The organism is Enterococcus sp. AZ071, assembly GCF_050499065.1.
Taxonomy (GTDB): domain Bacteria; phylum Bacillota; class Bacilli; order Lactobacillales; family Enterococcaceae; genus Enterococcus_A; species Enterococcus_A ferrettii.
In genome coordinates this window covers 2,744,731-2,801,232 of record NZ_JBIPAS010000001.1, presented here as the reverse complement: position 1 = coordinate 2,801,232, position 56,502 = coordinate 2,744,731, and the positions used below count along the sequence as shown (strand labels likewise).

The window sequence follows — 56,502 nt, the reverse complement described above, 5'->3', positions numbered from 1 at the left end:
ATATCTTGTGCTGTAACAGCACCTGGATGTGAAGTATCTACAGCTAATGCACGCCAATCTGGCATATTCAAAGGCTTAGGATCAATTCCGCCATTGGTAATGGGATTGCTGGACATCCGTTTGATTCCCTTTGGTGAAATTTCACGAATTGAATCTATCACTGTTCCATTTTCATCAAACAATTCTTCTGGATGGTAAGATTTCAACCATTTAACCAGTTTATCGGCATGTTCCATGTGATCGGCATCTACCGGAATAGGTACTTGATGGGCCCGGAAGGTACCTTCAATTTTTTCGCCATCCCAGCTTTCAGGACCGGTCCAGCCTTTTGGTGTCCGGAAAATGATGACCGGCCATTGCGGCATGGTTGCATCTTCAGCTTTACCTTGACGAGCTTTTGTTTGAATCGCCTTAATTTCTTCAATTACTTTATCCAAGGTTTCCGCCATGATTGGATGAACCTTCTCAGGATCGGTTCCTTCAACAAAATAAGGTTTCCAGCCCATTCCCTCAAAGTATTTCACTAAGTCTTCGTTGCTTTTACGGGAAAGAATGGTAGGATTAGAAATTTTTCCGCCATTTAGATAAAGAATGGGTAAAACAGCCCCATCATTGACCGGGTTAATGAATACATTAGAAAACCAACTGCCAGCTAATGGGCCAGTTTCTGATTCGCCATCCCCGACAACAGTTGCTGCAATGACATCAGGATTATCTAAGATCGCTCCGGTTGCATGAGAGATTGAGTAGCCTAATTCGCCGCCTTCATGAATAGAACCCGGTGTTTCCGGTGCTGCATGAGAGGCAATCCCACCAGGAAATGAGAACATTTTAAATAAGCGTTTTAAGCCGGCTTCGTCTTGAGTAACTTCGGGATAAATTTCAGAATAGCTGCCATCTAAGTAAGAGTTAGAGACCATTACTTGGCCGCCATGTCCGGGACCTTCAATGTAGAACATGTTCAAATCATACTTATTAATGACCCGATTTAAATGAGCATAAATGAAGTTTTGGCCGGCAATGGTGCCCCAGTGTCCGATTGGATGAGCTTTAATGTCTTCTTTTTGAATGGAGCGCTTTAATAAAGGATTATCCTTTAAATAAATTTGGGCGACAGAAATATAATTGGCCGCACGCCACCAAGCGTTGAGTCGGTCGAGATATTCTTTGGAATCTACGTTTACTGTCATGAGTAAAAGCTCCTTTTTTAGTATTTTTTACTATAATATAGCCACTTTCACTATAGCGCGATCGCAAAAAAATGTAAAACAATCAGTCTCTTATTGCAGCATAGTATAGTTAAATAATGAGACTGTTTCATGGAAAAAATAGGAAGTCAGAGTACCAAGTTGCATAAAGGGTTGCCAAAAAAGTATATTGAAGAGATCAGCAGCTCTGATTTAGTCGATTTGTTTATAAAAGAACAAACAGATGGCAAAGGAGGCTAAGGATAAAGGTCTCATGTTGCATAAAAAACACTGAATCTTTTGGGAACAACGCTGGTAGCAATGTAAGCGATTTTATAATAAATTGTAATTGTGAGAGGGATGGCTATGAACTTAGAAAAACGAACGAATCAAATTTTTATGGAACTCATCAATAATCCACAGCTGGCTAGTAAAGCGCTGTGTGAGAAGTTTGATCTTTCCCGTGGACAATTGAATTACGCATTAAAGAAAATCAATGATTCGCTGCAAGATGAAAAATTAGCAGAGATCAAGCGAACGAAGAATGGTCGCTTTATTATTCCAAATGAGACGTTGTCCTATTTTAAAGGTGGTGATGAAACGCTGGGAGAACCACAGGAGAATTATGTGTTTTCCGGCAAGGAACGTGTCTATCTAATTGAATTGATGCTTATAAGTAAAGAAGATTATCTCTCGCTGAATCATTTTATTGATGACTTGCAGGTAAGCCGCAACACGATTTTGCGCGATTTAAAAGAAACCAATCAGGACGTCACACGGCATGATTTAGCCTTAAAGTACACGCGGCAAAAAGGCTACTTCATCGACGGAGATGAATGGAACAAAAGGCAGTTGTTATCGGATGTTTTAGGTCACTTGGCTGAGATGTATAACGGCATTAATTTCATCATTCAGTTTGCTAATCTGGAGGTAGAAATGATTGAAACCTTTCGCAAAAGGGTGGAGATGATTGAACAGGATTTAGAGGTTCGTTTCACTGATGAGCGTTTGAAGATTTTGCCGCTGCTGATCATTTTACTGATTCGACGAGCGCAAAAGGGCAAGATGATTTCCTATAGCTTTAAGGTGAATTATCGGGAGCTGGCAGATACGAAGGAATACTTGGCTGCTGACCGGGTAGTATGGGATGTAGATGGCTTAAGTGAGAACGAACGAGTGTATCTTACAATGCTGCTTTTAACGACAAATCTTTCCCGGGGCGACATCCTTTCTTTAAAGGAAATCAACAAGATGAAGGAAGCGTTGGAAGGGGTCATCGCCAACTTTGAAAAAATTGCTGGCGTGAGCTTAGAAGATAAGGAAAAACTGCTGGACCGTCTGCTGGTTCATATGCGGCCAGCCTATTATCGGATTAAGTATCATTTGAACCTGCAAACGAAATATTATCAGGAAAATAAGGATGCCAATTTATTTTCCCTGGTATATCTAGTTAAGGAAGCCAGTGGACCGTTAGAGGAGTTCTTTGGTCAGAAAATTCCAGATGCTGAACTATTCTTTATCTCCTTGTTTATCGGCAGTCACATTGTAGAAAGTACGAAAATTATTCATCCAGAAAATCGTAAAAAAGGTATTATCGTATGTCCCAATGGAGTCTCGATTGCTGTTCTATTGGAAAATACGTTGCGAAACTTGTTGCCGGAAATTGATTTTGTCGCTTTGATGTCGGCCCGAGAATTCTATCAGCAAGATTATGAGGTGGACTTCATTTTCTCAGCCGTCCCTTTAAAAACGGAGAAAAAGGTATTTGTCGTCAACAGCTTTTTAACCGAACCAGAGAAAAAGCAGCTGCGGGAACGGGTGCTGCGATCAACGGCTGCGATTCAGCCAGGAGTGGTCACTCCTGAGAAGGTGTTATCGATGGTGAAAAAATATGCGACTGTTACAGATGAAGATCAGCTGTATAGCGAATTGCTGAATTTATTCACCCCAAAGGAATCAAAAATACTGACGAAAAAAAAGCCGCATTTAATTGATTTATTGAAAGGTGAAACAATTCGAATTTTCGAAGAACCAACCGAATGGCTGACAGTTTTGGATGAACTGGCAGTACCTTTAGAAAAACACAAAGTAATCACCAAGAATTATATTGAAGCCTTGAAAAAAGAAATGCCAACCTTGCCAGCGTACACAGTTTTACGTAACCGCATCGTATTGCCACATACGGTTCCAGAGGCTGGCGCAATCGGTGTAGGTATCAGTTTAGGTATCTTGAAGCATGCACTGATCGCAGATGACGGCAGCCGAATCAAGACAGTTGTACTGTTGGGATCAAATGATAAGGATGAACACATTGATCTGATTTTTGAATTAATGAGCTTGGCAGGGGCAAAACAACTTGATCAACTTGAACAAGCTAAGAATGAAAAAGAAGTACGGGAAGCTTTAGCGAGCTTCAATAAAGATTATTGGAGGTAATGAAATGACGGCGGAAACCAAACTAAGCGGGTATTTGAAAACACCCCTGATTTTTGTACAGGAAGTTTACGATTCGCGGGATGAACTGTTGGAACAGGTTTCTCAGCGAGCACTTAATCTAGGGTGGGTTCGAGAAGACTTTCTGTCACGGATTAAAGAAAGAGAGGAGACCTTTCCAACAGGTATTCAGCTGCAAAATCTAGGTGCAGCGATCCCTCATACGGATTCGGAATGTGTCTTGAAGGAGTTTGTGGCAGTAGTAACCAATGAACGTCCGGTTGTTTTTAACAGCATGGAGGATAAAGAGGTGCAGGTAAAGGCGGATATTGTGTTTGTCTTAGGACTGAATCAGCCTCATGCACAATTGGAAATGCTGCAGTCGTTAATGGGGCTCTTACAAAATGAAACCCTGTTGTCAGAAATGTTATTGGCGTCAAACGAAGTATCACTATTGGAAGTCATTCAAAAAAATAATTTATAGGATAGGGGAAAATACAATGAAAAGAAAAGTAAAAGTATTAGTCGCATGTGGAGCAGGAATTGCAACATCAACAGTAGTTATGAAAAAGGTAGAGGACTTGTTTGCCCGCAATCAGATCCCGGTAGAAATTATGCAAATTAAAATCGCGGAAGCATCAGCAAAACAGGATGAAGCGGATATTTTGATCTCAACAACGATGCTGCCAACGGAATACAAGATTCCAGCGATCAAAGCGATGGCCTTCTTAACTGGCATTAACACGGAAAAAGTTGAGAATGAAATTTTGGAAGCTGTGAATTCATTAGATTAATAGGGTAATAGCTGAAGGTAAATAGGAATGATTTTTACTGAAGAATTATTCCTTAATATATTTAAGGAGGATTTAATTGAATGGATAGCTTAACAAACGTTGTACAAAGTATTTTGAACATGGGTTCAAGTGTTGTGCTGCCGATTATCATGTTTATTGTGGGGATTGTCTTTCGAGTTCCACTGAAAAAAGCCATTATTTCAGGTCTTACGGTTGGTATTGGGATGATTGGGATTAACTTAGTCATTAATTTATTAACAACAAGTGTTGGTCCTGCAGCACAGGCAATGGTTGAACGGTTTGGGCTAAACTTAACAATCATCGACGCAGGCTGGCCAACAGTCGCAGCTGGTACTTGGGCGCAACCAATCGCAGCTGTGATGATTCCAATTATTTTGATAGTGAACCTGATCATGTTAGCAATGAACTGGACAAAGACACTGAATATCGATATTTGGAACTATTGGCACATGAGTGCGGCTGCAGCAACCGGTTACATTGTAACAAATAATTTTCTTTTTGGCATCATCTGCGGCATTATTTATACCGTATTTGTGCAAATTATTGCTGATAAGACTGCACCAAAAATGCAAGAATACTACGGATTAGAAGGTGTCAGCTTACCAACCGGATCAGCTCAGGGCTATGCAGTTTTGGCGATTCCCATCGGATGGCTGATTGATCGTATTCCAGGAATCAACAAATTAGATGTTAAGCCAGAAACAATTCAAAAACGTTTTGGTATTTTCGGCGAACCAATGATTATGGGAATTATTATCGGGGTATTTTTAGGTTTGCTGGGTGGTTATGATATTGCTGGGATTCTTCAAATTGGGATGACCATGGGTGGTGTGATGTTCCTGATGCCGCGGATGGTGAAAATCTTGATGGAAGGATTAATTCCAATTCAAGAAAGTGCTCAAAAAATGTTGCAAAGTCGTTATGGCGATCGGGAAATTTACTTAGGAATGGATGCGGCTTTAGCAACAGGCTCTCCAGCTGCATTATCAACAGGACTGTTGATGGTGCCAATCACGTTGTTCTTAGCGGTTATTTTGCCAGGAAACCGCGTATTACCGTTTGGTGACTTGGCAACGATTCCTTTCTTTGCGGCCTTGGTTGTACCTAGTCGTAAAGGGAACATTTTGCACTCGGTTTTATCTCTAACTGTCGTAATTGCACTTGCGCTATTGATGGCGACTGACTTTGCCCCAACCTTAACGACGATGGCCGAAGGGATTGTTGAATTCCCAGAAGGTGCTGCTCAAATCAGTAATTTGGATACCGGCGGAAATATCTTGAACTGGATTTTCTTAAAATTGGCACAGTTAGTCAACTCAATCATGTAGGAGGGTTTTATAGTAATGAATAAAATGATGAAAGGTGTCTCAAAGCAGGCACCTGGTTACGATCAAATGGCATTTATCGACTTAGAAATACCAGAAGCAACTGCTGACAAGGTATTGATCAAAGTTGCGTACACCGGCATTTGTGGATCAGATATCCATACCTTTAAAGGTGAATACAAAAATCCAACAACTCCAGTTGTCTTGGGACATGAATTTTCCGGACAAGTCGTTGCAGTGGGTAATCAAGTAAAAAAGGTAAAAGTGGGAGATCGCGTAACCAGTGAAACGACTTTTACTGTCTGCAACGAATGCGACTATTGTAAGGAAAAACAATACAATCTGTGTCCCCACCGTAAAGGAATTGGTACCCAGCAAAACGGCAGTATGGCCAATTACGTTTTAGCTAGAGAAGAAAGCATTCATTTACTGCCGGATGAATTGAGTTATGAGGGGGCGGCTATGAGTGAACCGCTAGCTTGCTGCGTCCATGCCATGTATCAAAAAAGCCGTTTGGAATTGCAGGATAAAATTATCATTATGGGCCCTGGCCCAATCGGTTTATTCCTGTTGCAAATCGCTAAAGATATCGGTGCCTTCGTCATCATGACGGGGATTACCAAAGATGCGCATCGACTTGAGCTGGCAAAAAAAATGGGGGCTGATGTCGTTGTCGATACAATGAAAGAAAATCTAGCCGAGGTTGTTGAGGAAGTCACTGATGGCTATGGTGTTGATAAGGTTTATGATGCTTCAGGAGCCTTGCCGGCTGTTAATGCCAGTTTACCGCTGATGCGCAAGCAAGGAATTTTCGTTCAAGTCGGTCTATTCAGAGATAAAATGAATGAACTGGATTTAGAAACAATTATTCAACGAGAAATTGAGTATGTGGGCAGCCGCTCACAAAATCCTTACGACTGGCCGATTGCGATTCATCTGTTAGCCAAAGGAGCTATCCATATCGATGAAATGATTACTAAAAAATATCCGTTGGAAGAATGGCGTACCGCCTTTGATAAAGTCATGGAGGGCAATGAGATCAAGGTTATGATCGAGTCCAATCCGGATGAGTTTTAAGTAAAATAAGAAGATGATTCAAAATGCCGCCGGGTGTTTTGGGTCATCTTTTTTTGTGAAAATGAGTGTAAAATCAATCAGCTGATCGGTGATTAAATTGAATGATACCGTTTACTAAAATTGGATTTAAGGTTAGACTAGTTGGAAAATGACTTAGGCAGGTGAGTTTAAATGGAATTAGATAATCGCAATGTACAGCTGCTGCAGCTGATTTCTTCCAGTGTACAGATTACGTCCAAAGAGCTGATGGAGAAAAATAAGTTAACTCGGAATCAATTGGATTATTCGATTAAGAAAATCAATGAGTTTTTGAAGGACAATACCTATGAACCGATTATTCGTTCCCGCAAAGGCCATTTTGTGGTTGATGCTAAAGTGGTGGATGATTTTTCTGGTCTAGCGAATAGTGAGAGCCGCTTAAAGGCAACGGAAAGCAGTTTTTTAGATGAAGAATATCGACTGTTAGTGATTTTACTGCTGGTTTTTTCGTCAGATTATTTATCGTTGTATCATTTTTCCGACACATTGGAGGTCAGCAAAAATACGATTGTTTCAGATATTAAGAAGCTGAAGGAATTTTTAGGTAAGCACCGAATTACGATCGAGTATTCTCGTAAAAAAGGATATTATTTTAAGGGAAATGAAGAAATTATTCGCGGTGTGATTCTCTCTATCACGGATAAGGTGATGGAGTCAATTTACAATACGGTGATTTTCCATAAGTATTTGCTGATTTCGGAACAGGAAATTGAAGAAAAACGCAAGTTGATCCGTATGATTGAATCGGAACTGCAGGTACATTATACGGACAACCGGATTCAGACCGCGCCGTATTTTTTGAATTTGCTGACAAAGCGTGTGCGAAATGGACACTTATTGGATCAGCGCTTTGGATCCATTGCTAAAGAGGTAATGGATACTAAGGAGTATGCAGCCATCGTAAAGGTACTGGCTGGGCGCTATGAATTGCCAAAAAGTTACAGTGAGCACTTGTATTTGTGTCTATTTATTCTTTCTTTAAAGATTACTGATTTAAGCAATATGTTTTCGTTAAACACGGATGCGTTGCGCAGCCATATAACAGATTTTATCGAATTGTTGGAAAAAAATATTGTAATTCAGCTAAATGATAAAGCACAATTGATTGAAAATCTAGCGTTGCATCTGGCACCGGCCTATTATCGGATTAAATATGGTTTGACTAGTGACTATACGATTACAGATTTTGTGAAGACTCAGTTGAATCCTTTATTTTTCATGGTGAAAACTTCAATCGCACCATTAGAGGAATTTTTCCAAGAACGGATTCCTAACGATGAGGTTTATTTAATCACCATGTTTGTGGGAGCTTACATGCAAAAGGAAAAGCCGATTAACGAAAGTAAAACAACGGTTAATGCGATGGTCGTTTGTCCGAATGGTATTATCAGTTCGAAGCTTTTGGAGAATACGTTGGATAATTGGTTTCCTATGATCCGTTTTCTGCCAGCTTGCTCAATTCGAGAATTCTACCAACAAGAGAATGAATTGGATGTTCAGTTGATCTTTTCCACGACACCATTAACAACCGAATTGCCGGTGATTGTGGTGGGGAATGACTTATCGACTATGAATAAGAATTTAATCGTCAACGAAGTGATTCAGTTGATTTACAAAATTGACAGCTACAAACTGCAACCGGATTATACCTTGGCAATTGTTAAGAAGTATGTTGAGCTGTCGCCAGAAATTGAAGAACGAATTCGTAAAGAGCTGCTGATATCTTACAACTCAATCTTCCAAATTCAGGATCAGGAAGTGCTGACAAACCAGAACAAACTACACCTTAGTGATGTTATAACACCGGAAAGTATCGTTTTGCTAGATGGCGAGGAAAGCTGGGAAAGTGTCTTACAGAAAACGACCCAAAACCTAATCGATCGTGATATTGTGGAGCCTCGCTACTTAACGAGTTTACGGGAGCAGTTTCCGGTAGTTGCGCCAAATATTTTACTGGGAAATAGTATCGTTATTCCTCATACTGTTCCAGAAAACGGTACGAAAAGCTTAGGTATGTGCTTTACTAAGGTCAAGCAGGGTTTTCAAAGTGAGGACCAGTGTTTCTATTATGTAGTGGTTATCTCAGCAGTTGATAGAAAGCAGCATATTCAGCCAATGATGGAGCTTTTGAAGATAGCCAGTGATAAAAAAATGCTAGAAAAATTGGCAGCCGCTGATAATAAAGCAGAAATTTTGTCTGTTATTTCCGCTGTGAAAAAATAGGAAAGACTCCTCTGATAAAAAAATCAGAGGAGCTTTCTTATTTTTTACTAGAAATAACCTTTGTTAAATCAACGTTTTCAGCAATTCATACAAGTAATGCTGAATTTGTTGAGTAAAAAGTAATTCCAAAACAAATTCAAAAGAAACCGTTTCCGTGCTATCTTTTCATTAGCAAGACAAGTAAGGAGGAGATAGCGTGCTAAAAAAAGAACTTTTATTTTATAAACTGGCCCCTGATGATTACGAAACACTGGTTCGTTTTCTTGGGGGGAGAATGGAGGAGCTGGGATATGTAAAGGCTAGTTATGTACCCGCAGTCGTTGAGAGGGAAAAAGGATTTCCTACGGGATTAAGCATGGGAAATTATGGAATTGCCATTCCTCATACGGATCGAGAGCATGTGAATCAATCAGTATTGGCGATTGCAACCTTGAAGAAACCGATATATGTCTGCTCTATGATCGATCCAACCAAGGAAGTGGAAGTATCGTTGGTGATCCTGATGGCAGTGGAAGATCCTGATGGTCAGGTAAAAATGCTTAGCAAGCTAATGGGTCTTTTCCAAGACGTGGAGACCCTGAAACAATTGGAGCAATCCAACTCATGTGAAGAAATGTATCGTATTTTATCAAAATTAGAATTAGAAGTCGTTTAAAACAGACAGGAGGAAAAATAATGAAACAGTACAATGTATTATCCGTTTGCGGATCAGGCACAGTCACATCATCAATGGTGGCAGAAAAATTAAGAGAAGCGTTAGAAGAGAAAGGTTATCGTATCATGACAACTGAAGCACGACCAACCGAAGCATTGCAGCTGGCTCAAGGCGGAACCTTTGATTTTATTACCTACACTAGCCCATTACCAGAAGGAGAATATGGTGTTCCCGTGGTCAATGCGATTGGTTTTCTAACTGGCTTTGGCGATGAAGAATTTCTAGAAGAAATTGATGGTGTTTTAGCAGAGCTAGATAAGCAGTAACAGGCATAGGGGGAGACAAAAATGAAGCACTACAAAGTCTTATCGGTGTGTGGATCAGGTACAGTTACTTCGTCAATGGTTGCAGAGAAGCTGAGGGAATCGTCAGAAGAAATGGGATATTTCATTACAACAATGGAAGCACGGCCAACTGAAGCGCTGCAATTAGCTCAAGGAGGAATGTTTGATTTTATCACCTATACCAGTCCATTGCCAGAAGGAGATTATGGAGTGCCAATAGTGAATGCCATGGGATTTTTAACTGGCTTTGTTGATGAATTTTTGGAGGAAGTGGCAGGAGTTCTAGCAGAGTTGGAAAAAAATAAAAACGCGTAAAGGAGTAGTGAGATGTTAGAAACGTTAAAAAATGTGTTTGATACTTTTGGTTCGGCGGTATTTGTACCAGTCATGATTTTTGTTGTTGCAAAGGTTTTGAAGGTTAAAACACAAAAAGCCTTCCTGTCTGGTTTATACGCTGGTGTCGGATTGATGGGCTTTACATTGATTTTGAACTCATATACACCGATTATTTCAGAAGTTGTTCAGCAAATGGTGGATCAGACGGGAATTAATTTACCTGCCTTTGATGTCGGCTGGCAAGCAACCGCATTAGTCGCTTATTCAACAGAAGCGGGCATGATTTACTTAGTGATTGCTTTGGTCTTACAAACCGTTTTATTCTTGGTGAAATGGACCAACGTATTCCAACCATCGGATTTATGGAATAATTATTCTTACATGGTTTGGGGCTCAATGGTTTATCTGGCCACTCGCAACATGATTTTAGCTGTTGGGTTGATGTGTTTATTAAATATGTATAGCCTGCTTCTATCAGAAATGCTGGCGCGAAGATGGTCAACCTATTATAACTATCCTAATTGCACCATCATTGCAATGCACAATATTGAACCAGGTATTTTCGCCTTAATCATGGACCCGGTTTGGAATATGATTGGTTTACACAAGGTACGAATGAATCCGCAAGGGCTGCAAAAGAAACTTGGTTTTTTGGGAGAACCCATTTCGTTAGGTTTGTTTTTAGGGTTATTCTTAGGAATTTTAGGAAATTTCAGCCAACTAGGCAGTTTAGAATCTTGGGGCCAAATTACGCAGGTAGGAATTGCTACAAGTGCAGTAATGGCAATTTTTCCGAAAGTAGCGGGAATCTTTGCGCAAGCCTTTAACCCAATTTCACAGGCTGCCAGCAAAAATGTTCGCGGTAACAATAAGGAACGTGAATGGTACCTTGGAGTGAATGATGCAACTGGTTATGGGGAACCAGCGACCTTGATTTCTGGAATTATTTTAATCCCAATTATGGTAGCCTTGGCGATGATTTTACCAGGCAATCAAACCTTGCCAGTAGTTGATTTATTAGCAATTCCGTACATGGTTCAGGCGTTAGTTTGTTTAACTAACGGAAATATTGCAAAAACCTTATTGAATGGTGCTATTTGGTTCAGCTTAGGCTTGTACATGTGTACCTATACAGCACCAATGTTTACAGAAATTGCTCAGACAGTTGGAGTTACTTTACCAGCGGGTGCATTGATGGTAACCAGCTTCAATATTTTAGGAAAACCGATTTTTGGCTTGATTTTCTTAGCGTTCTTAAGTCAAAATCCAATCTTCATTGGTTTAACCATTGTGGCATACTTTGTTGTTTACTTCTTGTTCCGTAAAAATAAGGAAGCTTTTTACGATTACCTTGAACGGGCAGCAGCAAAAAATAATGGGGAACAACCTTCAGGTGAAACAAAAGTAGCATAGGAGATGAAAGCATGGCAAAGCAAATGGAGGCAAGTGTTTTAGTGGCACCAGGAATTTTGGAATATAAAAAAGTGGGAGTTCCAGCCATTAGCGAGAATGAAGTCTTAATTAAAGTAGCTTACGCGGGAATCTGTGGGTCAGATGTGCCCCGCGCAAACTTAGAAAACGGTGCAAGAATATACCCAATCATTTTAGGTCATGAATTTAGCGGTACGGTTGATAAAGTGGGATCAAACGTAACAAAAATCAAGATCGGCGATAAGGTAGCCGTTGCACCATTAATCCCAGATCCTAATTCTGAATATACAAAAGAAGGAAATTATGGGCTTAGTGATAATTATAACATAATTGGTACTGGGAGTAATGGAGCTTTCAGCGAATACGTAGCGGTGCCTGAAGATCATGCAGTAGTCATGCCTGAGGAATTAGATTTACTTTCAGCAGCTGGTGTGGAGCCGGCGACAATCAGCTGGCATGCTTTGCGTCGTGCACAGATTGAGGTAGGAGACATTGTAGCTGTTTTAGGTTGTGGACCGATCGGCCAGTTTGCTATTCAAATTGCTAAAATATTTGGTGCGAAAACCGTGATTGCTGTGGATATTTTTGATGACAAATTGTCCTTGGCTAAGGAATTGGGTGCGGATATTGCCATCAACAGCAAAGATGTCGATTTGGAGCAGGCCATTAAAGACCTGACAGGACTCGGTGTTGATGTGGTGATTGAGACTGCTGGCAGTAAAATCACCCAAAAGCAGTCGCTGTTGATTACTCGCAAACACGGTCGGATTGTCTTTGTGGGTATTTCCCATCAGGATTTACCATTATCAGAGGCAGAAGCGGAGCGGATTATGCGAGCTGAGCTGACAGTTACCGGGTCCTGGAATTCCTATACAGCCCCTTACCCTGGTCGAGCTTGGGAGGCCACCTTGGATGAAATGTCTAAAGGACGTATCAAATTCAAAGAAATGATTTCACATGAAATCTCTTTAAAAGAACTGCCGGAAGTATTACCGAAGATGTTCAAACGAGAATTAAACTACAACAAGATTGTGGTAGCTGTTCATCCGGAATAAAAAGGAGTATCGATTATGTTAGAGCAATTAAAAGAAGAAGTTTTTCAAGCAAATTTAGAGCTGCCCAAACACGGGTTAATTAAATATACTTGGGGCAATGTTAGTGCGTTTGATAAAGAAACCGAATATTTTGTAATTAAACCAAGTGGTGTTAGTTACGAAAACATGACGGCTGACGACATGGTAGTAGTAGATTTAGAGAACAATGTAATTGAAGGAAAACTGAACCCTTCATCAGACACCCCAACACATGCTGTATTGTACAAAGCTTTCCCTGAAATTGGTGGAATTGTGCATACCCATTCTACTTGGGCAACAATTTGGGCGCAATCTGGATTGGATTGTCCCGCGATGGGCACCACGCATGCAGATACCTTTTACGGTTCAGTTCCTTGTGCCCGTTTGCTAACTCAAGAGGAAATAGATGAGGGCTATGAGCATGAAACCGGCAATGTGATTGTCGAAACCTTCAGTCAGAGAGGCATTCAACCAATGGAGATTCCCGGCGTTTTGCTGCATGGACATGGTCCGTTTACTTGGGGCAAAGATGCCAGCAGTGCGGTAATGAATGCGGTAGTTTTGGATGAGGTATGTAAGCTGAATTTGTTTACTCGTCAATTGAATACCTATGCGGAGAATTTGCCGCAACGAGTTTTAGATAAGCATTATTTACGCAAACACGGTGCGAATGCTTATTACGGTCAGTAAGCAACTGCGAGTAACCAGCTCAAGGAGTTGGTTATTCGTCTTTTAAGATTTTTAATGAATAGGAGGGCTACACATGTTAAGTGAACTGTTTACGTTGATTGGCTTCGCTTTTTTTATCAAAATCTTTTTTGATGGTGCTAAGAAAATTATTATCGGTAGCAATGGAGACATTGTCAAAAACAAGACCTACATTATTCACGGGGTTTTAGGCTTTGCCTTTATTATCGTTAGTCGTCTGCTGCTATTGGTTTTATAGGAGGTAGAAAAAGTGAAAATTCACAATATCTTAACAGCGCCTTTTATTCAAGAAATGTGCGAAGCCACCAATCAGCTGTGGCGTTATGGCTGGGCTGAGCGTAATGGTGGAAATATCAGCTATCGGATACCTGCTGAGGAGGTCCGCTATTACTTGTCTTTGGAGCGAAAATTTCCGGTTACGCCGTTGTCTTTTCAGATTCCTGAACTAGCTGGAGAAATCTTCTTAGTTTCGGGGTCAGGCAAGTATTTTAAAAATGTACAGCATAATCCAGCGGATAGTTTGGCTTTGATCCGTATTTCAGAAAATGGTGATAGCTATGAATTATTGTGGGGGCTGGAAAACGGCGATGTGCCGACAAGTGAACTGGCTTCTCATTTGAAATGCCATCAGGTTCGCCTAGCTCAAGATTCGCAGCACCGAGTCATTTTACATACCCATGCCTCGGCTATTTCAGCGATGACCTTTGTCCATCCTTTAGAGGATCGAGCATTTACTAAAACCTTGTGGCAAATGATTACGGAATGTCTGGTAGTTTTCCCGGATGGAGTCGCTGTTTTGCCGTGGATGGTAGCAGGAACCAATGAACTAGGAGAGGCTTCGGCTGCAAAAATGGTAGATTGCCGTATTGTAGTGTGGCCCCATCATGGCATTATGAGTGCTGGTCAATCGATGGATGATGCTTTTGGGTTAATTGAAACAGCCGAAAAAGCAGCTGGGATCTATTTGAAAATCAGCTCGACTAATCAACCAGTGCTGCAAAAAATCACGGATCAGCAATTATGGGATTTGGCCGAGGCCTTTCAAGTTGTACCAAAGGCGGGTGTGTTGGAGAAAAAGGAGCATGACTAAAATTGTAGTGGTAGGGGATCCCTTTGTACCAGCGGAAAGCTTAGTAAGGGTTGCTCAAAAGTTAGACCTCCAGCGGCCCAGCGAAATCAGTGCTTTTGACTGGTATCCTGAATATTCCCGAGAAGCATTTCGTCAGATTGTTAAACAAATTGAACATGAAGGTCCCAATGAATTTCCATTGCCGGAAGGATTGGTAGATGCGATGAAAACGGCAGAGATTCTGCTGGTTCATATTGCGCCAGTTTCTCAAGTGATGCTGCAGGCAGCCGACAATTTACAATTAATCGGGACCTGTCGTGGTGGATTGGAACACATTGATCTGATTGAATGGGGAAAGCATCCCGACGTACAGCTGATTCACGTCATTCGTAATGCTGAGCCAGTGGCGGATTTTACGATTGGATTGATGTACAGTGTGGTGCGAAATATCGCCCGTTCCTTCAAAGAAGTTCAAAATGGTAACTGGCCGCAACATTTTCCCAATGATCCCTACAAAACCTCGCTGTCTAATTTAACAGTTGGACTGATTGGATTGGGCCACATTGGCAAGCGGGTAGTAAAGAAGCTTAATGGCTTAGGTATTCCAGTGATTGCTTACGATGCCTTCGCTGATCAACAAAAGCTGCAAGCTACTGGATACAATCTTCAGCTGACGGATATCAAAACAGTTTTCCGTCAAGCCGATATCGTGTCCTTACATTTGCGAGTGGTACCAGAGACGATAAACCTGATCGATCAGCAGCTCCTGCAGTTAATGAAGCCTAGCGCTTATTTGATCAATACCGCTCGACCAGATATTTTGAACAAGCAGGACTTTTATGATATTTTGGCAACGAAGAAAATTGCAGGTGCCGGAGTTGATGTTGTATGGGAGGAACCGATTTTCCCCAACGATCCATTGTTAAGCTTAGACAATCTAATTATCACCTCTCACATAGCAGGAGACACGATTGATGCCATCGAACGTTCCCCCGATTTATTGCAGCAGGAGCTGAACCATTACCTGCAAACAGGCAATTCTGAACTAAGTATTCCCCATCAAAATCAATAATCTAGTGAAAAACACCTCTTGATGTCAATAAATATTAAGAGGTGTTTCTTTGACCTCCCCACTCTTTTTTCACAAATTCACGAATTAGTTCACCTTTTTTTATCCATCGCAAAAAAAGACCGTATTAATTTTGTGATCAAAGGGTTCTATACTTTGGGTGTATTAGAAATAGGAGGAACGGGCTATGACAGATTGGTTAAACATTGCAGGAAAAAAAGTAATTGTGACTGGTGGTTCGTCAGGAATTGGCGCAAGTATCGTGGCAGAATTGTTAGAGGTTGGGGTACAGGTTGCGAACTTCGACTTAAGGGAAGGCAGCCAGCAGCACGAGAATCTTCGCTTTTTCGCCACTGACATTTCATCGAGAGAACAGGTGGAAGCAAATGTAGCGAAAGTAGTGGCAGAATTTGGAACGATTGACGGATTGGTGAACAATGCGGGAATCAATGTTCCAAGATTATTGGTGGATAGTAAAGAGCCGCATGGTGAGTTTGAATTGTCTGATGGTGTTTTCGATAAGATTTTTGCAATTAATCAAAAAGGCCTCTTCTTAATGAGCCAAGCAGTTGCTAGAATAATGGTAGGAAAGAAACAAGGTGTCATCATCAATATGTCTTCTGAAAGTGGACTGGAAGGTTCTGAAGGACAGAGTGCCTATGCAGCAACTAAGGCAGCTGTTAACAGCTATACCCGTTCTTGGGCGAAGGAACTAGGAAAGCAAGGGATTCGGGTTGTCGGAATTGCTCCAGGAATCATGGAGGAAACGGGCTTACGAACGATCGAGTATGAAACTGCCCTAGCTTACACTCGCGGAATTACAGTTGATGATTTACGCCAAAACTATAGTAAAACCACTACCATTCCTTTAGGCAGAAGCGGCAAATTAAGTGAAGTAGCAGATCTAGTGTGCTACTACCTATCGGATCGGGCAAGTTATATCACTGGTGTTACAACCAATGTCGCAGGTGGTAAAACAAGAGGTTAAGGTGAAAGCGGGGTAATAAGATGGCGTTGGTGAATCGTTGGTATCAAGTATTGCAGCATTTTATTACTCAGGATCGGCTGACTCTGGAAGAGTTGGAGCTGATTACCGATACAACTTCACAAACAGTCAAAAAGACCATTCAACTGCTAAATGAACAGATGGAGCATGTGGCTAAAATAGTCGAAGCCTCTGGGGTTTATCAGTTAAAGGTGATTGATTCAAAGCAATTTGAGGCGGTCATGAACGGCAGCTTGAAGCAGCAGATGGATTTCAATTCCAGCAGTAAACGCATGGCCGTATTGATTGACTGCTTTATGAAACGACAGGATTACGTGGTAATTGATGATCTGTCTGAATTATTGGGGGTTAGTCGATCAACAGTAAATAAGGACCTGCGGAATTTGAAACAGCTGCTGCAGGAATTTGATGTTTCACTGATTGGAACCCCCAATAAAGGCTTGCTGCTGCAAGGGCAGGAAGAGAATTTGCGGATGCTGTATTTGTACCATGCCTATGACTACTTGGAATATACCAGCTTAAGTGAAACAATTTTATTACTAATCGAAGAAATAGCCATAACCAAAAAACTGGATTTTCGGACTGCTGGTTTGTGGCAAAAGGTAATTGGTTTAACCTTGGATCGGATTCAAGAGGGGAGAACGTTGCAGGCAGCGGTTCCGTATTACGTAAACTATTTTGCGGAAGATGTGCAGGTTGAAGAGTTGCGGGTGACGATTGAGGAAAGCTACAGTGTCACACTGAGTCAGTTTGAATTTGATTTTCTGTGTTTTCCGTTAACTATTTTCAACAACAATGTGGTGGATGAACAAATAGCAGAAAATCCGATTGTTCGACAACTGTTTCAGACGATGATGGCAGCTATTCATGAAGCAGTAATTATCACAATTGACGAAGACGAGCTATTTAGAAATTTGCGGGCTCATTTTATGTTTTTAGTGAATCGAATTATTTTTCGTGTTCAGGCCTATGATATATTCGGTCATGATTTTCGTAATAAGCATGCTTTTGCTTATGAGCTAGCGGATATCGGCATTCGTTCGTTGGCAGACTTTTTAAACAAGCCGCAGCGTACGGCAGAAATTTCTTATCTGGCAATTTATTTTGAATTGGCCTTGAAGGCAGATACTAGCGGGAAGTTTAAAGAGATTGCGATTGTCTGTAATACCGGAAAGGGAACGGCTTTAATGCTGAAACGTCAGCTAGGCAATGTATTGGGCCCTAATATCCGCATTGCTCATTATTCTGAGGAAGAATATCAAACCAAAGATCTAAATCGTTATTTTGCTATATTCACAACGATCCCATTGAAGGAAACCAAAGTTCCGACGACCTTAATTAAGCTGACGGATCTTTTTAATGACAATTGGCTTTTAGGCGAGTGGAAACGAATCATGGCTTCAAAGGCAGCTTCATTCGAAAATGTTCACTTCAGCTTTGCAGCATTAGATAGTCAGAAATCTTATGAAGAGAATCTGTCGGCAATGCTGAATCAGCTTGAGCTGGAACGCTGGATTGATGCATCCTTTAAAGAATACATCCTGCAGAAATCGCAGGAGGAATCAGCAGTTATTGAAAATGGGATTGCTTTCCCTCATGGAATTAATAATCAAAGTGATCAGATTATTGCTTTTATTGGTTCGTATCCTGAGAAACCATCCATTGAAGAAATTGAATTAGTCTTTTTAGTCGCCATTCCGGTCAATTTGACGATGGAGGCTGAGGATGAGCTGTTAAGTTTTTACGACACCATTTTTACCATTTCTTCCAGTCCGAACCTGCGCAAAAAGGTGAAGGAAGTTACTTCTAAGGAAGAATACACGCAGTTATTAACGAAAGGAGAAGTCTAAGATGAATATCTTTTTTCTAGGTGCTATTGCTCTTGTTGCTTACATTATTCAGACGTTTTTAGGCTTAAAACAAATAAAAAATTTCAATACCGTATATGGTCGGATGCGCCGAAAAGGCAAGGTGGCTATCGGTAGAAGACCTGGAAAGATTGCTTCAGGAACACTTATTCTGTTTGCGGTAGATGCTGTGGGAAAAATTGGTGAGTCAGAAATGATGCAGGGAACTTCGATCCTAGCGCGATTCAAGCCCAAGATGCAATTTGTTGGACTGGATATCCACGAGCTGGCTGAAGATCATCCTGTTTTATTGAAGGAAAATAAATTGACCCGTCAAGCGGTATTGAATGCGCAAAAAGTTTATTTGGAAGTGGAAAAAGGCAATTATCAAGAAAGTCAGCCAGTCTCACCGGCTATGAATGTGGGGCTGCAATTATCAATGCTAAAACAATCAATTCAAACAAAATTTACTAAAGGGAGTGTCTAAAAATGGATTTTCTAATTAAATTCGCAGAAGGCTTTATGGGTCTTTTTCAAACAGGTGCTGAAACATTTATCAGCTGGATGACAGGAATTGTTCCAGTTGTATTACTTTTGATGGTGGCAATGAATACCTTGATTGCCTTTTTAGGGGAGGAGCGAGTAACGAAAGTAGCGCAAGCTTCTTCTAAAAATCCGTTGACCCGTTACTTGATTTTACCGTTTTTGTCAGCCTTCATGCTGGGAAATCCGATGTCCTTTACCATGGCACGTTTCTTGCCGGAGTACTATAAACCAAGCTACTATGCTTCTCAAGCACAGTTCTGCCACACTAGTAACGGCGTGTTTCCCCATATTAATCCAGGTGAGCTGTTTGTTTGGATGGGGATCGCTCAAGGAATTACAGCACTAGGTCTAAATTCAATGGAACTGGCCATTCGTTACATGCTGGTAGGGATTGTCATGAACTTTATCGGTGGTTGGGTAACAGACTTTACGACAGCCTTTGTTTGTAAACAACAAGGTGTTGAATTGAGTAAAGACGTTCGGACAGTAGAGTAGAGGAGGAAAAATGATGACTTACAAAAGTATTAAGATTGTTAAAGGCAACGGCGGATTTGGCGGACCATTAGTCATTACTCCGACAGAAGAAAAACACAAGTTTATTTACGTAACTGGCGGCGGTGAAAAACCGGCGATTGTAGATAAAATTGCAGAATTAACCGGGATGGAACCAGTCAATGGCTTTAAAACCTCTATTCCTGATGAAGAAATTGCTTTAGCAATTATCGATTGCGGCGGAACCTTGCGCTGCGGGATTTATCCTAAGAAAAACATTCCTACAGTAAATATTGTTCCAACTGGCAAAAGTGGTCCTTTGGCACAATACATTACAGAAGAAATTTATGTTTCAGCAGTTGGTGTAGATCAAATTATGCTGGCAGACGAAGGTGAAGCAGCCGCTGCACCGACAGAAGCACCAAAAGAAGAAAAGAAATACAAGTATTCTACTGATAAAAAGATTACCGAACAACGGGCGGAGCAGCAAAGTTTTATTGCTAAAATTGGGATGGGTGCCGGAAAAGTGGTAGCTACCTTTAACCAGTCTGCTCGTGAGGGCGTTCAAACGATGATCAACACGGTCATTCCTTTTATGGCCTTTGTATCTTTGTTGATTGGGATTATCCAAGGCTCCGGAATCGGAACGGTTTTTGCCAACATGATGAAGCCCTTGGCAGGCAATGTAATTGGTCTGATCATTATCGGTTTTATCTGTTCACTACCATTCCTGTCACCATTGTTAGGACCAGGAGCAGTTATTAGTCAGATTTTAGGAACCTTGATCGGGGTAGAAATTGGGAAAGGAAACATTCCTCCGCAATTAGCGTTACCAGCCTTGTTTGCGATCAATACGCAAAATGCGGCTGACTTTATTCCGGTTGGTTTAGGTTTAGAGGAAGCAGAAGCGGAAACAGTTGAAGTTGGCGTACCCTCTGTCTTGTATTCTCGTTTCTTAAATGGTGTACCGCGGGTTGTTGTAGCTTGGCTGGCAAGTTTTGGTATGTACAGTTAAACTAGTAGGTAAAAGTAGTTGTTGGGAGAGATGATAAAATGATTTTTGAGACGCAAGTGACTAATATTGGACCGGAAGCTGAAATGTTCCAAGCCGAAAACATGTTGATATTTTTCGGCGATGAAGCACCAGATACGCTGGCAGATTACTGCTACAATATAGAGCTAAAGGCTTCAACCGATGAGATTCTTCCGGGTATGATTTTTTCGTTTGATGACCAGGCGTACCAAATCACTGCTGTTGGGGATGTTGTGAAGAAAAACCTAGATGATTTAGGCCACATTACCCTGCGTTTTGATGGGTCAACGGAAGCAGAATTACCAGGCACCCTTTATGTAGAAGCAAAAGAAATGCCGACGATTCAAGTCGGAACGAACATTAGTATTCAGTAAAAATTGTTGCAAGATCCCTCAGCTTTGAGACGATTGGCTGAGTATTCGCGAAAACGGATACTTGCTCCACACCTTAAAAAAATACCTTCTTGGAAAAGCTTTGCATTTTTGTTTAAGAAATGTAAGACTTGAACCAAGAAGGTATTTTTTATGAGGAGGAAAGTGCAAAATGAAGGTATTAATCATGCCTGACTCTTTTAAAGGGAGTCTATCGGCACCAGAGGTTGCAGCTGCAGTTCAAAAAGGGTTGGCTAGAGTATGGTCAGAGGCAGAATATCTTACGTTACCTGTTGGTGATGGTGGAGAAGGTACCTTGGATGCTCTGATCAGCAGCTTGAACTTAATGATCGCTGAGGTTGAAGTGACGGGACCATTTGGCGATGAAATTGCGATGCGCTATGGTTTTAAGGGACAGCAAGCCTTTTTTGAAATGGCTGATTTGGTTGGTCTGCCTCAAATACCTGCTGAGCAGCGGTTCCCTTTACGTTTACAGACGAACGGGTTAGGAGAACTATTGGTTTATCTAGTGCAGCAGAACTTTACAGAGATTGGGATTGGTGTGGGGGGAAGTGCCAATGTTGATGGCGGGATTGGCTTTGCGGCTGGACTAGGCTATCGTTTCTTAGATGAAGAGGGCAAAGAGCTATTGCCAATTGGCGAAAATTTGGCTAAGGTTGCCAAAATTGACGACGAGGGTGTTTTTTCTGAGCTAAATCAGGCAACGGTCAAAATTATTAATGATGTAAAGAATCCTCTTTGCGGTGAACAGGGGGCGGCTGCTGTTTTTGGTCCCCAAAAAGGATTGCGGGAAGAAGAAATAAAAGTAACCGATGAAGCCTTGCAGAGCTTTTATCAATTGGCAGCACCAGAAGTCTTGGCGTTGTCAGGGGCTGGTGCTGGCGGTGGTATCGCTGCTGGCGTGGTAGCTTTTGCTCAAGGCCAGATTGTATCAGGGATCGATTATGTTTTGGATTTGATGGATTTTGAAGAGACCGTAAAGGACGCTGATTTAGTTATCGTTGGTGAGGGTCGTATGGATCAACAAAGTCTTTCTGGTAAAGCGCCAGTAGGAATTGCTCAGCGAGTACCAAAGGAAATTCCGGTGATTGCTCTGTGCGGAAGTGTGGACAAAGGATTGACCAATACAGCAGCGGCTGGGATTACAGCGGCGTTTCCTATTTTACATCAGCCAGAGGAATTGCCAGCAGCTTTAGCAGATACTGAAGCTAATCTAATTCGAACGGCAGAAAGTGTCGCTAGTTTTTATCAGAAATTAGTTGAAAAATACTAAGCAATCGTTGAAGCGAAGGTTGCAATTCAAAGAAAGTAGGCGAAATTCATGCAAGTACGGCTTGCAAAAAATCCTCGTTATCAAAAACACTTTTTGATGGATCAAGCAGCAATTGCTGATTATGTAGTCAATGAACTACAGCTGTTTCCTTCAATTGAAGAGCTGAGCGTGGCTGAAATTGGTGACGGAAATATTAATTATGTCTTTCGAATTATGAATCAGACAACTAGGGAAAGTGTGGTTATTAAACAGGCAGACAAGCTGCTGCGCTCTTCTGGCCGGCCGCTATCAATTGATCGCAGCCGGATTGAAGCAGAAATTTTGCTTTGGCAAAATGAATTGGCGCCGGATTACGTGCCAAAGGTTTACCATTTTGATCCACAAATGTATGCTTTAATTATGGAAGATATTTCCACGTACCACAATATGCGCTATCAGCTGATTGATCAGCAGGTTTTTCCTCGTTTCAGCGAAGAGATATCTGATTATCTAGCAGAGACCCTATTGCCGACGACTGACCTGATTTTAGCGCGGGATGTAAAAAAGCAAAAGGTACGGGATTTTATTAATAGTGAGATGTCGGACATTAGTGAGGATTTGGTCTTTACCGAGCCGTATAATAACTATAAGCAGCGAAATATCATCACCCCTGGTAATCAGGAATTCGTGGCGGAAAACTTGTATCAAAATGCTCCGCTGCAATCCGAGGTAGCTTGGCTGAGGAACAATTTCATGAACAATGCTCAGGCTTTGATCCACGGGGATTTGCATACTGGCTCTATCTTTATTAATCAGACGGGATTAAAGGTCATTGATCCTGAGTTTGCATTTTATGGTCCGATTGGCTATGATATCGGCAATGTGTTGGCTCATTTGTATTTTCCAATGGTCGAAAATATGTTAAAAAAACAGTCCAACAAGGCTTTTGATCAATGGAGCCAGTCGGCTATTCAAGAAGTTTATGACAAAACCAGAGCAAAATTCGAAGCGATTTATGATCAGCAGGTTCATTGTTCCTTGTACCGCAATGAAGCGTTTGAACAAAGTATGCTGGATGCCATTTTTGCCGATGCTTTAGGCTACGCTGGAACTGAAATTATACGGCGAGTGGTTGGTGACTCAAAGGTAAAAGAATTGAGCCTGCTAACACAGACAGAAGCCCAGCTGAAAATTGAGCGCTTATTGATCAAAATTGGGATTCAATTGATTATTGATCGCCGGAAGATCACCAGCGGCCAGCAATTAATCAAACATGTGAACGAATTAAAGGAGCGATAAGTCAAATGGAACGACAAGATACAGAGATGCCTACGTTATTGCAATACGAGAACGTGGCTTGGTATGAAGCAGGCAAGGTCCGAATTTTGGACCGCCGCATCTACCCAACTCGCGTAGAATTTGTGGAATGTACCACTTATCAGGAGGTAGCTCAGGCGATTACCGATATGGTAACGCAAAGTGCCGGACCGTATACAGCTGCGGGAATGGGCATGGCTTTAGCTAGTAATCAAAGTAAGGACTTAGCTCCTGAGGAACAAATTGCTTATTTGCAGGAAGCCTCCGAAACCATTGCAACAGCTCGTCCGACTACTGCGAATCGCATGCGATTAATCACGGAAAAATGTTTACGGGTAGCGGAAGCAGCCCTAACTATTGGGCATGACCCTACTGAGTCTATCAAGCAAAATACGATTGATTCTCTAAATCGTCGGTATTTTACTATGAGCAAGGTAGCAAAATATTTAATCGACAAAATTCCTGACGAGGGTACGGTACTCACCCAATGCTTTGGTGAAACAATTATCGGAACTCTATTACGGGAAGCTAAGCAGCAGGGCAAACAGCTGCGTTTTTTCTGTGCTGAAACGCGACCTTATTTACAAGGGGCGCGCCTAACTGCCAGCTGTTGTGCTGAAATGGGCTTTGAAACGACTGTTGTTTCTGACAATATGATTGCCTATCTTATGACCCATGAAAAAATTGATATTTATACTTCTGCAGCTGATACGATTGCTCAAGACGGTTACATAGCCAATAAAGTGGGGACGTATCAGATTGCGCTGTTGGCTAATCGTTTTGGGATTCCCTATTTTGTGACGGGGATTCCCGATGCGGATAAAAAGACGCGCGAAAGCATTAAAATCGAAATGCGGAACCCAGAGCAGGTACTGGAAATGAACGGCATCAAGCATACCTTGCCTGGTGTTATAGCGATTTATCCTTCCTTTGATGTGACGCCGCCGGAATTAATTGGTGGAATTGTTACCGATCGCGGCATCTTTTCGCCTTATGATTTAGCCAGTTACATGAAAGTGAACCCAGAAAATATATTTTATTAAGGATGAGAAAAAATGAATTATTTAAAAGAACGGGAAGCGATTGTTGAATACGGCAAGAAGCTGATTACTGAAGGGTTAACGACAGGTACTGGCGGCAACATCAGTCTTTTTTTAAGGGAGGAAGGTGTTATGCTGATCAGCCCTAGCGGCATTCCCTACTTTGATACCAAAATGGAAGATATTGTCGTGATGGATTTAGAAGGGACTATCGTTGAGGGCGACCGCAAACCTTCGAGTGAATACGACTTGCATGCTATTTTTTATCGCAATCGTCCAGATGTTAATAGTGTGGTTCACACGCATTCTGAATATGCCACCACTTTTGCTTGTTTGCAGCAGGAAATTGAACCGCTGCATTACATCATCGGCTCGATTGGAGAAAAGGTTCGTTGTTGTGAGTATTGCACCTTTGGCAGCTATGAATTAGCCGAAGAAGCCTATAACAAAATTGGTAAAGATAAAGGAATTTTGTTAGGAAATCATGGTGTTTTGACGATTGGCAGTACGTTGTCTCAGGCTTTTGAAATCGCTAAAGATATTGAATTTATCGCAAAATTAAATTACCGTGCGCGCTGTATTGGCACCCCTGTTTTATTGAACAAGGAACAGCTGGCGGAAGCAGTGGAAAAATTCGGCACATACGGGCAGCAGTAAGAAAAGCACTTCTTAAAAGCAGGACTCTCATTAACAGAGTATTTTTGTTAATGAGGGTCTTTTTTCTATCATTTATTAAACATAAAATAACGTTGTTTGGACGTTGGGAACTGATGGAGGGTTTGCTAAAAAATCAGCAAACCAATCAGAGCGCTTACATTTTTGCACAAATATGTGGCAATAATCTCTACTTATCAAGAATTGTTGCCGCCTATATACTTTGTTTAGACGAGGGGATAAGAACATGAAAGATCGAACGATTAACATTCTAAAGCTTTTTATAACTACTGACTATCCTTTGGACTTGCCAGCACTGGAGGAGAAATTCCACATCAGTGCTCGCACCATTCGCAATGAATTGAAGGAAATCAATGCCTTTTTAGTACAGAAAAAATTTCCTGAAATTGAAAATGTTCGCAAAAAAGGATACCAGCTGGTTCTATCAGCTGATCAGCGAAAGCAATTGAACGAATTTACTAAGAAGGTGGGAACCCCCGAGTATCTGGAAAGAGAAAATCGGATTTTTGATTTGATTTTAGCTTTTTCCTTAGGCCAACGCCCGGTTTTTCTCTATCAAAAGGAAGAGGAGTATCTCATCTCTAAAAGTACCTTGGATGAAGACATGCGGCGGGTTCGAACGACGTTGCAAACCTACGGAATTGAAGTATTAAGCATTGCTAAGCAGGGAATTGTGCTTCGTGGAGCGGAACGGTCCATCCGCACGATGATCTATGACATCATTAACGACACGGTTGGGGTGATTGATCCAGAGAAGGAACATTTATCCTCGTTAAATCGTTCGATTCTTGACCAGTATATTCCGCTGTCGCTATTGCAGAAGCTGGATCAGCTGTACGACCAATCTATCTCATCGGTTGAAGACAATATCTACCGAAATCAGTTAATTGTTTTTACCGCTGTGTGGCTCAGCCGCTTTCTAAGGCAGGATATGATTGCCAGTACCGCTTGGGAAGTTGTAGATACACCACAAAGTGAAATTCGTGATTATGTGAATGCGATCTGTAATAAATTTGTGATTCATCCGCCGGAAATTGAAATTAAGTACATTGTGTTTATGCTGAATACCTTCAACTCGCGGGATATGAACAATTCTATCGAATGGGTGCAGGCTCAACTGCTATCGATTCAACTGATCAAATTTGTTGAAACGCAAACCAAAATTCCTTTTTCTCGCAAGGAGGAAGTCCTGCAGGAAGGCCTGTATAAGCACATCGCCGGATTAATTAATCGGGTAAAAAGCGATGTTCAAATTGTGAATCCCTTAAAAGAAAATATTCAAAAGAACTACGGCAATATTTACACAGCTATTCAGCAATTCACACCAGAAATTGAGAAATGGACCGGGAAAAAATTAAGTGAAGATGAAATCGCTTTTCTAACCATTCATTTTTCTACCTCGGTTAGTGCGATTAATCAGGATCTTCATTACGTCTACAAAGCGGTGGTGATTTGCAACCACGGAATGGCAACGGGAAAACTGCTGTCGGAAAACTTAAAGGAGCTTTTCAATATTGAAGTATTAGCAGTATTAAGCTCTCGAGAGATCGACTTGATCGATAAGCTGGATGTGGATCTAGTATTTTCCACCGTTCATGTTTCTTACGATAAGAAGCCGCTGCTGGAGCTGGACCCGATTATCAAGGAAGAAAGCAAGAAGAGGATTCAGCAATTTTTAACGGAGAACAGCAAATATAAACGTTTGATTAACAACAGCAACGATTCTACTCACTTGTTTTACACCTTGATTGACATTATTGAACGAAGCCAAGGTCAGGTGAATGGTGAAATTTATAAAGAATTGGAAATAATTTTTGATCAAAACCATTTAGTGATCAATAAAAAGGAGATTCAGCCAATGTTGAAAGATGTGTTAAAGGACAGTGCCATTCTGTTGAAGCAGCCTGTTCACGATTGGGAGGAAGCAATTGAGAATGTAGCTGAGCCTCTATTGAAGGAAGCAGTGATTGAAAAAAGTTATGTGGAGGCCATGATTCAATCGGTCAAGGAGTTCGGACCTTATATTGTGATAGGCAAGCATATCGCGTTAGCCCATGCTCGACCGGAAGATGGTGTAAATCGCTTGGGTCTTAGTGTAGCCACACTAGAAACACCAGTGGAATTTGGCAACGACAGCAATGATCCAGTCAAAATCGTTTTTTGTCTGGCGGCAGTGGATTCCTTCTCCCACTTAAATATCATGAAAAGCCTGGTGGAGTTGATCAACGATGAAGAAAAGATTGACCGCTTAAGCGAGTTCACTGAGATCGAAGAATTCAAAGCCGTGTTGTTCAGTTAAGCAGGAATTAATTTTTTAAAAATAGAATGGAGCGAAATGATTATGGGAAAAAGAGTAGAGATTTTATTTGTTTGCGGTGCAGGCTTAGGCAGCAGCTTTGCCGCTCAGATGGCAGCTGAGGATGTTTTAAATGCACACAATGTCGATGCAAAATTGGATCATGTAGATATTTCAACAGCTGCTTCGGTTCAGCCGGATGTAATTATTACTGCCACTAATTTCCAATCACAGTTTGAAAAGTTTTCGATTGATGAAAGCAAAACAGCAATTGTTTTCTTAAAGAATATCGTCTCAAAAGCAGAAATCGAAGAAAAATTATTACCAGTTTTAGCAGAAAAAGGCGCTTTGTAAAAAATTAGCATAAAGGAGACAAAAAAATGGGTGTAGTGAATTTTATTATTCAAAATATTTTGACACAGGCCTCAATCACAATCGCGTTAATTGCCATGTTGGGCTTGGTTCTGCAAAAGAAATCAGTGGGACAAGTAATCTCTGGTACCTTGAAAACCTTGCTGGGCTTCCAGGTGTTAAGTGCCGGCTCCAGTATTATCGTGGGCAGCTTAACCTACTTCGGTGAAATCTTCACAGCCGGCTTCAATATGCAGGGGATTATTCCTTCCATTGAAGCAATTAATGGACAGGCGATGAACGAATTAGGTTTAGGCCGTGATATTGCGTTAACCTTTTTAGCCATTTTTGTTTTTAATATTGTCATTGCTCGCTTCACTAAATGGAAATATATCTTCTTAACTGGTCAGGCAATTTTATGGATGGCTACGATGACAACTGTCTTTGGTTATTTCTCTGGCCTGCGGGGAATCGTTTTGATTCTAGTAGGCGGATTTGTTGGTGCCGTCTTTGCCGTTGCTATGCCGGCAATTGCTCAACCGATTATTCGTAAGATTACTGGTTCCAATGATATTGCCTTAGGTCACTTTTGCACGATTGGTTACATGTTTGAAGCTGGGGTTGCTTACATTTTCGGTGAAAAAGGCGAAAACAAAAAATCAATCGAAGATATCAATTTGCCAAAATCCTTTGAATTCCTGCAAGATACTTATCTATCGGTGATGGTAGTCATGGTGCCGTTGTACATTATCACTGCTGCCTTCGCTGGAGCAGGAGCTGTAGACACTGGTTCTCAACATTACTTGATGTATGCGTTCTTGCAAGCAATCCAGTTCGTCGTTGGGGTTTATGTCCTGCTATCTGGCGTCCGTCTGTTATTAGGAGAAATCGTGCCAGCCTTCCGCGGAATCGCTATGAAGCTTGTGCCGAATGCAGTGCCAGCCCTAGATTGTCCGGTATTCTTCCCGTACTCACCAAACGCAGTTATTTTAGGCTTCATTACAACAACGATTGGTACGATTATCGCCATGTTTGTTTTACCGATGTTCGGTTTAGCTATGATTCTGCCAGGAATGTTAACGAACTTCTTTGCTGGTGGTACCGCCGGAATCTTCGGAAATGCAGTTGGTGGACGACGAGGTGCAATTATCGGTGGGATCGCTCACGGGTTCTTTATCACCTTATTGCCAGCTTTATTAGTAACAATTTTCAATCAAATGGGCTTCGTCAATGCCACCGCAACCGATGTTGATACTGTTACGGTCGCTCTATTGTACGCATGGATCTTAAGCCCCATCTTAAAAGCCTTTTAGGCTGGAAAGGAGCACCTTATGTTTGGCTTTTTCAAAAAGAAAGAAAAGGAAATAGCTGAGGTAGTAGAAACAGCTTTGACTGAAGAGGAAAAGCAAGCCTTAACAGCCAAGCTTCAGGAATTAACCGCTCAAATTGAAGCGGCTGATCCAGCAGAAAAAGAAGAGCTGGCTCAATTACATGAACAGCTGGGTCTCACCTATGCAGAATTAGAAGAGACAGAGCAGGCCATCAAAGAATTAGAAACCAGTCTGGAGTACAAACTCACCATCAAGGACGGCTACAAAAAGTTAATGAGTCTCTACAACGCCAAGCGAGCTGAAGCTGCCCGCAACGGCGACGATGCAGGGATTGATTATTATATGGGCAAGATGGACGACATGCGCCAGATTGCCAAGAAAGTCACTATCAGTGGATAAAAAAGAAAAGAAGGTATTGTATACATGTATAAAACACTCAAAGAAGTCACTCAAACTGCCACAGAATTAAACATGACCATTGGCGCCTTTAACACCCATAATTTGGAAATGCTGCCGGAAATGATTCGAGCCGCTAAAGAAATGGGGGCTCCGATCATCATCCAAACCAGTATCGATACGGCTAAATATATTGGCTACAAAGTCATGGTAGCGGTAGTCAGGGAAATTGCAGAGGATGAAATGGTGGATGTCTGCCTGCATTTGGATCATGCACGAGACTTTGACGAAATCAAAGCGGCCATCGATGCTGGCTACTCTAGCGTAATGTACGATGGGTCGCATTTACCCTTTAAAGAAAATATTGCCAAAACTAAAGCGGTAGTTGAGTATGCCCATGCCCACGGCGCTTCAGTGGAGGGTGAACTAGGCACCATCGGCGGAACCGAAGAAGGAATTTCAGTTGCAGAAGACGATAAGGTTTATACGAAACCTGCCGATGCAGTAGAATTTGTCGAACAAACCGGTGTGGATGCATTAGCAATTGCCATTGGAACTAACCATGGTCAATTCAAATCCAAAACGGAAGTCAATATTCCTTTATTAAAAGAAATCCATGCAGTTGTCGATATTCCATTAGTAGTACATGGCGGTACTGGAGTAAAAGAAGAAGATTACCCTGAACTAATCAACCACGGCATTCGCAAGTTTAATGTCGGAACCGAATTGCTGGTAAATTGGACCAAAACTGCGAAAGAATCCTTTGCCGAAACTGAAGTCAACAAATCTCTGCGCCATAATGTAATCCCGGCAAATATCAAGGTAAAAGAGATTGTTAAACACAAAATTGGGCTTTTTATGAACGTAGACAGTCCGCTAACATTGAAAAAATAAGATGAAAAAATACCTGATCTTACTGGCAGGGAGTCCAGCAACCGGCAAAACCTATTTAATTAATGAAATCAAAAAGGAGCTGCCGGAGCTGTTCGTCATTACCCCAGATGAAGGCAAAGAGATTCTAGCAGATTCAGTTGGGTTTAACAGCCTAGCAGAAAAAGCGACATTAGAACAAAAAGTCTGGAAGTTTTATTATGGGGTATTGGATTTATATATGGAAGCAGGCAAACGGGTAATCCTTTCAGAGTATCCCTTCAGTCAAAAGCAAGCGCCTAACTTGCAGGCGTTAGCAGAGAAATATGACTATCATATCATTACCATTCGTTTAGTGGCTGATTTCGACGTTCTTTGGCAGCGGCGAAAGGTAAGAGATGTGGCGGATGATCGGCATTTAAGCCACATTATGACCAACTATCACTTTGGCGATCAGCTTACCGAACGTACTCAAGCGGATGCATTGATTACCGAAGAAGCCTTTCGCCAGATAATCAGCGATCGGCGCTACCACCAATTTCAATTAGGGGAATTAGTCGAGTTTGATGTTTCAGACTATCAAAAAGTAGATTATCAGCCATTTATTCAGGAGCTGAAGGAACGGATTGAGGGAAATCGTTGAAAAAAACGGCAACTTAGGTTACTATCCTAAGTTGCCGTTTTTTGCGTTGCTACTTCTTATTCAAAACAATTTTAAAGGTAGAAATTAAGCCCTTATCTCTAGCAATTGAGTACTCAACCGGCACATTATTGCTGTCATAGGTGACCGTTTCAACTAATTGAATCGCATCATTTTTCTTCAGGTTTAACTGCTTGGCATCCTCAGGACCACAGTTAATGGCGGTAAATTTTTTCTCCGCATAAGAAATATCAATAGTATAAGTATCCTTCAAGATATCAAAAAGTGAGATTTTTGAGAAATCAAACTTGTCTAAATTGGCTGCCAGCGGAGCTGGTACATAAGTTGTCACAATTTCGGAAGGATGATTTTCAATTGAGCGCAAACGCTCCAATTGGAAAAAGTCTTCAAATTGGTCATTAAAGACCTTGCGCGTTGTATCGTTATTTTCAATCCGCTTAATCGCTAACAATTCGGTGCTGGTAGACAGCTTCTTTTTTTGCGCCTCTTCATCAAAGCTTCTTAATTCGGCTAAATCCCAGTAGAAGTTATTGGCTTTCTTGACAAAGGTTCCCTTGCCCCGCTTGCGTTCCAGATATCCTTCGTTGACTAATTGATCGACAGCTTGTCGGATTGTTGTACGGCTGACATCGTACTGATCAATCAAAGCCACCTCAGACGGTAAAGCTTCGCCTTCTTTAAATTTTTCCTCTTTAATGTTTTTAATAATGTCCTCTTTTACCTGGAAATACAAAGGAATTGGACTGGTTTTATCTATTGGTTGCATACTAAGATCCCTTCACTTATCAATGTCATGACGTCATTACCAATTGTATTGTAACAAGTACACAAAAGAAATGCAAAATAAATCTCTTGAAAACGTTGACAACAATCTCTAATTGTACTATTCTGTGATTGTAAGAATGTAGAGACGTCATGATGTCATTATTTTAGGAGGTTTGTAAATGGAAGAACGTTGGATCGATCTTTCGCAAAAGGTAATTGTGGTCACTGGAGGCAGTATGGGGATTGGTGAAAACATTGTCCGCAACTTGTTAAGGAATCAGGCAGAGGTGGTAATTGCCGATCGGGTGGAAAATGAAGAATTGGCAGCAGAAGCTCACGTAACTTATGTCTCTTGCGATATCACTAAGAAGGCCGATGCTGAAAAATGTATTGCAGCGGTCATCGAAAAATTTGGTCGAGTGGATGGCCTAGTGAACAATGCCGGTGCCAATCGCCCGAATCTTTTAGTGGATTACTATCAGAACGATGCAGCCCATGAAATGAGTGAAGAGGAACTGGATATCATGTATCAGGTGAATCAAAAAGGCTTGTTCCTCATGTCGCAAGCAACGGCTAGAGAAATGGTTAAGCAAAAAAGTGGAGTCATCGTGAATATTTCCTCTGAAGCAGGAATGGAAGGCTCCAAAGGACAAAGTGGTTACTCTGCTACAAAGGGGGCTGTTAATTCCTTTACACTTTCTTGGGCGAAGGAGCTGGGGCAGTTCAATATTCGGGTAGTTGGCGTAGCACCGGGAATCAATGAGCCGACACCCATGGGGAATCCGCAGCATATGGAAAAACTAGCCTATACCCGAGGGGTGAAGGCGGGAGAAATAAAAAGTGACTACACTCAGATTATTCCGTTAGGTCGGGTGGGCCTGCTTCAGGAAGTAGCCGATTTAGTCAGCTATTTGCAATCGGATCATGCTTCCTACATCACTGGCACCATTATGAATATTACCGGCGGAAAATCACGAGGATAGAAGGAGCAGGCGATGAAAAAAGTAGGAATTGTACTGATGACCCACGGGAATTTTGGTCAAGAGCTGCTGGCTTCTGCGGAATTGATCATGGGAGAACTGAAAGATGTTTATTCCATCTCGCTAGAGGCAGAAAAGGAACCAATGGAGCTAATGACAGAGCTGCGAACCATTTTGGCGAATGGAATGGATCAATACATCATCTTGGCGGACTTATTTGGCGGGACACCTTGCAACGTTGCAGCTGGATTTTCACTAGAGGAGAAGGTAATCGTTCTATCGGGAGTGAACCTGCCGATGCTGATTGAAGCTGAAATGGCTCGGATGCAGGAACACTATGACGGACTGACAGATAAGCTGATTAAGAGTGGTTCAGAAGGAATCAAAGACGTGAAAAAAATCATGCAAGAGAGGAAGGCGGAAAAATGTTAGAGGGCATTAAGCTAGTAAGAGTTGATTTTCGTTTAATTCATGGACAGGTCATTACCAAGTGGAGCAAGTTAACTGATGTCAAATCGATTATTGTCGTAAACGATCAATTAGCTGCGGATGAATTCATGGCCGATATCTATGTAATTGCAGCGCCACCTGGTATGCAGGTAGATGTCATTTCAAAGGATCAGTTTGTAGTGGCAGCCAGAGCTGGCAACTACGACGCTGGGAAAAACTTAGTGTTGTTTAAAAATATCGAAGATGCGCGGGAAGTGGTTGAAAAGGGAGTGAGCTTTAAGCAAGTACAGGTAGGCGGGTTAGGCAGCGGCAATGGTCGAACGTCCGTTGTGAAGGGAATTTCAGTCGATCGATCCGATATTGACAATCTTAGCTATATGCAGGAACAAGGCGCAGAAGTCACCTTCCAAGTTACACCAGAGGAACCAAAGTTAAGCTTAGAAAAAGCTAGTAAGAAAGTGGGTTGATCTTATGTTAGGAGTTAGTATTTTTACAGGTATTTATTATTGGATTATGAAAACGGATATTGGCTACGGAATTACTCATGCGATTCGTCAGCCTCTGTTCTCCGCACTATTTATTGGATTAATCATGGGTGATATGAAGCAGGCCATTATTATTGGGGCGGCGGTTCAGATTTTGTACATTGGACTGGTAGCTGCCGGATCGAATTTACCGGCCGATGATTGTTTGGCCGGACTGATTGCTATTCCGATTGCACTACGGTCAGGGCTTTCAACAGAGCTGGCGATTGCGATTGCCGTGCCAGTTGGAGTGATGGGTGTATTTATCGATCAGCTGCGGAAGACGATTAATGTAACGTTTGTCCATATGGCTGATCGTTATGCAGAAGAAGCGAATACCCGACAAATTTTTATGTGTAACAACGTATATCCGACAATTTTGAGCTTCTTCCTGCGCTTTCCGATTCCGTTTTTAGCGAACTATTATGGAGCGGATGCGGTGAACAGCTTTATGGAAAGTGTGCCCGAGTGGTTAACCCACGGCTTCTCTATCGCCGGTGGTTTACTGCCAGCTTTGGGATTTGCTCTGACGATGTTTGTTATTGGGAAAAAAGAGTTACTGCCATGGTTCTTCATTGGCTATTTCCTGATTCAATTTAGCGGTATTCCTGTTTTAGGAGCGGCCATCTTCGGGTTGTGTGCCATTCTACTGATTACAATGTATCAAAAAGCCGGAGCGGAGGGGTAAAAAATGGAAGAAAAGAAAATCTCTGAAAAAGAAGTCAGAAATGCTTGGTTGCGCTACTACATTACCTGTGAAATGGGGATTTCCTACGAACGATTGCAGGCGGTTGGTTTTTGTTCTTCGCTGATTCCGATTTTGACTAAGCTCTATCCGGACAAAGAGGATTTGAAAGAAGCCCTGCAGCGGCATTTAGTTTTCTATAATACTGAAGCGGTTTTTGGCTCTGCAATTAACGGAATTGTCATCGCCTTGGAGGAACAAAAGGCCAACGGTGAGCCGATTGAGGATGATGCGATTACGGGGTTAAAAACCGGATTGATGGGACCGTTAGCCGGAGTTGGTGATTCTATTGACTGGGCAACCTTGAAGCCGATTATCTTTGCATTAGGTGCCAGCCTATCAGCTACAGGCAACGCGATTGGTGCCTTTGTGCTGCTGTTGTTGCCGATTTTGCAAATTGCCATTGGGACACAACTTTCGGTTTACGGCTATAAGATGGGTCGAGCTTCGATTCGTGAAATCTTAAGCTCTGGTCGAATCAAGGAATTGATCAACGGTGCCAGCACTTTAGGACTGTTCATGATGGGGGCTCTTTCCTCCAACTACGTCAGTCTGAGTTCACCACTAGAATTCAGCTTTGGCAATGGCAATGAACCCTTTGTCGTTCAAAATATTATAGACAGCATCGTGCCTGGCTTATTACCGTTGTTAGCTGTACTAGGCATTTACTGGTGGTTAAACAAAAAGAACCAAAAAATGGTGATGATCATGCTGATTATTTTGGCCATCTCATTATTGGGAGCAATCACCGGCATACTATAAACGAAGCGAAGGTGTAAAAATGAAAGCAGTACATTTTGGGGCAGGAAGTATCGGCCGCGGTTTTATTGCCGACTTACTTCATGATTCCGGCTACGACATTGTTTTAGTCGATGTGAATCAACAGCTGAACCAGCAGATCAATCAGAAGCAGCTGTATCATCTTTATGTCATTGAAGAAAATTATCAGGAAAAAACAATTAATCGGGTGCGGGCGCTATCTCCAGTCACTGAAGCACCAGCCGTCATCCAAGAAATTCTGACTGCCGATATCCTGACAACAGCCGTCTGGGCAGACAATTTAGACAAGGTAGCACCAACGATTTCAGAAGGCTTGCATCGGCGATTCTTGCAAGCAAAGGAAAAAATCAATGTTTTGGCTTGCGAGAATGCGATGTTCAACAGTGAAATTCTAAAAAAAGAGATTTTGAAGCTAGGCCAGCTGACGGAAGAACAGCTGGAGCAAGCCGCAGCATTTCCCAACACGGCGGTTGACCGCATGGTATTAGAGGATCAGCGGGCGGGGGAAAAGGTCATCAATATCGGGGTAGATTTTGAGCTGGTCATTGAACGCAACAAGTTAGCTGATCCAGCAACAGAACCGATTGAAGGCGCTGAATACACCGATGATTTACAAAAATATATTGAGCGTAAGCTGTATATCATCAATTGCGGTCATGCCTGGGCAGGCTATTTAGGAGCAGTTCAAGGCTACGAGATTATGTCAGATATTTTTGCGAATGAGCCCCTGGTTCAGACAACTAAAGAAGCAATGGGAGAAGCTGCTGCATTATTGGCGCAAAAATATGGCTTTAGTGAAGCAGAGCTGAAGGCGTATATCGATTTTGCGATTCGTCGGTTCCAAACACCAGGTGTAGTAGATACGGTCGCCCGGGTTTGCCGCTCGCCGATTCGCAAATTGGAACCTAACGAACGTTTAGTAGGGCCGGCAGTTCAATGTGAAGAGCAGGGCTTGAAAAATCAGCGTTTATTAGAAGGGATCGCGGCTGTTTTTCTATTCCAGCAGCCGGAGGACGAACAGGCGGTCAAATTGCAGGAGTATGTTCAGCAGCATGGCATAGAAGAGTCAATTGAACACTTTACCAGCTTGAAGCAGGGCAGCCCCATGCACGAACAAATATGTGGTTACTATCAAAGGTTGAAGGAGCAGGCCAATGACGAACGGGTTTAGAAACGAAGAGGGCTTAGCCATTGTTCAAAAGATCATTCAAACGGTCCAAGTCAACCGTGAGTATTTGAGTGAGGTTGACAGTGTCGGCGGTGATGGAGATCACGGCATTAATATGAACAAGGGGTTTACGATGGCTGAAAAGGAAATCAGTCAGCAGGAAATTACTACCATGAGTGAAGGCTTTAAGGTGATTAGTAATGTCCTGGTGAATAAAATTGGGGGCTCGATGGGGCCGCTTTACGGCAGCTTCTTTCGGGGACTAAGCACGGCCTCTCGCAAAGAAGAGTTGATTACAAAAGACGTTGTAGGAGCAATGCTGGAAAAGGCTTATCAAAATATCGCGATGTTGACTGAAGCCAAGGTAGGCGACAAAACCTTGATGGATGTACTGACACCAGCAGTTGAAACCTATCAGGCCAAACAGCTAACCGTTAGCTTCACCGAATGCTTGCAGGCGATGGTTCAAGCAGCTGAAACGGGTTTGGAATCAACCAAGCAGCTAGCGGCAAAAGTAGGCCGAGCAAGCCGAATTGGTGATCGATCGATTGGTCAGCAGGATGCCGGTGCAACTTCCTGTTGTTTGATTTTGACGGCTTTTGCGGAAGGAATTCAAGGGTTATTAGACTAAGGAGGAGATAGCTTGCAACGATTTGTAAATGATCCAGATTATGTAGTAGAGGATATGCTGAAGGGCTTTGCATTGGTCCATCCGGAAATTCAGATTTCCCCTCAGAATGATCATGTAGTGGCAATGAAGGAGAAAAAAGCAGGCAAGGTAGGTGTGATCACTGGTGGCGGCAGCGGACATGAGCCGGCCTTTCTAGGTTACGTTGGGGAAGGGATGCTGGATGCTGTAGCAGTCGGAGAAGTTTTCGCTTCGCCCCCTGCGCAAGCCTTTTACGATGCCATGCTGGCAGCAGATGCTGGTTCAGGCGTTGCTTGTCTTTTTGGCAACTATGCCGGCGATAACATGAATGTGAAACTGGCGATTCAGATGGTCGAGTATGAGGATATCGAGGTCAAATATGTGGTAGCAACCGACGATGTAGCTTCTTCCCCCAAAGAAACCAAGGAAAAACGACACGGCATTGCGGGCGGCTACTTTATGTGGAAGGTTGGCGGAGCCAAGGCTGCAGCCGGAGGCAGTCTAGCTGAAGTAATCGAGGTTGCTCAAAAGGTTGTCGATCGCACGCGTAGTATTTGTGTCGGCTTGGAACCTTGTACGATTCCAGCAGTAGGATCCCCCAATTGTGAAATCGAAGAAGGAACGATGGAATTTGGGATTGGACATCATGGCGAGACCGGAATCCGTAAAGAGGAGCTGAAAAACGCGGATGCAATCGCTGAGGAGATGGTTCAAACGCTGTTAACGGATTTTGATTTCAGCGATACACGAGAATTTTCAGTGATGGTTTCTGGCTTAGGCAGTACGATGCTGATGGAGCAATATATTTTAGCTGGAAAAGTCCTGGAATTGTTAAAAGACCAAGGGCATCAGATCCATCAGGTTTATGTGGGCAATTTTGTTACTTCCTTGGATATGCGAGGAGCTTCATTAACCTTGATCGATTTAGATGACGAGATAAAAGAGTTGATGGCAGCGGCAGGTATACCAGTAGGGATGAAAAACTATTAAATATGCAGGGATGAGGAGAGCAAGGAATGAAATTACAGTTGGCATTAGATGAACACAAATTAGAGGATGCGTTGAACTTTGCAGAACAAGTGGCAGAATATGTAGATATCATTGAGATCGGTACACCTTTTGTCATTGATTCGGGGATGGAAGGGGTTCGCCGCTTCAAAGAAAAATTTCCTGATAAAGAAATTTTATCCGATGAGAAGATCATGGATGGCGGTTATTATGAATCACAGTTAGGATTTGAAGCTGGAGCAGAGTATGTGACGGTGCTAGGAGTCAGCGATTTAGTGACTATTCAAAATTGTGTCAAAGCAGCCGAAGACTTCAAAAAGCAGATTGTGGTGGATATGATCTGTGTAGAGGATATGCCGCAGCGAATCAAGGAATTAGAAGCAATCGGTGTTCATGTTTTAGCTGTGCACACAGGTGCAGATGTACAGGCGTTAGGCCGCACACCCTTAGATGACTTAAAAATCATGATCAAGCACGCTGAAAAAACCAAGATTGCAGTAGCTGGTGGGATCAGCAGTCAAACCATTCAGGATTATGTCGTTCTGAACCCAGACATTATTATCGTGGGTTCAGGAATCACACGAGCTGAAGATCCTGTTAAGGAAGTACAAATGATTAAGGCTGCGATGGATGCACAAGAAAAAGTGGGAGCTGAGTAAATGACAGAATGTGAAAATTTACTGGCTATTATTGCTGAGCTGGCTGAAGATGCCAAGCAAGTAGACCAAGAACAGCTGAAAGCCATGGAAGAATTAATTATGCAGGCTAAACGGGTCTTTATCGTGGGGGCTGGTCGTTCGGGTTTTGCGGCTCGGGCATTCTCTAATCGATTAATGCACTTAGGCTTTGATTCGCGCTTTGTGGGCGAACCGACAACTCCTTCTATTCGTAAAGGAGATTTGCTGATTGTTGGCTCTGGTTCCGGCAAAACGGAAAGCCTGGTAACGATGGCTAAGAAGGCTAAAAGTGAAGAGGCCGCCTTAGCAACAGTGACCATCCATCCAGAGAATACGATTGGGTCCTTGGCAGATGCCTACATTCGGATTCCAGGAATCTCTTCCCGCGAAGCTGCCATGGAAAAAGCTCCTTCTATTCAACCGAACGGCTCTTCTTTTGAACAGCTGTCTTGGCTGGTTTACGACAGTATGATTGTTGATTTGAAAAAAGCGACAGGGCAAGATCAAACAGAGATGGATTATCGCCACGCGAATATGGAGTAAGTAAAAGCAGCAGGTTCCTTGAAACTAAGGGACCTGCTGCTATTTTTCTATGCATTTGGATTATCGGAAAGCATTCGATGTGCGATCACATCGGTAGTAATTAAATCCGTGATTAAATGATTCTTACAGGCATAGTAAACTCCAGACCACTTGTCTTCATGGTGGGCGATGGCTACCACCTGAGGAATTTTTTTCAAGTCTGCGATCCCAACCCCAATGACATTGTTGTTAATGTCATGATTAACTTCTTGACCTTCTCTATCAAAGAAACGGGAATTCACATCTCCGACAACCCCCAGCTTTTCTAACTCAAGAATATCTTCTTTTGTTATATATCCAATCTCCTCCATCGTGTTTACATGGTAAGGCGATGAGATGCTGACGATTGCTAGAGAGACATTTTTAGCCTCTTCTAAAATACCCTTGATATAAATGTTGTTTTCAAATTCCTGTCGCATTAAAGGATTGGATACCAGTGCTGGCGTATACAAATACTTTGATGTGCTGCGAGTTTTCCTGGCGAACTCATAACATAGCTGATTGGAGTGAATATCGAAATGATCCGTACCCATCCCGCCAATTAAGGGAATAAAGACCTTGTCAGGATAATTCTCAAAAGGAAACTGGGTAACTAGGCTCTTGATTGATTTACCCCAGGATACCCCGATCGAATCCGCTTTTTCAATGTTATTTTTAATTGAGATCGCTGCGGTTTGTCCCAATACCTTCTCTACTTCAGAAAAAGATAAATTGCTGGTGTCGATCACGACAGCTGAATTTATGCCAAACTCTTTTTCCAATTTGTTTTCCAGATCAATGGAATAGACATCTTCGCTGTTAATAAAAAATTCGATAAAGCCCTTATTGCGGGCGGCGATCAGCCATTTTGAAATAAGAGAGCGTGAGACGCCTAGCTTTTTCGCTATCTGCACCTGTGTTAGCCCCTCTTTGTAGTAGAGCGTGGCAACCTTCAGCATATTTCTTTCTTCGGATGTGCTCATATCTCTCCTCCTTCTATACGCAACGCTTAAGTACCTTTTGCGTACTGTTAAGACAGTACCATTTTATACCATATCGCTGAAAAAAAAAAGTAAAAATATCATTTGACATTTTTTGTGTCACTTGATATATTGTTCTCGAAAGTATCATTAGACACGATTTGTGTCATATGATACGAAAACTCGCGCGAGTGTCATATTCCAAATTTTAGGAGGAAGGTTATGGATTTTTTAGTAAAACTATCAGACGGTTTCATCGGAATGTTTCAAGCAGGAGCTGACACATTTGTGGGGTTCCTTACCGGAATTATCCCACTACTCATTACGTTAATTTTATTTGTAAACGCTTTGATCAAGATCATCGGTGAGGAAAGAGTTTTTGGCTTCATGCAAGCATGTACTAAGTTTATCGTTTTACGTTACACCTTGATTCCATTTCTGGCATGTTTCTTTTTAACTAATCCGATGTGTTATACCTTTGGACGATTCTTAAAGGAAGAACACAAGGCAGCTTACTATGACTCAACCGTATCAATGGTTCACCCAATTGTTGGTCTTTTTCCTCATGCGAATGCCGCGGAATTATTTGTTTATTTAGGGGTTGCTGCTGGTTTTGAAAAGGTGGGGAACCAAAGTGAACTGGCCCTTCGCTATCTATTAGCTGGTTTTGTCATCATCTTGATTCGAGGAATTGTTACTGAACGAATTGCTGCTATTTTATCTAGTCGTGACAAAAAGAAAGCTGTCAGTGCTTAACGAATGGAGGGAAAAGGATGAGTAAAACAGTAATTGTTCATAAAGGAAAAGGTGGTTGGGGTGGCCCATTAACCTTGGTACCAGATGTGAAAAAACGATACGTCATTAGTGTAACTGGTGGAGGAATTCATCCAGTAGCCGAAAAAATTGCTCGATTAACAGGAACAACGGCGGTTGATGCGTTTAAGAATCCAGTAGAAAAAGACGAAACCTTAGCAGCAGTGATCGACTGTGGAGGAACGGCTCGCTGCGGTACCTATCCACGGATGCGTATACCAACAGTCAATGTGAAGCTGCAGGCACCTTCTGGACCATTAGCGAAATTCATGACGGAAGATATTTTTGTTTCAGGAACAACAGTAAATGATTTGGAATTAGTTAATGGGAATTCCAGCAGTTTAGAAGAAACTGTCGTTCAAGAAATAAAAGAAGAACCAATTGTTAGAGAGATGGAAGAACCGACACCGGAAGCAGCTGCGACAGCATCGGAAGAAAGCTACGAAAATAAAAAAGGGTTCATTGGACTGATTGATAAAATAGGCCGGGCAGCTGGGAGCTTTATCAATATTATGTATCAGGCGGGACGTGAGACGATTGAAACGGTTATGACAAATATTTTACCGTTTATGGCCTTTGTCGCTACCTTAATCGGGATCATTAATTATACCGGAATTGGGGATTTAATCGCAAAAGTCTTGTCACCATTAGCTGGAAGTCTGATAGGATTGGTAATTTTAGGATTAATTACTAGCCTACCATTTCTGTCGCCGTTATTGGCACCAGGAGCCGTTATTGCATCAGTGATCGGGTTGCTAATCGGTACAGAAATTGCAAACGGAACCATTCCAGCCCATTATGCACTACCAGCATTATTCGCTATCAATTCACAGGTTGGCTGTGACTTTGCACCAGTAGGTATGACTCTTGGCGAGGCTGATCCGGCAACGATTTCCTCTGGTGTTCCATCCATTCTTTTCTCACGGGTGTTAACTGGCCCATTGGCAGTTGTGGTTGCTTACTTCATGTCATTCGGACTGTAAAAATAATTTAAGAGGTGAAGGGTAAATGATTCCTGAAAAAATTAAGTTTGGCTGCTTACTCAAAAAAGGAGTAGCCGAGGTGAAAGAAATGAAATTGCCAGAGCTCAAGGAAGATGAGCTTCTTGTTAAGCAAGAAGCCTGCAACATCTGCACAACTGATTACCAGCAATGGCTGGGATTGCGTGAGCATCAAGGCTATCCTATGGCGGGTGGACATGAATGTTCAGGAACAGTGATTGCTAAAGGAACTGCTGTTGGCGACACTTATGAAGTTGGCGATAAAGTCAGCGTCGTCTATGACTATTGCGGTTATTGTGATGAATGTAAACACGGCGAGGTAACCAGCTGCGAAAACATCAAGCAGTTCGGTAAAAATTACTCAGAGGACTATTATGGTATCTTCGGTTTTGCCAACTACTTTATCCGCAAAGCAAAAAGCTTCGTGAAAATGAATCCCGAATTGCCACCATCAGAAGCAGCTTTTGTAGAGCCATTATCATCAGTGATTCAAAACATGAAGAAGCTGCGGGTGAAATCCGGTACCGATACCGTAATTGTAATCGGTGCAGGAACTATGGGTCTGCTAAATGCAGAAACAGCACGGGCCTTTGGTGCTAGGGTAATTGTTTCTGAATTAATGGAGAAGAAGCTGCAGGTAGCACAAGCGATGGGTTTTGAAACCATCAATCCTAAAGAAGTAGATGCGGTTTCTAAGGTGAAGGAATTAACCAATGGTAAGGGAGCCGATATCGTAGTGGTAGCCGTAGGTGCTACTGCAGCAAATAACCAAGCCTTGGAAATGGTGAAACCGAAAGACGGCAAAATATCCATGTATGCTGCCGGATATCCATCACCGGAAATGGATGTTGATTCTAACAAGATTCATTACATGCGCTTAGAATTAATCGGAACCTATGGATCAACATTGGAAGACTTCTCTGATGCAGCTGAAATGCTGAACACTGGACGGGTGAATGTTTCCAAATTGGTAGAAACGCACATCCCATTGGCTGAAATTCAAGCAGCTTTTCAAGCAGCAAGTACCCCAGGCAACTTCCGAGTGTCTGTCACATTAAATGAGGATAGGAGTTAAGAAAATGGCAAAATGTTTAGCAATCGCGGACCTTTTCATCGATCAGGAAATGATGGAAAAAGGACTCTCCTTGTTAGAAGAAAATGGAATTACTGTTGTCGCTAAGAATTGGAAGCATGAGGACTTGGAGGCCCTGCAAAAAGATAATATTACGCTGGAAAAACAAGGCAGTGAAGCTGTTGATTTGCCAGAGGAATTACTAGCGGACATTGAAGAATATGACTATATCATTACGCAATTTGCTCCGATTGGCAAAAAAGTTATCGACCAAGCAAAAAATCTGAAATTTATCGGTGTTTTGCGAGCAGGGATTGAAAACGTCAACCGCAGCTATGCTGAAGCAAAAGGGATCACAGTCTTTAATACACCTGGGCGCAGCGAAACCAGCGTTTCAGAATACGCTGTCGGATTGATGCTGTCAGAAATCCGCAATATTGCTCGAGCAGACCGCAAGCTGCGCAATGGCGAGTGGGAAAAATACTATCCCAACGGTGTATTGGCACCAGAATTGAAAGAGTCAGTAGTTGGTTTAATCGGCTATGGGGCAATTGGACAGAAGGTAGCTAATTTAGTTCGGCCCTTTGGCGGTAAAATTATCTTCTTTGACGACTATTTCACTGGAGACACACCAGATACTCAAGTTTCCTTAGAAGAATTAGTCACTCAAGCCGACATTATTTCCATGCATTACCGACTGACACCAGAAACTAAGAACATGTTGAATCGCGAGTACTTCAAAAAGATGAAGTCTACCGCTGTAGTTATTAACAGTGCTCGTTCAGGGCTAATTAATGAACAAGATTTAATTGAAGCCCTGCAAAACAAAGAAATTACTGGAGCAGCAGTGGATGTCTTTGAGCAAGAGCCGCTGCCAGCTGACCATCCTTATTTAACGCTGGAAAATGTGACCATCACGCCACATATCGCAGGATCAACGATCGGTAATTTCGCTAATTCACCGAAGATCTTAGCGAACCGTATGGTGAAGGAATATCTGCCAACCGCTGTGACAGTAAACTAAATCATTCATAATAGGAGAACACAATGATCGATCTTCGCTTGGTATTCATAATTATCGCTTTACTACTGTTAAATCTCGCTACCTCAATGAGTCATGCCAGCTATTATCGGAAGACACTGCGAAGCATGATGGAACGAAATGAAGAAGGTTTTCTTGGTGTAGGTATGGCCAACAGCAAATTAAAGGCACGCATGGTTACCTTGATGCTGGCAGACAAGAACGGTGTAATTACTGAATGCCAAGTGATGTCAGGTCTAACCGTTTTCGCCAAATTTAAAACCTGTCATGAATTAACCGGTTGCAGAATTCAAAACCTGTCAGCAGAAATTCAAACGAGTAAATACAAAGCATCTATCGAAGAAGCCATCAAACTAATCCAAATTGAAATGGATAATAAAAAATCGGAGGGAATAACATGACACTTTATGGAGAACTGTTAAAACGTCAACAAGAAGGAAACCCAATTCGCGTCGGAGTAATCGGGGCTGGGCAAATGGGCCGCGGCATGATCGCCCAAATTGCGACGATACCTGGCATGATCATAACTGGAGTCAGCGATCTGTTCGTAGAAAATGCTGAAAAAGCCAAAGAAGCCTATTTAGCCTCTTCAGAAGTAAAAAATGATCTGCTGGTATCGGCGGATTTTAAGGAGATTATTCACTCTGACTTAAACGAAGTAATTGTTGATGCTACTGGTGTTCCTGAGGTGGGCGCCAAAATTGCGCTGGAAACCTTAATTGCCAAAAAACATTTGGTCCTATTAAATGTTGAAATCGATATTACCATTGGACCATTGATGCATAAATTATATGACTCAGCTGGTCTCGTTTATACTGGCTCTGATGGAGATGAACCAGCAGCGACGACTGAATTATTTGAATTCGCAAAATCAATGGGAATGGAAGTCTTAGTTGCCGGAAAAGGCAAAAACAATAAGCTGAAAACGACTGCCAATCCTGATACAGCTGCTGAAGAAGCCGCCGGTAAGCATATGGCAGCTCACATGCTGGCGGCCTTCCAGGATGGAACAAAAACAATGGCCGAAATGAACCTGCTCTCTAATGCGATTGGTTATATTCCAGATAAGGTTGGAATGCACGGCTTATCCGGTGATGTGGACTCAGTAATTAAGGATCTTGATTTGAAAGAAAAGGGCGGCGTCCTTTCACAATACGGGGTAGTAGAATATGTGGATGGCTTAGCACCTGGTGTCTTTGTCATTGTTAAGGGGCAAAATGCTGATGTGGCTGGTGAATTGAACTATCTGATGAAAAAAGGCGACCGGGAGCATCACATTCTGTACCGACCATATCATTTAGCCAGCTTAGAAACACCCATTACTATTGCTAAAGCCGTTCTGCAGCAGGATCATGCCATCATTCCAATGGGGGCACCAATTTCAGAAACTGTGGCCGTCACTAAAAAAGCGATCAAAGCTGGAGAAAAATTAGACGGTATCGGCGGTTATTGTGTTCGAGGCGTTTTAGAAACACATGCCGACATGGACGCACAAGGACATATTCCAATCGGTTTAATTTCTGGCGAGGTTGTGGCTAAACGCGACATTGAGGCTGAGACTTTCATCACAGAAGATGATGTGGAATTGGATCAAAGTACCTCAGTGTGGCAATTACGCAAGCTGCAAGATGATACTTTTAAAGGAGCTTAAGCATGCATCAAACAAAAATTACTGAAATTGGATCGATTGTCGAAGATTTCGCTGAAGAGTTTTTGCTAGTGCTGTTTGGCCCGGAAGCGACAGCAGAGTTGCGCGACATTTGTGTCATTCATGAGACAGATCAACGCCCGGCGGATGCCTTAAAAAAAGGTGGCAAGCTGACCATTGGCTCACAGGAATACACCATTTTGGAGGTGGGCAGCGAAGCCAATCCTAATTACCAAGCACTGGGACATATTTCGATTTATTTTAGAGATAGCGCAAACAATGAAATTTTGCCAGGTGCGATTTTGGTTGAACCAAAAGTATTTCCTGAGCTGAAGGTGGGAGACGACATTACTTTTAATTAGCTGTTGGGGAAATCCTGTATCTCATATAAGGAGAAACTAGCGATGGATATAATAGAAGAAAAAAATATTGTCAAAATGGCCTGCTTGTATTATGAGGAGGGATTGACTCAGGCTCAGATCGCCAAGCAGGTAGGTATTTCTCGTTCACTGGTATCTAAATTACTGCTGGATGCCCGCGAAGAAGGTATTGTAGAAATTACCATTAACAGCAAAAACGCCTATACCTCGATGCTGGAAAGAAAGCTGGAAAAGAAATATAGTTTGGCAGCGGCCGTTATCATTGATTCCAAGGATCTTACGATTGAAGAAATCGAAAAAATGACTGCAAAAGCTGCTGCTTACTATTTAAATAAACAGATGAAGCAGGCTAAAAGTGTCGGGATTTCTTGGGGCAAGGCAATTAGAAGAATGGTAGACTATTTTCCTTACAGCAATCATTCCTCCCTTTCAGTTGTCCCGCTAATCGGCGGCATGGGAGATGATTTCGTCAACATCCACTCCAATCAGTTAAGTCATGATTTGGCTAAAAAGGTTCGCGGCAAGTCAAAATATCTCTATGCACCCGCGCTATTGGCAAACGAACAGCTGGCAGATGCTTTGAAAAGCAACCAAGCGATTGAATCAGTATTAAGCGATGGTTTAAACGTAGATATCGCAGTTGTTGGAATCGGCAGTCCTTACAAGCGAAGTACAATGGAAGAAATCGGCTATCTTTCCCAAGAAGATATCGAAGAACTCCGCAACAGCCAAATCGTTGGTGATATCAATTCTCGTTTTTACAATGCACGAGGAGAAGAGGCTGCCTGCAAAATCAACCGAAGCATCATCGGAGTGAACTTGCCCGCTATTAAGCAGGTTCCCCAGGTATTAACGATTGCTGCTGATGACCAGCGGATAGAAGCAATTAAAGTAGCCGTAGAAAATCAGCTAGTCAACGTACTAGTAACTACCGATGCGATTGCTTCAGAATTATTGGCTGACGAATAGAAATATTCTAAAAGAGCATTCCTGCTCCTAAAGCAGGGATGCTCTTTTCATATAAAAATCACAAAATTAACCGATTCTCATCGTAATTATTCAATTAACTCATCGTTTTTTAACTAAAGACCAGCTATAAATAATCAATGTGTAAACGCTCACAATGAAGGGGATAATGAAGAAGAAGATCGGCTCTAAAATACTTGGAAATTTTCAAATCATTTCTACTATTCACAGTAAAGGAATCAAAGCAATTCAAGTGAATAAATGATCAATCTTTTAAAAAAAACTAAAAAAAGTGATCTTTATAGTCAGCGCTACTTTTATTTTTGGTTATTTAATAAATAGTTCGATTTCCATATTATATAATGGATAAAGCAAAACCAAATGGATTAAAGTGGATTTTAACAAGCTTTATCACCTTTTCTATAAGGTTTTTGGCAATAGTAACATATGTTCCAATCAATATAAAAAGTTCAAAAAATAAAAGAAAGCGTTGACATGTATTTGGTCCGTGTTATACTAAGGTTGTCTTAAGGCATATGACAGTTTAGTTGTCATATGACAACAATATGGAGGGGTTCACAATGACACTTTATGGAAAGCTTTTGGAGAGAGAAAGAAACAATGCCCCAATTAAGGTCGGAGTAATTGGTGCAGGACAAATGGGATTTGGAATGATCGCACAGATTTCTACTATTCCTGGCATGGCAGTCACTGGAGTCAGCGATATCAACCTTGATGGAGCGAAACGAGCAGCTGATGCTTACAATGCAAGTGCAGAAAAGAAAGTCGATATCTTAACCAGTTCAGATTTTAAAGAAATTATTCATTCAGATAAAGTAGAAGTCATCGTTGATGCAACGGGTGTACCAGAAGTCGGCGCTCAAATTTCCTTAGAGACATTGTTAGCTAAAAAACATTTGGTATTACTGAATGTAGAAGTGGATATTACCATTGGCCCTCTAATGAAGAAAATGTATGATTCAGCGAACTTGATTTATACCGGATCTGATGGCGATGAGCCAGCAGCAACGACTGAGCTGTTCGAATTCGCTAAAAGTATGGGGATGGAAGTCTTAGTTGCTGGTAAAGGGAAGAACAACAAATTAAAGGTTGGTGCAAATCCCGATACTGCTCAAGCTGAAGCAGATGAGAAAAACATGTCCAGCCATATGCTGGCAGCCTTCCAAGATGGAACCAAGACCATGGCAGAAATGAACTTATTATCCAATGCAATCGGCTTTGTTCCTGATAAAGTAGGAATGCATGGAATCAGCGGTGATGTAGATTCAGTAATTAAGGATCTAGATACGAAGGAAAATGGCGGTATCTTAGACAAATATGGTGTTGTAGAATACGTAGATGGTTTAGCACCTGGGGTATTTGTCATTGTAAAAGGCCAAAACGAAGGCGTACAGCACGAGTTAAGCTACTTAATGAAGAAGGGTGATCGCGATCATCATATCTTGTACCGTCCATACCATTTAGCCAGCTTAGAAACACCAATCACTATTGCGAAGGCAGTCTTAAACCACGATCATGCGATTGTTCCATTGGGGGCACCAATCTCTGAAACAGTAGCAGTAGCGAAGAAAGACATCAAAAAAGGGGAAAAAATCGATGGCATCGGCGGCTACTGTGTCCGCGGTGTTCTGGAAACCCACGAAGACATGGCTAAAAATGGCAATGTGCCAATCGGTTTAGTTGGTGGTTCATCTGTTGCCAAACGCGACATTAAGGATGGAACCTTCTTAACCTATGACGATATTGAAATCGACGAATCAACTACGGTTTATCGTTTACGTAAATTACAAGATTCTACGTTTGGCGAGTAAGCAACAACAATAAAGCAGATGGGGGGACGCCCTTGTCTGCTTTTAGAAAGGAAGAGCCTTATGGGTGGATTTGTTATACTTTTAGCTATATTGATGATGCTGCAAAGTGTTTTTAGTGTTGTTCAAGTCAAATACTATCAAAGCTTTATCCGTAAAATTACGACTGAACAGGCCGGCACGGACTATGATTTTTATACAGAAGTAGTGAAGGGCCGAATGCTGCGAACGATCGTAGCGGTCGTAATCGACAAAAACGGAAAAGTCGTTCAGTGCTATTGCTGCAGTGGGTTAACGATCTTTGCCAAGTTCAAAGAGGACCCCGCTTACCAAGGCATGCACTTAGAAGAATTTTACAGCAAGAAGCTGCAAGAAAATCAATTATCGAAGATTGAAGAAGCATTGTCAAAAATCTACTCACGGAAATTGGAAGCGGTTACCTAAAAGGAGGACTTTACTATGAAATACATTGAATGGGCAGGAAAAAACTTTATTGGTTTGTTTGAAGCAGGCGGCGAACAATTTATGGGCTATATGACCGGGATTGTTCCACTATTAATTGTACTATTAACCTTTACTTATTCAGTTATTGCATTTATCGGGGAAGAACGTGTTGACCGAGCAATCCGCTATTGTTCTAAATATATGATCTTGCGCTATTCATTGATGCCGATTTTAGCTGTTTTAATGCTGACCAACCCAATGGCTTATACCTTTGGGAAATTCGTTAAGGAAGAAGAAAAACCAGCATTTTATGATGCAGCAGTATCCTTTGTTCATCCCGTTACCGGCTTGTTCCCTTATGCTAATGCAGGTGAATTATTTGTTTACCTTGGAATTGCCAATGGGGTAATGGAAGCCGGCTACAGCCAATCAAGCTTAGCCGTTCGTTACTTCTTAGTTGGGGTAGTGGTTATCTTGATGCGGGGAATTGTCACTGAGCGTTTGACCAAGTTTATGATGGCCAAAGAAGCTAAAAAAGCGCAAGCATAAGAAGGAGGAAGCGGCATGTATAAAACAGTCTTTGTAAAACCGGGAAATAAAGGTTGGGGTGTTGGATTAACCCTAGTACCATCAGAGAAAAAGAATAAAGTTGTCTCAGTTACCGGCGGCGGCATCCATCCGGTAGCGCAGCAGATCGCAAACTTAACAGGCTGTGAAGCTTGTGACGGCTTTAAAAATGCAATTCCCGAGGATGAAACACTTTGTGCAGTTATCGACTGCGGTGGAACAGCGCGGATTGGGGTTTATCCGATGAAACGTATCCCAACGGTGGATATTTTACCGTCCTCACCATCAGGACCTTTAGCAAAACATATTACTGAAGATATCTTCGTTTCCGGTGTACGCCCAGAAGATGTAACCTTAGTAGAAAATGCAGACTTAGAAGACCGCCAAATGGCAGGTATCGACCATGCCCATGCAACGGGTGCAGACTCTGCAGCAGCAACCGAAGCAATTATCACTAAGCAAGACGAAGGCCGTGAATCAGAAGAAGAGTTCCGGGAAAGATATTCGAAAATCAAAGAAGAACATAAGCAAGAAGTAGCAAAAAAAGACAGCTTCTTAGTTAGCTTCTCTCGGGGAATCGGTAGTGTCATGGGAACCTTCTACCAATCTGGTCGTGACGCAGTGGACATGCTATTAAAAAATATCATTCCATTTATGGCCTTTATCAGTATGATGGTAGGGATCATTAACTACACAGGTGTCGGCGACTGGTTGGCAAATGTCTTGTCTCCACTAGCAGGCTCACTGCCAGGAATGATCGCCTTGTCGCTAATTTGTACGATTCCGATTTTGTCACCAATCTTAGGCCCAGGTGCGGTAATTTCACAGGTAATCGGGGTGCTGATTGGTACACAGATAGCAAATGGCTCTATTCCAGTACAGTATGCATTGCCTGCCCTGTTTGCAATTAATGGACATGCTGGTTGTGACTTCATTCCGGTTGGTTTATCATTAGGAGAGGCGAAACCTGAAACCGTAGCCATCGGTGTTCCAGCAATTTTATACGGCCGGATGTTAACTGGATTTACTGCAGTAATCCTAGCTTGGCTGGCAAGTTTCGGTATGTACTAAAAAGAGAATGAATGGGAGCGAATAACTAAATGGTAAAAACGAAGATTATAGAAATTGGCAGCATGGTACCAGCTTTTGAAGAAGAACAGTTAATTATTCTTTTTGGTCCAAAAGCAACGGCTGAATTAAGAGATATCTGTTTGATTCATGACTTTGAAGATACACCAAAGGATGCTTTAAAAGTTGGAGGCAAAATAAAATTCGGAGATCAAGAATTTACAATTGATGAAGTTGGCTCTCAGGCGAACGCAAATTTTGAAGAATTAGGTCATATTTCCATCTACTTCCGCAACGAAGTCGGGGATGTTCTACCAGGCGCAATCATTGTAAGCCCTGGCGGATTTCCAAAATTTGAAGTTGGCGATACAATTGAAGTATTGTAATTAAACGCGACCTCCCTTACACTCTAAGGGAGGCTTTTTTTTCAATATCCAGCTTCACAAAATAGGAAAAGCTTGCGAAGCTTTTACGGCGAGGGGCGTTTAGGATGGAAAAGGGTAAAAATAATAATCGAGACTTAGTAAAAGTAGCAACCATGTACCATAAGGAAAACATGAAGCAGTCGGACATTGCAAAGCGCTTAGGGATTTCACGATCATTGGTTTCCAAATATCTCATTGATGCAAAGAATCAAGGAATTGTGGAGATTTACATCAAAAGCGAAAGCGCTTACTCGGTCGAACTGGAGCTTCAACTGGAGCAGCTTTTCGGATTAACCAAAGCAGTGGTTTTAGATACCAGCACCCTGCGAGAAAATGAAATCGAAAAAATCATTATCCAAACAGCGATTACCGCCTATAAAAGGGATATCGCCAAAGCTGAAAAGATCGGCTTGTCATGGGGGAAAATTTTACGTCGATTTGTTGATGAATATCCTTACGAAAATCATCCGGACGCGTGTATCATTCCTTTGATTGGGGGGATGGGTTCTGATTATGTCGATATCCATTCCAACCAGCTGGCCTACGACCTAGCCAGAAAGCTGAGAGCCAAGTGCAAATTCTTATACGCTCCGGCTTTGGTGGACAATCCGCTGATTAAGGACAATTTAATTAACAATGTAGCCATCAAAGATGTACTGGAAGCAGGCAGAGATGTCGATATGGCAATTGTTGGTTTAGCTTCACCGTTCTCTGACAGCAACACTATGACCGAAATTGGGTATATTAGTGAAGAAGATATCCGGATACTTGCTGATGCTCAGGTGGTTGGAGATATTAATTCTAAATTCTTTGATGCAGAAGGAAATGAGGTTGCATGTACGATCAACGAGAACGTTATTGGCGTTAGCTTGGAAAGTATTCGCAATATTCCTAAAGTCGCGACCATTTGTTACGAAGATACTAAGAAGGAAACGTTGTATGTGGCGATGAAATCTAAGGTCTTCAACTGTGTGACCGTGACCGACGCATTAGCAGAGTATTTGATTAATCGGATACAGCAAGAAGGAAGTTAAATAGTAAAAAACCTCATTATCAGCAGAATACCGCTGTGTAGTGAGGTTTTTAATTTATTATAGAAAAATTTTCACGAGACTAAGAGATGTTTCAATTGCAGCAGTTCATCTTCCGTGAAGGACAATTCTCGGAGGTAGTTGCCGATTGTCCCGTAGGCAGCATGAAATTTTTGATGAAACTGCTCCATGATTTCAGGGTAAGAGTGGTAAACATTCAACAGTTGTTTATTCTGTAAAATGCGGGAATCATGCTTAATATAGGTATAAGAAACCTGATAATCAGCAATAATCTCTTCAATTAATACCCCTTGCAGCAATAAAATCAAGTAAATAACAACACCGGTACGGTCCTTCCCAGCACTGCAATGAATGACTAGCGGATAATGCTCTTTTTGCAGCAATAAACGAAACAGCCGGCCAATTTCCGTTCTCCCACCTTCAACATACTCCAAATAACGTTCACTCATAAAGTAAGGATCCGTTGTTTGAGTACTTAATTCAGCCGCTCGACCACGATCCTGCTGGCCGCTGAGGTTAATGGAATAATAATGGTTTATTTCATCTTTATAAGGATTGGGTTCTCGTTCTAATTCAGCAGGTGCCCGCAAATCAATAATGGTTTGAAGGTTCAGCTTTTGCATAAGCTGCTGATCAGCAGGAGTGGGACCAAAGAGCATACTAGAACGATAAATGAACCCCTCTAGCGTTTGTTTTCCAAGAGCTGTATTGTATCCACCGACATCTCTAAAATTGACAATCTCCTCAAACTTGATTCGATTTCCCATATCATTCCCCCTTGCTGGAAGCTTAACATAGAACAATATTTGTTGAAAACGTTTTTTACATAATGTTTACAATCCTTTACTTAAACCTTACCTAGAGTTAACCATGAATTGAAATGAGTCCGCTAGAATAGGTGATGCTAGAAAACAATTAATTTAAGGGGGCTATTTAAGTGAAAAGGTTTAAAAAAGTATTGTTTTTAAGTTTGGCAGTTGTTGCGTTGGCTGCATGCGGGTCGAATCCAGCCGCTAATACGAAGGAAAGCTCGTCAAAAGCTGGAAATTCGTCGGAATCCACTGATCAAAAAGCGAAGTCTGATACCGGTGAGTTCACCTTATATACCTCCCAACCAGAAGAAGATGTTGCAAAGCTGGTGGAGACATTTAATGAAGAATATCCTGACATCAAGGTAAATGTTTTTCGTTCAGGAACAGAAGAAGTTATTTCTAAAGTTTTAGCTGAAAAACAAACCGGCAAAATTCAAGCAGATGCGTTGCTGGTATCGGACAGCTTTACTTTTGAAAATCTAGCAGAGGAAGATTTATTGCAACCCTATGAATCAAAAGAGTCGGCAGAAATTCCGGAAGAGTACGTGGACGATGAAAATTTATATACAGGAACGAAATTAATCGTAACTGGCTTAGCTGTAAATACTGACATGGTAGATGCAAATGATATTAAGGGTTTCGCTGATATGACAAACAAACAAGTAAAAGGCCAAACCATGATTCCAAGTCCGCTGTATTCAGGAGCAGCTTCCCTAAATTTATCGATTTTGACGCAGCAGGAAAAGATCGGCTGGGACTTTTATAAAGCATTAAAAGACAATGAAGTATTTGTAGGGCAAGGAAACGGAACGGTTCGTGATGCATTGATTAATGGTGAACAAGGCATCGGAATGCTGGTTGACTATATGGCTAATCGTGCGAAGCAAGACGGAGCACCAATAGAGTTTGTTTATCCAGAAGAAGGTGCACTCTATGTAACTGAACCAATCGGTATTATTAAGGATACGGCCAACGCTGCGCCTGCAGAAACGTTTGTTGATTTCGTTCTTTCAAAAGAAGGCCAAACGGCTGCTTCTAAAATGGGCTATACTCCAGTACGCCAAGGTGTAGCTGCACCAGAAGGGTTAAAAGGAGTCGAAGATATTGACCCGATGCCTTTCGATGAAACCAAAGTTTTGGAAAATCGAGATGCCGATAAAGAAAAATTTGCAGAACTATTTGGTCAAAATTAAGGAAAGATAAGGAGTTTTTCATATGTCCAAACCTATAAAGGGATTCCATTCTCTGCTCTTTTTTTTGATAGGTTTGTGTGTATTTATTTTGCCGCTATTCACGTTGTTTAAAATGGCGTTTGAAGCTGAGGGTTCACTGAACCTTCAGAATTTCAACGCTGTTTTTCATTCAGTCAGAACGGTCGGAGCGATCAAAAATACACTCATTATTGCTGTGGCTTCAACAATTATATCCGGTCTGTTTGGTGGGATAATGGCAGTAATCGTTGCTTATACCAACATTCAAATGAAACGGTTAATTGAAACGATGGTTATTTTACCTTACGTGATTCCAGGCTATGTAGTGACGTTGTCTTGGACTTCGTTATTCTCAGCAAACGGGCCGATTAATCGTTTATTACTAGAGCTATCGCTGTCCAAGATTAATATGTATTCAATCGGCGGAATTATTTTTGTGATGGGGCTCAGTAATGCTGCCTTGGTTTATTTGAATCTAGTAGATATTTTACGCAAGATTCCCCGAGAACAAGAATGGGCGTCTCTGATCTCCGGCTATTCGGTAAAAGCGACACTGAGAAATATCAATTTGCGCAGTGTGCTGTCGCCAATCATTAGTGGGATTGTTTTAGCTTTTTTGAGCTCAATAGATAATTTTGCCATTCCGGTTACGCTGGGAAGCTCCGCAGGGATTCAAGTATTAAGCACGTACATTTATGAAAAGGCAATCGGTTTTGGTCCCAATAGCTTTAATGAGGCTGCGGTGTTATCCATCATCTTAGCTAGCTTATCCTTTGTGACCTTGTTTATTCAGTGGCTGTTACTGAGAAGGACAAAAAGTTTGGAGACGGCCCCGCTGAACCATGAACCTCGCATATTATTATCAGAAGGAAAACGAAAAGCTTTGCAGTTTGGTCTGCTGTTGCTACTGTTTTGTATTAACATTGTTCCACTGATTTTTATGATGCTATCCTCTTTCCATTCGGGATACGTGAAATCCATTTTTGATATTTCGCATATGAGTCTGAAAAACTATCGGTTTATTTTAACCGCCCCAAGTATGTATCAGGGCTTTATTACCAGCTTTACGATCACGATTGCAGCTATCATTCTCTGTGTTCTTTTAGGTGTGTGGGTGATGCATTACAAGCAGCGGGTAAATGCTAAGGCAACATTGCCTATTGAGCTGGGAGCCTCACTAACCTATTCAACGCCCGGAATTGTCCTAGCTTTGAGTATGATTTTTTACTGGAATCAGGTTCCGAATGTTTACGGTACGTTGAAAATCTTGCTGATTGCCTACGTAACTCGCTATGCCTTACTGCTGCTGCGGGGAAGTAATACCGCCTTTTTAGCTGTCGATAGTGAGTTGGAGGAGGCCGCATTAGTTTCTGGCTCTAGTCATTGGGAAAAATGGCGGCGAATTCTGTTGCCTATGATTAAACATCAATTATTTGCCAGTTCATTTTTGATGTTCGTCGGAGCGTTTACCGAGCTGACTCTGTCTTCTTTGCTGGCAGCAGCAGGAACAAAAACGGTTGGTTTGACTATTTTTAATTTACAAACGAGTGGAGACAACAGCCTGGCTCAGGCCTATTCAGTAATAGTAACCTTGTT

62 protein-coding genes (2 of these 62 cut by a window edge) are annotated in these 56,502 nt (G+C 41.9%); 58 read left to right on the top strand and 4 right to left on the bottom strand.

Going from position 1 to position 56,502, the window contains the following annotated elements; genetic code table 11:
* Nucleotides 1–1,190, bottom strand: the 5' portion of a protein-coding gene (locus IGI49_RS13910; protein WP_429962188.1) for a phosphoketolase family protein. The gene continues 1,177 nt to the left of window position 1, outside the view; only the first 1,190 of its 2,367 coding nucleotides appear in the window; the start codon lies at nt 1,188–1,190; its stop codon lies off the left edge, out of view.
* A gap of 129 nt (nt 1,191–1,319) precedes the next feature.
* Here IGI49_RS13910 and IGI49_RS13905 point away from each other — a divergent pair, with 129 nt between their 5' ends.
* The 32 genes from IGI49_RS13905 to IGI49_RS13750 all read left to right on the top strand — a co-directional run bounded on the left by IGI49_RS13905 (nt 1,320) and on the right by IGI49_RS13750 (nt 31,271).
* The gene (locus IGI49_RS13905) at nt 1,320–1,448 is read left to right on the top strand and encodes a hypothetical protein (protein ID WP_278253138.1); all 129 of its coding nucleotides are present in this window, start codon (nt 1,320–1,322) and stop codon (nt 1,446–1,448) included.
* Between the two features lie 105 nt (nt 1,449–1,553).
* Nucleotides 1,554–3,623 (top strand): BglG family transcription antiterminator, encoded by a 2,070-nt coding sequence (locus IGI49_RS13900; RefSeq protein ID WP_429962187.1) that lies wholly within the window; start codon nt 1,554–1,556, stop codon nt 3,621–3,623.
* A gap of 4 nt (nt 3,624–3,627) precedes the next feature.
* Entirely contained in the window at nt 3,628–4,104 is a 477-nt protein-coding gene (locus IGI49_RS13895; RefSeq protein WP_429962186.1) for a PTS sugar transporter subunit IIA, read from the top strand.
* Nucleotides 4,105–4,120: 16 nt separating this feature from the next.
* Nucleotides 4,121–4,414, top strand: coding sequence for a PTS sugar transporter subunit IIB (locus IGI49_RS13890; protein WP_207703911.1), 294 nt, complete (start codon nt 4,121–4,123; stop codon nt 4,412–4,414).
* A gap of 80 nt (nt 4,415–4,494) precedes the next feature.
* Nucleotides 4,495–5,763 carry a PTS galactitol transporter subunit IIC gene (locus tag IGI49_RS13885; RefSeq protein WP_429962185.1) on the top strand — a complete coding sequence of 423 codons (1,269 nt, stop codon included), beginning with the start codon at nt 4,495–4,497 and terminating at the stop codon, nt 5,761–5,763.
* Nucleotides 5,764–5,778: 15 nt separating this feature from the next.
* Nucleotides 5,779–6,837, top strand: a complete 1,059-nt coding sequence (locus IGI49_RS13880; RefSeq protein ID WP_429962184.1) for a zinc-binding dehydrogenase — start codon at nt 5,779–5,781, stop codon at nt 6,835–6,837.
* 171 nt (nt 6,838–7,008) lie between these two features.
* Nucleotides 7,009–9,099: a PRD domain-containing protein gene (locus IGI49_RS13875; RefSeq protein WP_429962183.1), complete on the top strand. Its 2,091-nt coding sequence runs from the start codon at nt 7,009–7,011 to the stop codon at nt 9,097–9,099.
* Between the two features lie 196 nt (nt 9,100–9,295).
* Nucleotides 9,296–9,754, top strand: coding sequence for a PTS sugar transporter subunit IIA (locus IGI49_RS13870; RefSeq protein WP_429962182.1), 459 nt, complete (start codon nt 9,296–9,298; stop codon nt 9,752–9,754).
* A gap of 20 nt (nt 9,755–9,774) precedes the next feature.
* Nucleotides 9,775–10,080 (top strand): PTS sugar transporter subunit IIB, encoded by a 306-nt coding sequence (locus tag IGI49_RS13865; RefSeq protein ID WP_429962181.1) that lies wholly within the window; start codon nt 9,775–9,777, stop codon nt 10,078–10,080.
* A 21-nt stretch (nt 10,081–10,101) separates the two neighbouring features.
* Entirely contained in the window at nt 10,102–10,413 is a 312-nt protein-coding gene (locus IGI49_RS13860; RefSeq protein ID WP_429962180.1) for a PTS fructose transporter subunit IIB, read from the top strand.
* A gap of 12 nt (nt 10,414–10,425) precedes the next feature.
* The gene (locus IGI49_RS13855; RefSeq protein WP_429962179.1) at nt 10,426–11,847 is read left to right on the top strand and encodes a PTS galactitol transporter subunit IIC; all 1,422 of its coding nucleotides are present in this window, start codon (nt 10,426–10,428) and stop codon (nt 11,845–11,847) included.
* Nucleotides 11,848–11,858: 11 nt separating this feature from the next.
* Nucleotides 11,859–12,920 (top strand): galactitol-1-phosphate 5-dehydrogenase, encoded by a 1,062-nt coding sequence (locus IGI49_RS13850; RefSeq protein WP_429962178.1) that lies wholly within the window; start codon nt 11,859–11,861, stop codon nt 12,918–12,920.
* A 15-nt stretch (nt 12,921–12,935) separates the two neighbouring features.
* The gene (locus IGI49_RS13845; protein WP_429962177.1) at nt 12,936–13,628 is read left to right on the top strand and encodes an L-ribulose-5-phosphate 4-epimerase; all 693 of its coding nucleotides are present in this window, start codon (nt 12,936–12,938) and stop codon (nt 13,626–13,628) included.
* A 73-nt stretch (nt 13,629–13,701) separates the two neighbouring features.
* Nucleotides 13,702–13,884: a hypothetical protein gene (locus IGI49_RS13840; protein ID WP_429962176.1), complete on the top strand. Its 183-nt coding sequence runs from the start codon at nt 13,702–13,704 to the stop codon at nt 13,882–13,884.
* A gap of 12 nt (nt 13,885–13,896) precedes the next feature.
* Entirely contained in the window at nt 13,897–14,736 is an 840-nt protein-coding gene (rhaD, locus tag IGI49_RS13835) for a rhamnulose-1-phosphate aldolase (protein WP_429962175.1), read from the top strand.
* On the top strand, nt 14,729–15,787 hold the full coding sequence (locus tag IGI49_RS13830; protein WP_429962174.1) for an NAD(P)-dependent oxidoreductase: 1,059 nt from the start codon (nt 14,729–14,731) through the stop codon (nt 15,785–15,787). The genes rhaD and IGI49_RS13830 overlap by 8 nt, the downstream gene beginning before the upstream one ends.
* A 184-nt stretch (nt 15,788–15,971) precedes the next feature.
* On the top strand, nt 15,972–16,772 hold the full coding sequence (locus IGI49_RS13825; protein WP_207703923.1) for an SDR family oxidoreductase: 801 nt from the start codon (nt 15,972–15,974) through the stop codon (nt 16,770–16,772).
* 20 nt (nt 16,773–16,792) lie between these two features.
* Nucleotides 16,793–18,640 (top strand): BglG family transcription antiterminator, encoded by a 1,848-nt coding sequence (locus IGI49_RS13820; protein WP_429962173.1) that lies wholly within the window; start codon nt 16,793–16,795, stop codon nt 18,638–18,640.
* 1 nt (nt 18,641) lies between these two features.
* Complete coding sequence (locus IGI49_RS13815; protein ID WP_429962172.1) at nt 18,642–19,124, top strand: transcriptional regulator GutM; 483 nt, start codon at nt 18,642–18,644, stop codon at nt 19,122–19,124.
* Between the two features lie 2 nt (nt 19,125–19,126).
* Nucleotides 19,127–19,678: a PTS glucitol/sorbitol transporter subunit IIC gene (gene srlA, locus IGI49_RS13810; protein ID WP_207703926.1), complete on the top strand. Its 552-nt coding sequence runs from the start codon at nt 19,127–19,129 to the stop codon at nt 19,676–19,678.
* 13 nt (nt 19,679–19,691) lie between these two features.
* Complete coding sequence (srlE, locus tag IGI49_RS13805; RefSeq protein WP_207703927.1) at nt 19,692–20,690, top strand: PTS glucitol/sorbitol transporter subunit IIB; 999 nt, start codon at nt 19,692–19,694, stop codon at nt 20,688–20,690.
* A gap of 38 nt (nt 20,691–20,728) precedes the next feature.
* Nucleotides 20,729–21,082 (top strand): PTS glucitol/sorbitol transporter subunit IIA, encoded by a 354-nt coding sequence (locus IGI49_RS13800; RefSeq protein ID WP_429962171.1) that lies wholly within the window; start codon nt 20,729–20,731, stop codon nt 21,080–21,082.
* Between the two features lie 169 nt (nt 21,083–21,251).
* Nucleotides 21,252–22,373: a glycerate kinase family protein gene (locus tag IGI49_RS13795; protein WP_429962170.1), complete on the top strand. Its 1,122-nt coding sequence runs from the start codon at nt 21,252–21,254 to the stop codon at nt 22,371–22,373.
* Nucleotides 22,374–22,421: 48 nt separating this feature from the next.
* Nucleotides 22,422–23,651, top strand: a complete 1,230-nt coding sequence (gene mtnK / locus IGI49_RS13790; protein ID WP_429962169.1) for an S-methyl-5-thioribose kinase — start codon at nt 22,422–22,424, stop codon at nt 23,649–23,651.
* A gap of 5 nt (nt 23,652–23,656) precedes the next feature.
* Complete coding sequence (locus IGI49_RS13785; protein ID WP_429962168.1) at nt 23,657–24,712, top strand: S-methyl-5-thioribose-1-phosphate isomerase; 1,056 nt, start codon at nt 23,657–23,659, stop codon at nt 24,710–24,712.
* A 12-nt stretch (nt 24,713–24,724) separates the two neighbouring features.
* Nucleotides 24,725–25,366: an L-fuculose-phosphate aldolase gene (locus IGI49_RS13780; protein WP_429962167.1), complete on the top strand. Its 642-nt coding sequence runs from the start codon at nt 24,725–24,727 to the stop codon at nt 25,364–25,366.
* 244 nt (nt 25,367–25,610) lie between these two features.
* Entirely contained in the window at nt 25,611–27,683 is a 2,073-nt protein-coding gene (locus IGI49_RS13775) for a BglG family transcription antiterminator (RefSeq protein ID WP_429962166.1), read from the top strand.
* 42 nt (nt 27,684–27,725) lie between these two features.
* On the top strand, nt 27,726–28,034 hold the full coding sequence (locus tag IGI49_RS13770) for a PTS sugar transporter subunit IIB (protein WP_429962165.1): 309 nt from the start codon (nt 27,726–27,728) through the stop codon (nt 28,032–28,034).
* Between the two features lie 26 nt (nt 28,035–28,060).
* Nucleotides 28,061–29,344, top strand: a complete 1,284-nt coding sequence (locus tag IGI49_RS13765) for a PTS sugar transporter subunit IIC (protein ID WP_207703935.1) — start codon at nt 28,061–28,063, stop codon at nt 29,342–29,344.
* Between the two features lie 18 nt (nt 29,345–29,362).
* Nucleotides 29,363–29,761, top strand: coding sequence for a tetratricopeptide repeat protein (locus tag IGI49_RS13760; RefSeq protein WP_429962164.1), 399 nt, complete (start codon nt 29,363–29,365; stop codon nt 29,759–29,761).
* A 24-nt stretch (nt 29,762–29,785) separates the two neighbouring features.
* Nucleotides 29,786–30,652 (top strand): class II fructose-bisphosphate aldolase, encoded by an 867-nt coding sequence (locus tag IGI49_RS13755; RefSeq protein WP_429962163.1) that lies wholly within the window; start codon nt 29,786–29,788, stop codon nt 30,650–30,652.
* Nucleotide 30,653: 1 nt separating this feature from the next.
* Nucleotides 30,654–31,271, top strand: coding sequence for an AAA family ATPase (locus IGI49_RS13750; RefSeq protein WP_429962162.1), 618 nt, complete (start codon nt 30,654–30,656; stop codon nt 31,269–31,271).
* Nucleotides 31,272–31,320: 49 nt separating this feature from the next.
* Here the strand turns inward: IGI49_RS13750 and IGI49_RS13745 are convergent, their stop codons facing one another.
* Complete coding sequence (locus IGI49_RS13745; protein WP_429962161.1) at nt 31,321–32,055, bottom strand: GntR family transcriptional regulator; 735 nt, start codon at nt 32,053–32,055, stop codon at nt 31,321–31,323.
* Between the two features lie 178 nt (nt 32,056–32,233).
* Here IGI49_RS13745 and IGI49_RS13740 point away from each other — a divergent pair, with 178 nt between their 5' ends.
* From IGI49_RS13740 to hxlB, 10 genes are read left to right on the top strand one after another with little or no spacing between them, the layout of a single operon-like run.
* Entirely contained in the window at nt 32,234–33,037 is an 804-nt protein-coding gene (locus IGI49_RS13740; RefSeq protein ID WP_429962160.1) for a sorbitol-6-phosphate dehydrogenase subunit, read from the top strand.
* 12 nt (nt 33,038–33,049) lie between these two features.
* Complete coding sequence (locus IGI49_RS13735) at nt 33,050–33,466, top strand: PTS sugar transporter subunit IIA (protein WP_429962159.1); 417 nt, start codon at nt 33,050–33,052, stop codon at nt 33,464–33,466.
* On the top strand, nt 33,460–33,951 hold the full coding sequence (locus IGI49_RS13730) for a PTS sugar transporter subunit IIB (RefSeq protein ID WP_429962158.1): 492 nt from the start codon (nt 33,460–33,462) through the stop codon (nt 33,949–33,951). The genes IGI49_RS13735 and IGI49_RS13730 overlap by 7 nt, the downstream gene beginning before the upstream one ends.
* Nucleotides 33,952–33,955: 4 nt before the next feature.
* A complete protein-coding gene (locus IGI49_RS13725; RefSeq protein WP_429962157.1) occupies nt 33,956–34,696 on the top strand; it encodes a PTS mannose/fructose/sorbose/N-acetylgalactosamine transporter subunit IIC in 741 nt (246 codons plus the stop codon).
* Nucleotides 34,697–34,699: 3 nt separating this feature from the next.
* A complete protein-coding gene (locus IGI49_RS13720; RefSeq protein WP_429962156.1) occupies nt 34,700–35,515 on the top strand; it encodes a PTS system mannose/fructose/sorbose family transporter subunit IID in 816 nt (271 codons plus the stop codon).
* A 19-nt stretch (nt 35,516–35,534) separates the two neighbouring features.
* On the top strand, nt 35,535–36,704 hold the full coding sequence (locus tag IGI49_RS13715) for a mannitol dehydrogenase (RefSeq protein WP_429962155.1): 1,170 nt from the start codon (nt 35,535–35,537) through the stop codon (nt 36,702–36,704).
* Complete coding sequence (dhaL, locus tag IGI49_RS13710) at nt 36,688–37,332, top strand: dihydroxyacetone kinase subunit DhaL (RefSeq protein WP_429962154.1); 645 nt, start codon at nt 36,688–36,690, stop codon at nt 37,330–37,332. The genes IGI49_RS13715 and dhaL overlap by 17 nt, the downstream gene beginning before the upstream one ends.
* A 12-nt stretch (nt 37,333–37,344) precedes the next feature.
* On the top strand, nt 37,345–38,340 hold the full coding sequence (locus tag IGI49_RS13705; RefSeq protein WP_429962153.1) for a dihydroxyacetone kinase subunit DhaK: 996 nt from the start codon (nt 37,345–37,347) through the stop codon (nt 38,338–38,340).
* 26 nt (nt 38,341–38,366) lie between these two features.
* A complete protein-coding gene (gene hxlA / locus IGI49_RS13700) occupies nt 38,367–39,017 on the top strand; it encodes a 3-hexulose-6-phosphate synthase (RefSeq protein WP_429962152.1) in 651 nt (216 codons plus the stop codon).
* Nucleotides 39,018–39,578 (top strand): 6-phospho-3-hexuloisomerase, encoded by a 561-nt coding sequence (gene hxlB / locus IGI49_RS13695; RefSeq protein ID WP_429962151.1) that lies wholly within the window; start codon nt 39,018–39,020, stop codon nt 39,576–39,578. It begins immediately after the preceding gene.
* Nucleotides 39,579–39,625: 47 nt separating this feature from the next.
* On the opposite strand, the gene IGI49_RS13690 is transcribed toward hxlB, so the two are convergent.
* Entirely contained in the window at nt 39,626–40,579 is a 954-nt protein-coding gene (locus IGI49_RS13690; RefSeq protein ID WP_429962150.1) for a sugar-binding transcriptional regulator, read from the bottom strand.
* 219 nt (nt 40,580–40,798) lie between these two features.
* Between IGI49_RS13690 and srlA (IGI49_RS13685) the strand changes: the two genes are divergently transcribed.
* From srlA (IGI49_RS13685) to IGI49_RS13620, 14 genes are all read left to right on the top strand, one after another.
* Nucleotides 40,799–41,332 carry a PTS glucitol/sorbitol transporter subunit IIC gene (gene srlA, locus IGI49_RS13685; RefSeq protein WP_207703941.1) on the top strand — a complete coding sequence of 178 codons (534 nt, stop codon included), beginning with the start codon at nt 40,799–40,801 and terminating at the stop codon, nt 41,330–41,332.
* 17 nt (nt 41,333–41,349) lie between these two features.
* Entirely contained in the window at nt 41,350–42,372 is a 1,023-nt protein-coding gene (srlE, locus tag IGI49_RS13680) for a PTS glucitol/sorbitol transporter subunit IIB (RefSeq protein ID WP_429962149.1), read from the top strand.
* A gap of 25 nt (nt 42,373–42,397) precedes the next feature.
* On the top strand, nt 42,398–43,465 hold the full coding sequence (locus tag IGI49_RS13675; RefSeq protein WP_429962148.1) for a zinc-binding dehydrogenase: 1,068 nt from the start codon (nt 42,398–42,400) through the stop codon (nt 43,463–43,465).
* 4 nt (nt 43,466–43,469) lie between these two features.
* Nucleotides 43,470–44,486, top strand: a complete 1,017-nt coding sequence (locus IGI49_RS13670; RefSeq protein WP_429962147.1) for a 2-hydroxyacid dehydrogenase — start codon at nt 43,470–43,472, stop codon at nt 44,484–44,486.
* A gap of 23 nt (nt 44,487–44,509) precedes the next feature.
* On the top strand, nt 44,510–44,905 hold the full coding sequence (locus tag IGI49_RS13665) for a transcriptional regulator GutM (RefSeq protein WP_429962146.1): 396 nt from the start codon (nt 44,510–44,512) through the stop codon (nt 44,903–44,905).
* Nucleotides 44,902–46,155, top strand: a complete 1,254-nt coding sequence (locus tag IGI49_RS13660) for an NAD(P)H-dependent oxidoreductase (RefSeq protein ID WP_429962145.1) — start codon at nt 44,902–44,904, stop codon at nt 46,153–46,155. The genes IGI49_RS13665 and IGI49_RS13660 overlap by 4 nt, the downstream gene beginning before the upstream one ends.
* A 2-nt stretch (nt 46,156–46,157) precedes the next feature.
* Entirely contained in the window at nt 46,158–46,514 is a 357-nt protein-coding gene (locus IGI49_RS13655; protein ID WP_429962144.1) for a PTS glucitol/sorbitol transporter subunit IIA, read from the top strand.
* Between the two features lie 42 nt (nt 46,515–46,556).
* On the top strand, nt 46,557–47,501 hold the full coding sequence (locus tag IGI49_RS13650) for a sugar-binding transcriptional regulator (protein ID WP_429962143.1): 945 nt from the start codon (nt 46,557–46,559) through the stop codon (nt 47,499–47,501).
* Nucleotides 47,502–48,079: 578 nt separating this feature from the next.
* Nucleotides 48,080–49,330: an NAD(P)H-dependent oxidoreductase gene (locus IGI49_RS13645; protein WP_429962142.1), complete on the top strand. Its 1,251-nt coding sequence runs from the start codon at nt 48,080–48,082 to the stop codon at nt 49,328–49,330.
* Nucleotides 49,331–49,390: 60 nt separating this feature from the next.
* Nucleotides 49,391–49,771, top strand: a complete 381-nt coding sequence (locus IGI49_RS13640; RefSeq protein ID WP_207703958.1) for a transcriptional regulator GutM — start codon at nt 49,391–49,393, stop codon at nt 49,769–49,771.
* Nucleotides 49,772–49,786: 15 nt separating this feature from the next.
* On the top strand, nt 49,787–50,320 hold the full coding sequence (srlA, locus tag IGI49_RS13635; RefSeq protein ID WP_207703959.1) for a PTS glucitol/sorbitol transporter subunit IIC: 534 nt from the start codon (nt 49,787–49,789) through the stop codon (nt 50,318–50,320).
* A gap of 15 nt (nt 50,321–50,335) precedes the next feature.
* Nucleotides 50,336–51,409, top strand: a complete 1,074-nt coding sequence (srlE, locus tag IGI49_RS13630; protein WP_429962141.1) for a PTS glucitol/sorbitol transporter subunit IIB — start codon at nt 50,336–50,338, stop codon at nt 51,407–51,409.
* A 29-nt stretch (nt 51,410–51,438) separates the two neighbouring features.
* Complete coding sequence (locus IGI49_RS13625; protein ID WP_429962140.1) at nt 51,439–51,792, top strand: PTS glucitol/sorbitol transporter subunit IIA; 354 nt, start codon at nt 51,439–51,441, stop codon at nt 51,790–51,792.
* Nucleotides 51,793–51,896: 104 nt separating this feature from the next.
* Nucleotides 51,897–52,865, top strand: a complete 969-nt coding sequence (locus tag IGI49_RS13620; protein ID WP_429962139.1) for a sugar-binding transcriptional regulator — start codon at nt 51,897–51,899, stop codon at nt 52,863–52,865.
* 71 nt (nt 52,866–52,936) lie between these two features.
* Here IGI49_RS13620 and IGI49_RS13615 read toward each other — a convergent pair whose 3' ends face one another.
* A complete protein-coding gene (locus IGI49_RS13615; RefSeq protein ID WP_429962138.1) occupies nt 52,937–53,650 on the bottom strand; it encodes a tyrosine-protein phosphatase in 714 nt (237 codons plus the stop codon).
* 170 nt (nt 53,651–53,820) lie between these two features.
* Between IGI49_RS13615 and IGI49_RS13610 the strand changes: the two genes are divergently transcribed.
* Together IGI49_RS13610 and IGI49_RS13605 are read left to right on the top strand one after the other, a co-directional pair.
* Nucleotides 53,821–54,888 carry an ABC transporter substrate-binding protein gene (locus IGI49_RS13610; RefSeq protein ID WP_429962137.1) on the top strand — a complete coding sequence of 356 codons (1,068 nt, stop codon included), beginning with the start codon at nt 53,821–53,823 and terminating at the stop codon, nt 54,886–54,888.
* 22 nt (nt 54,889–54,910) lie between these two features.
* A protein-coding gene (locus IGI49_RS13605; protein WP_207703965.1) for an ABC transporter permease crosses the window boundary here: on the top strand, nt 54,911–56,502 show its 5' portion. It continues 64 nt past the right edge of the window; 1,592 of the gene's 1,656 nt are visible here — the first part of the coding sequence; it begins with the start codon at nt 54,911–54,913; the stop codon falls past the right edge of the window.

What these genes read in the sequence shown, in the direction of transcription:
- IGI49_RS13905 (WP_278253138.1), top strand. Translation starts at nt 1,320, where the DNA reads ATGGAAAAAATAGGAAGTCAGAGTACCAAGTTGCATAAAGGGTTGCCA.
- IGI49_RS13900 (WP_429962187.1), top strand. Translation starts at nt 1,554, where the DNA reads ATGAACTTAGAAAAACGAACGAATCAAATTTTTATGGAACTCATCAAT.
- IGI49_RS13895 (WP_429962186.1), top strand. Translation starts at nt 3,628, where the DNA reads ATGACGGCGGAAACCAAACTAAGCGGGTATTTGAAAACACCCCTGATT.
- IGI49_RS13890 (WP_207703911.1), top strand. Translation starts at nt 4,121, where the DNA reads ATGAAAAGAAAAGTAAAAGTATTAGTCGCATGTGGAGCAGGAATTGCA.
- IGI49_RS13885 (WP_429962185.1), top strand. Translation starts at nt 4,495, where the DNA reads ATGGATAGCTTAACAAACGTTGTACAAAGTATTTTGAACATGGGTTCA.
- IGI49_RS13880 (WP_429962184.1), top strand. Translation starts at nt 5,779, where the DNA reads ATGAATAAAATGATGAAAGGTGTCTCAAAGCAGGCACCTGGTTACGAT.
- IGI49_RS13875 (WP_429962183.1), top strand. Translation starts at nt 7,009, where the DNA reads ATGGAATTAGATAATCGCAATGTACAGCTGCTGCAGCTGATTTCTTCC.
- IGI49_RS13865 (WP_429962181.1), top strand. Translation starts at nt 9,775, where the DNA reads ATGAAACAGTACAATGTATTATCCGTTTGCGGATCAGGCACAGTCACA.
- IGI49_RS13860 (WP_429962180.1), top strand. Translation starts at nt 10,102, where the DNA reads ATGAAGCACTACAAAGTCTTATCGGTGTGTGGATCAGGTACAGTTACT.
- IGI49_RS13855 (WP_429962179.1), top strand. Translation starts at nt 10,426, where the DNA reads ATGTTAGAAACGTTAAAAAATGTGTTTGATACTTTTGGTTCGGCGGTA.
- IGI49_RS13850 (WP_429962178.1), top strand. Translation starts at nt 11,859, where the DNA reads ATGGCAAAGCAAATGGAGGCAAGTGTTTTAGTGGCACCAGGAATTTTG.
- IGI49_RS13845 (WP_429962177.1), top strand. Translation starts at nt 12,936, where the DNA reads ATGTTAGAGCAATTAAAAGAAGAAGTTTTTCAAGCAAATTTAGAGCTG.
- IGI49_RS13840 (WP_429962176.1), top strand. Translation starts at nt 13,702, where the DNA reads ATGTTAAGTGAACTGTTTACGTTGATTGGCTTCGCTTTTTTTATCAAA.
- IGI49_RS13830 (WP_429962174.1), top strand. Translation starts at nt 14,729, where the DNA reads ATGACTAAAATTGTAGTGGTAGGGGATCCCTTTGTACCAGCGGAAAGC.
- IGI49_RS13825 (WP_207703923.1), top strand. Translation starts at nt 15,972, where the DNA reads ATGACAGATTGGTTAAACATTGCAGGAAAAAAAGTAATTGTGACTGGT.
- IGI49_RS13820 (WP_429962173.1), top strand. Translation starts at nt 16,793, where the DNA reads ATGGCGTTGGTGAATCGTTGGTATCAAGTATTGCAGCATTTTATTACT.
- IGI49_RS13815 (WP_429962172.1), top strand. Translation starts at nt 18,642, where the DNA reads ATGAATATCTTTTTTCTAGGTGCTATTGCTCTTGTTGCTTACATTATT.
- srlA (WP_207703926.1), top strand. Translation starts at nt 19,127, where the DNA reads ATGGATTTTCTAATTAAATTCGCAGAAGGCTTTATGGGTCTTTTTCAA.
- srlE (WP_207703927.1), top strand. Translation starts at nt 19,692, where the DNA reads ATGACTTACAAAAGTATTAAGATTGTTAAAGGCAACGGCGGATTTGGC.
- IGI49_RS13800 (WP_429962171.1), top strand. Translation starts at nt 20,729, where the DNA reads ATGATTTTTGAGACGCAAGTGACTAATATTGGACCGGAAGCTGAAATG.
- IGI49_RS13795 (WP_429962170.1), top strand. Translation starts at nt 21,252, where the DNA reads ATGAAGGTATTAATCATGCCTGACTCTTTTAAAGGGAGTCTATCGGCA.
- mtnK (WP_429962169.1), top strand. Translation starts at nt 22,422, where the DNA reads ATGCAAGTACGGCTTGCAAAAAATCCTCGTTATCAAAAACACTTTTTG.
- IGI49_RS13785 (WP_429962168.1), top strand. Translation starts at nt 23,657, where the DNA reads ATGGAACGACAAGATACAGAGATGCCTACGTTATTGCAATACGAGAAC.
- IGI49_RS13780 (WP_429962167.1), top strand. Translation starts at nt 24,725, where the DNA reads ATGAATTATTTAAAAGAACGGGAAGCGATTGTTGAATACGGCAAGAAG.
- IGI49_RS13775 (WP_429962166.1), top strand. Translation starts at nt 25,611, where the DNA reads ATGAAAGATCGAACGATTAACATTCTAAAGCTTTTTATAACTACTGAC.
- IGI49_RS13770 (WP_429962165.1), top strand. Translation starts at nt 27,726, where the DNA reads ATGGGAAAAAGAGTAGAGATTTTATTTGTTTGCGGTGCAGGCTTAGGC.
- IGI49_RS13765 (WP_207703935.1), top strand. Translation starts at nt 28,061, where the DNA reads ATGGGTGTAGTGAATTTTATTATTCAAAATATTTTGACACAGGCCTCA.
- IGI49_RS13760 (WP_429962164.1), top strand. Translation starts at nt 29,363, where the DNA reads ATGTTTGGCTTTTTCAAAAAGAAAGAAAAGGAAATAGCTGAGGTAGTA.
- IGI49_RS13755 (WP_429962163.1), top strand. Translation starts at nt 29,786, where the DNA reads ATGTATAAAACACTCAAAGAAGTCACTCAAACTGCCACAGAATTAAAC.
- IGI49_RS13750 (WP_429962162.1), top strand. Translation starts at nt 30,654, where the DNA reads ATGAAAAAATACCTGATCTTACTGGCAGGGAGTCCAGCAACCGGCAAA.
- IGI49_RS13745 (WP_429962161.1), bottom strand. Translation starts at nt 32,055, where the DNA reads ATGCAACCAATAGATAAAACCAGTCCAATTCCTTTGTATTTCCAGGTA.
- IGI49_RS13740 (WP_429962160.1), top strand. Translation starts at nt 32,234, where the DNA reads ATGGAAGAACGTTGGATCGATCTTTCGCAAAAGGTAATTGTGGTCACT.
- IGI49_RS13735 (WP_429962159.1), top strand. Translation starts at nt 33,050, where the DNA reads ATGAAAAAAGTAGGAATTGTACTGATGACCCACGGGAATTTTGGTCAA.
- IGI49_RS13730 (WP_429962158.1), top strand. Translation starts at nt 33,460, where the DNA reads ATGTTAGAGGGCATTAAGCTAGTAAGAGTTGATTTTCGTTTAATTCAT.
- IGI49_RS13725 (WP_429962157.1), top strand. Translation starts at nt 33,956, where the DNA reads ATGTTAGGAGTTAGTATTTTTACAGGTATTTATTATTGGATTATGAAA.
- IGI49_RS13720 (WP_429962156.1), top strand. Translation starts at nt 34,700, where the DNA reads ATGGAAGAAAAGAAAATCTCTGAAAAAGAAGTCAGAAATGCTTGGTTG.
- IGI49_RS13715 (WP_429962155.1), top strand. Translation starts at nt 35,535, where the DNA reads ATGAAAGCAGTACATTTTGGGGCAGGAAGTATCGGCCGCGGTTTTATT.
- dhaL (WP_429962154.1), top strand. Translation starts at nt 36,688, where the DNA reads ATGACGAACGGGTTTAGAAACGAAGAGGGCTTAGCCATTGTTCAAAAG.
- hxlA (WP_429962152.1), top strand. Translation starts at nt 38,367, where the DNA reads ATGAAATTACAGTTGGCATTAGATGAACACAAATTAGAGGATGCGTTG.
- hxlB (WP_429962151.1), top strand. Translation starts at nt 39,018, where the DNA reads ATGACAGAATGTGAAAATTTACTGGCTATTATTGCTGAGCTGGCTGAA.
- IGI49_RS13690 (WP_429962150.1), bottom strand. Translation starts at nt 40,579, where the DNA reads ATGAGCACATCCGAAGAAAGAAATATGCTGAAGGTTGCCACGCTCTAC.
- srlA (WP_207703941.1), top strand. Translation starts at nt 40,799, where the DNA reads ATGGATTTTTTAGTAAAACTATCAGACGGTTTCATCGGAATGTTTCAA.
- srlE (WP_429962149.1), top strand. Translation starts at nt 41,350, where the DNA reads ATGAGTAAAACAGTAATTGTTCATAAAGGAAAAGGTGGTTGGGGTGGC.
- IGI49_RS13675 (WP_429962148.1), top strand. Translation starts at nt 42,398, where the DNA reads ATGATTCCTGAAAAAATTAAGTTTGGCTGCTTACTCAAAAAAGGAGTA.
- IGI49_RS13670 (WP_429962147.1), top strand. Translation starts at nt 43,470, where the DNA reads ATGGCAAAATGTTTAGCAATCGCGGACCTTTTCATCGATCAGGAAATG.
- IGI49_RS13665 (WP_429962146.1), top strand. Translation starts at nt 44,510, where the DNA reads ATGATCGATCTTCGCTTGGTATTCATAATTATCGCTTTACTACTGTTA.
- IGI49_RS13660 (WP_429962145.1), top strand. Translation starts at nt 44,902, where the DNA reads ATGACACTTTATGGAGAACTGTTAAAACGTCAACAAGAAGGAAACCCA.
- IGI49_RS13655 (WP_429962144.1), top strand. Translation starts at nt 46,158, where the DNA reads ATGCATCAAACAAAAATTACTGAAATTGGATCGATTGTCGAAGATTTC.
- IGI49_RS13650 (WP_429962143.1), top strand. Translation starts at nt 46,557, where the DNA reads ATGGATATAATAGAAGAAAAAAATATTGTCAAAATGGCCTGCTTGTAT.
- IGI49_RS13645 (WP_429962142.1), top strand. Translation starts at nt 48,080, where the DNA reads ATGACACTTTATGGAAAGCTTTTGGAGAGAGAAAGAAACAATGCCCCA.
- IGI49_RS13640 (WP_207703958.1), top strand. Translation starts at nt 49,391, where the DNA reads ATGGGTGGATTTGTTATACTTTTAGCTATATTGATGATGCTGCAAAGT.
- srlA (WP_207703959.1), top strand. Translation starts at nt 49,787, where the DNA reads ATGAAATACATTGAATGGGCAGGAAAAAACTTTATTGGTTTGTTTGAA.
- srlE (WP_429962141.1), top strand. Translation starts at nt 50,336, where the DNA reads ATGTATAAAACAGTCTTTGTAAAACCGGGAAATAAAGGTTGGGGTGTT.
- IGI49_RS13625 (WP_429962140.1), top strand. Translation starts at nt 51,439, where the DNA reads ATGGTAAAAACGAAGATTATAGAAATTGGCAGCATGGTACCAGCTTTT.
- IGI49_RS13620 (WP_429962139.1), top strand. Translation starts at nt 51,897, where the DNA reads ATGGAAAAGGGTAAAAATAATAATCGAGACTTAGTAAAAGTAGCAACC.
- IGI49_RS13615 (WP_429962138.1), bottom strand. Translation starts at nt 53,650, where the DNA reads ATGGGAAATCGAATCAAGTTTGAGGAGATTGTCAATTTTAGAGATGTC.